This is a genomic window from Paraburkholderia kirstenboschensis, from assembly GCF_904848585.1.
Taxonomy (GTDB): domain Bacteria; phylum Pseudomonadota; class Gammaproteobacteria; order Burkholderiales; family Burkholderiaceae; genus Paraburkholderia; species Paraburkholderia kirstenboschensis.
Window position 1 is genome coordinate 228757 of sequence record NZ_CAJHCR010000009.1, and the last position, 53757, is coordinate 282513.

General features: G+C 62.8%; 51 protein-coding genes (1 of these 51 only partly in view). 23 read left to right on the forward strand and 28 right to left on the reverse strand.

Annotated features, from left to right (window positions below):
* Positions 1-544 carry the 5' end (the start) of a nicotinate phosphoribosyltransferase gene (locus JMY24_RS22940; RefSeq protein ID WP_128596938.1) on the reverse strand. Its footprint begins 905 nt before the window's first position, so 544 of the gene's 1449 nt are visible here — the first part of the coding sequence; its start codon is at positions 542-544; its stop codon lies off the left edge, out of view.
* A 148-nt stretch (positions 545-692) separates the two neighbouring features.
* A complete protein-coding gene (locus JMY24_RS22945; RefSeq protein ID WP_236597480.1) occupies positions 693-1028 on the reverse strand; it encodes a hypothetical protein in 336 nt (111 codons plus the stop codon).
* 1381 nt (positions 1029-2409) lie between these two features.
* On the opposite strand from JMY24_RS22945, the gene JMY24_RS22950 reads away from it, so the two are divergent.
* Together JMY24_RS22950 and JMY24_RS22955 are read left to right on the forward strand one after the other, a co-directional pair.
* Complete coding sequence (locus tag JMY24_RS22950; protein WP_128596939.1) at positions 2410-3864, forward strand: sigma-54-dependent transcriptional regulator; 1455 nt, start codon at positions 2410-2412, stop codon at positions 3862-3864.
* A 390-nt stretch (positions 3865-4254) separates the two neighbouring features.
* Complete coding sequence (locus JMY24_RS22955) at positions 4255-6930, forward strand: mechanosensitive ion channel family protein (RefSeq protein WP_201702964.1); 2676 nt, start codon at positions 4255-4257, stop codon at positions 6928-6930.
* A 26-nt stretch (positions 6931-6956) separates the two neighbouring features.
* On the opposite strand, the gene JMY24_RS22960 is transcribed toward JMY24_RS22955, so the two are convergent.
* The 5 genes from JMY24_RS22960 to JMY24_RS22980 are packed head-to-tail and all read right to left on the reverse strand — an operon-like array spanning position 6957 to position 13795.
* Complete coding sequence (locus JMY24_RS22960) at positions 6957-9221, reverse strand: ATP-dependent DNA helicase (RefSeq protein ID WP_201702966.1); 2265 nt, start codon at positions 9219-9221, stop codon at positions 6957-6959.
* The gene (locus tag JMY24_RS22965) at positions 9218-11032 is read right to left on the reverse strand and encodes a VRR-NUC domain-containing protein (protein ID WP_128596942.1); all 1815 of its coding nucleotides are present in this window, start codon (positions 11030-11032) and stop codon (positions 9218-9220) included. Before JMY24_RS22965 ends, JMY24_RS22960 begins: the two co-directional genes overlap by 4 nt.
* Positions 11033-11089: 57 nt before the next feature.
* Entirely contained in the window at positions 11090-11677 is a 588-nt protein-coding gene (locus tag JMY24_RS22970) for a LutC/YkgG family protein (RefSeq protein WP_128596943.1), read from the reverse strand.
* Positions 11664-13055: a lactate utilization protein B gene (locus JMY24_RS22975; RefSeq protein WP_128590248.1), complete on the reverse strand. Its 1392-nt coding sequence runs from the start codon at positions 13053-13055 to the stop codon at positions 11664-11666. The genes JMY24_RS22970 and JMY24_RS22975 overlap by 14 nt, the downstream gene beginning before the upstream one ends.
* On the reverse strand, positions 13052-13795 hold the full coding sequence (locus tag JMY24_RS22980; protein WP_128590246.1) for a (Fe-S)-binding protein: 744 nt from the start codon (positions 13793-13795) through the stop codon (positions 13052-13054). The genes JMY24_RS22975 and JMY24_RS22980 overlap by 4 nt, the downstream gene beginning before the upstream one ends.
* Before the next feature lie 490 nt (positions 13796-14285).
* On the opposite strand from JMY24_RS22980, the gene JMY24_RS22985 reads away from it, so the two are divergent.
* The 5 genes from JMY24_RS22985 to JMY24_RS23005 all read left to right on the forward strand — a co-directional run bounded on the left by JMY24_RS22985 (position 14286) and on the right by JMY24_RS23005 (position 15967).
* On the forward strand, positions 14286-14519 hold the full coding sequence (locus JMY24_RS22985) for a hypothetical protein (protein WP_087754404.1): 234 nt from the start codon (positions 14286-14288) through the stop codon (positions 14517-14519).
* Positions 14520-14647: 128 nt separating this feature from the next.
* Positions 14648-14881, forward strand: a complete 234-nt coding sequence (locus JMY24_RS22990) for a hypothetical protein (protein ID WP_201702968.1) — start codon at positions 14648-14650, stop codon at positions 14879-14881.
* Positions 14882-15009: 128 nt separating this feature from the next.
* Positions 15010-15243, forward strand: coding sequence for a hypothetical protein (locus tag JMY24_RS22995; RefSeq protein WP_201702970.1), 234 nt, complete (start codon positions 15010-15012; stop codon positions 15241-15243).
* 128 nt (positions 15244-15371) lie between these two features.
* Positions 15372-15605, forward strand: a complete 234-nt coding sequence (locus JMY24_RS23000) for a hypothetical protein (protein WP_201702970.1) — start codon at positions 15372-15374, stop codon at positions 15603-15605.
* A gap of 128 nt (positions 15606-15733) precedes the next feature.
* Positions 15734-15967: a hypothetical protein gene (locus JMY24_RS23005; protein WP_201702972.1), complete on the forward strand. Its 234-nt coding sequence runs from the start codon at positions 15734-15736 to the stop codon at positions 15965-15967.
* 427 nt (positions 15968-16394) lie between these two features.
* Here JMY24_RS23005 and JMY24_RS23010 read toward each other — a convergent pair whose 3' ends face one another.
* The 4 genes from JMY24_RS23010 to JMY24_RS23025 all read right to left on the reverse strand — a co-directional run bounded on the left by JMY24_RS23010 (position 16395) and on the right by JMY24_RS23025 (position 20299).
* Entirely contained in the window at positions 16395-17123 is a 729-nt protein-coding gene (locus tag JMY24_RS23010) for a FadR/GntR family transcriptional regulator (protein ID WP_128596944.1), read from the reverse strand.
* 144 nt (positions 17124-17267) lie between these two features.
* Positions 17268-18455: a pyridoxal phosphate-dependent aminotransferase gene (locus JMY24_RS23015; RefSeq protein ID WP_128596945.1), complete on the reverse strand. Its 1188-nt coding sequence runs from the start codon at positions 18453-18455 to the stop codon at positions 17268-17270.
* A 150-nt stretch (positions 18456-18605) separates the two neighbouring features.
* Positions 18606-20087 (reverse strand): RNA polymerase factor sigma-54, encoded by a 1482-nt coding sequence (locus tag JMY24_RS23020; protein ID WP_201702974.1) that lies wholly within the window; start codon positions 20085-20087, stop codon positions 18606-18608.
* A 41-nt stretch (positions 20088-20128) separates the two neighbouring features.
* The gene (locus JMY24_RS23025; RefSeq protein WP_164853734.1) at positions 20129-20299 is read right to left on the reverse strand and encodes a hypothetical protein; all 171 of its coding nucleotides are present in this window, start codon (positions 20297-20299) and stop codon (positions 20129-20131) included.
* 282 nt (positions 20300-20581) lie between these two features.
* Between JMY24_RS23025 and JMY24_RS23030 the strand changes: the two genes are divergently transcribed.
* Positions 20582-20920 carry a BON domain-containing protein gene (locus tag JMY24_RS23030; RefSeq protein ID WP_020067941.1) on the forward strand — a complete coding sequence of 113 codons (339 nt, stop codon included), beginning with the start codon at positions 20582-20584 and terminating at the stop codon, positions 20918-20920.
* Positions 20921-21035: 115 nt separating this feature from the next.
* Here JMY24_RS23030 and JMY24_RS23035 read toward each other — a convergent pair whose 3' ends face one another.
* Positions 21036-21485 carry a ferritin-like domain-containing protein gene (locus JMY24_RS23035; RefSeq protein ID WP_128589546.1) on the reverse strand — a complete coding sequence of 150 codons (450 nt, stop codon included), beginning with the start codon at positions 21483-21485 and terminating at the stop codon, positions 21036-21038.
* 397 nt (positions 21486-21882) lie between these two features.
* Here JMY24_RS23035 and JMY24_RS23040 point away from each other — a divergent pair, with 397 nt between their 5' ends.
* Positions 21883-22137, forward strand: a complete 255-nt coding sequence (locus tag JMY24_RS23040; RefSeq protein ID WP_128596946.1) for a hypothetical protein — start codon at positions 21883-21885, stop codon at positions 22135-22137.
* A gap of 109 nt (positions 22138-22246) precedes the next feature.
* Here the strand turns inward: JMY24_RS23040 and JMY24_RS23045 are convergent, their stop codons facing one another.
* The 5 genes from JMY24_RS23045 to JMY24_RS23065 form a co-directional block, all read right to left on the reverse strand.
* Positions 22247-22828 (reverse strand): phage tail tape measure protein, encoded by a 582-nt coding sequence (locus JMY24_RS23045; protein WP_201702976.1) that lies wholly within the window; start codon positions 22826-22828, stop codon positions 22247-22249.
* 83 nt (positions 22829-22911) lie between these two features.
* The gene (locus JMY24_RS23050; RefSeq protein WP_128596947.1) at positions 22912-23256 is read right to left on the reverse strand and encodes a DUF1488 family protein; all 345 of its coding nucleotides are present in this window, start codon (positions 23254-23256) and stop codon (positions 22912-22914) included.
* Positions 23253-23819: a DUF4142 domain-containing protein gene (locus JMY24_RS23055; RefSeq protein WP_128596948.1), complete on the reverse strand. Its 567-nt coding sequence runs from the start codon at positions 23817-23819 to the stop codon at positions 23253-23255. The genes JMY24_RS23050 and JMY24_RS23055 overlap by 4 nt, the downstream gene beginning before the upstream one ends.
* A 57-nt stretch (positions 23820-23876) precedes the next feature.
* The gene (locus tag JMY24_RS23060) at positions 23877-24428 is read right to left on the reverse strand and encodes a type 1 glutamine amidotransferase domain-containing protein (protein ID WP_128596949.1); all 552 of its coding nucleotides are present in this window, start codon (positions 24426-24428) and stop codon (positions 23877-23879) included.
* Positions 24429-24613: 185 nt separating this feature from the next.
* Complete coding sequence (locus tag JMY24_RS23065; protein WP_128596950.1) at positions 24614-24961, reverse strand: chemotaxis protein; 348 nt, start codon at positions 24959-24961, stop codon at positions 24614-24616.
* A gap of 155 nt (positions 24962-25116) precedes the next feature.
* Here JMY24_RS23065 and JMY24_RS23070 point away from each other — a divergent pair, with 155 nt between their 5' ends.
* The 5 genes from JMY24_RS23070 (at position 25117) to JMY24_RS23090 (ending at position 29908) form a co-directional block, all read left to right on the forward strand.
* Positions 25117-26454: a DNA topoisomerase IB gene (locus JMY24_RS23070; protein WP_128596951.1), complete on the forward strand. Its 1338-nt coding sequence runs from the start codon at positions 25117-25119 to the stop codon at positions 26452-26454.
* A 244-nt stretch (positions 26455-26698) separates the two neighbouring features.
* A complete protein-coding gene (locus JMY24_RS23075; RefSeq protein ID WP_128596952.1) occupies positions 26699-27214 on the forward strand; it encodes a PRC-barrel domain-containing protein in 516 nt (171 codons plus the stop codon).
* Positions 27215-27410: 196 nt separating this feature from the next.
* On the forward strand, positions 27411-27830 hold the full coding sequence (locus tag JMY24_RS23080) for a DUF3175 domain-containing protein (protein WP_128596953.1): 420 nt from the start codon (positions 27411-27413) through the stop codon (positions 27828-27830).
* 110 nt (positions 27831-27940) lie between these two features.
* A complete protein-coding gene (locus JMY24_RS23085) occupies positions 27941-29260 on the forward strand; it encodes a cation:proton antiporter (RefSeq protein WP_128596954.1) in 1320 nt (439 codons plus the stop codon).
* Between the two features lie 75 nt (positions 29261-29335).
* The gene (locus JMY24_RS23090) at positions 29336-29908 is read left to right on the forward strand and encodes an FUSC family protein (RefSeq protein WP_128589817.1); all 573 of its coding nucleotides are present in this window, start codon (positions 29336-29338) and stop codon (positions 29906-29908) included.
* Positions 29909-29923: 15 nt separating this feature from the next.
* Here JMY24_RS23090 and JMY24_RS23095 read toward each other — a convergent pair whose 3' ends face one another.
* Positions 29924-30994 carry an AraC family transcriptional regulator gene (locus JMY24_RS23095; RefSeq protein ID WP_128596955.1) on the reverse strand — a complete coding sequence of 357 codons (1071 nt, stop codon included), beginning with the start codon at positions 30992-30994 and terminating at the stop codon, positions 29924-29926.
* A 116-nt stretch (positions 30995-31110) separates the two neighbouring features.
* On the opposite strand from JMY24_RS23095, the gene JMY24_RS23100 reads away from it, so the two are divergent.
* Positions 31111-31461 carry a carboxymuconolactone decarboxylase family protein gene (locus JMY24_RS23100; RefSeq protein WP_128596956.1) on the forward strand — a complete coding sequence of 117 codons (351 nt, stop codon included), beginning with the start codon at positions 31111-31113 and terminating at the stop codon, positions 31459-31461.
* A 134-nt stretch (positions 31462-31595) separates the two neighbouring features.
* Here the strand turns inward: JMY24_RS23100 and JMY24_RS23105 are convergent, their stop codons facing one another.
* Positions 31596-32648, reverse strand: a complete 1053-nt coding sequence (locus JMY24_RS23105; RefSeq protein ID WP_128596957.1) for an aldo/keto reductase — start codon at positions 32646-32648, stop codon at positions 31596-31598.
* Between the two features lie 269 nt (positions 32649-32917).
* On the opposite strand from JMY24_RS23105, the gene JMY24_RS23110 reads away from it, so the two are divergent.
* Both JMY24_RS23110 and pdeR read left to right on the forward strand, forming a co-directional pair.
* Complete coding sequence (locus tag JMY24_RS23110) at positions 32918-37561, forward strand: DEAD/DEAH box helicase (RefSeq protein WP_201702977.1); 4644 nt, start codon at positions 32918-32920, stop codon at positions 37559-37561.
* Between the two features lie 205 nt (positions 37562-37766).
* Positions 37767-39770, forward strand: a complete 2004-nt coding sequence (gene pdeR / locus JMY24_RS23115; protein ID WP_128596958.1) for a cyclic di-GMP phosphodiesterase — start codon at positions 37767-37769, stop codon at positions 39768-39770.
* 52 nt (positions 39771-39822) lie between these two features.
* On the opposite strand, the gene JMY24_RS23120 is transcribed toward pdeR, so the two are convergent.
* The 3 genes from JMY24_RS23120 to JMY24_RS23130 form a co-directional block, all read right to left on the reverse strand.
* Entirely contained in the window at positions 39823-40710 is an 888-nt protein-coding gene (locus tag JMY24_RS23120) for a crotonase/enoyl-CoA hydratase family protein (RefSeq protein ID WP_128596959.1), read from the reverse strand.
* 401 nt (positions 40711-41111) lie between these two features.
* Positions 41112-42215: a malate/lactate/ureidoglycolate dehydrogenase gene (locus tag JMY24_RS23125; RefSeq protein ID WP_201702978.1), complete on the reverse strand. Its 1104-nt coding sequence runs from the start codon at positions 42213-42215 to the stop codon at positions 41112-41114.
* Between the two features lie 69 nt (positions 42216-42284).
* Positions 42285-43748 (reverse strand): M20 family metallopeptidase, encoded by a 1464-nt coding sequence (locus JMY24_RS23130; RefSeq protein WP_128596961.1) that lies wholly within the window; start codon positions 43746-43748, stop codon positions 42285-42287.
* A 46-nt stretch (positions 43749-43794) separates the two neighbouring features.
* Here JMY24_RS23130 and JMY24_RS23135 point away from each other — a divergent pair, with 46 nt between their 5' ends.
* Positions 43795-43953: a hypothetical protein gene (locus JMY24_RS23135; protein ID WP_164853735.1), complete on the forward strand. Its 159-nt coding sequence runs from the start codon at positions 43795-43797 to the stop codon at positions 43951-43953.
* 75 nt (positions 43954-44028) lie between these two features.
* Positions 44029-44340 (forward strand): superinfection immunity protein, encoded by a 312-nt coding sequence (locus JMY24_RS23140; RefSeq protein WP_128586454.1) that lies wholly within the window; start codon positions 44029-44031, stop codon positions 44338-44340.
* Positions 44341-44372: 32 nt separating this feature from the next.
* Here JMY24_RS23140 and JMY24_RS23145 read toward each other — a convergent pair whose 3' ends face one another.
* From JMY24_RS23145 to JMY24_RS23160, 4 genes are all read right to left on the reverse strand, one after another.
* On the reverse strand, positions 44373-44642 hold the full coding sequence (locus tag JMY24_RS23145) for a YodC family protein (protein WP_128586453.1): 270 nt from the start codon (positions 44640-44642) through the stop codon (positions 44373-44375).
* A gap of 564 nt (positions 44643-45206) precedes the next feature.
* The gene (locus tag JMY24_RS23150) at positions 45207-46226 is read right to left on the reverse strand and encodes an aldo/keto reductase (RefSeq protein WP_128596962.1); all 1020 of its coding nucleotides are present in this window, start codon (positions 46224-46226) and stop codon (positions 45207-45209) included.
* A gap of 81 nt (positions 46227-46307) precedes the next feature.
* Positions 46308-47174, reverse strand: a complete 867-nt coding sequence (locus tag JMY24_RS23155; protein ID WP_128596963.1) for an NmrA family NAD(P)-binding protein — start codon at positions 47172-47174, stop codon at positions 46308-46310.
* Positions 47175-47237: 63 nt separating this feature from the next.
* Positions 47238-48551 carry a serine hydrolase domain-containing protein gene (locus JMY24_RS23160; protein WP_128596964.1) on the reverse strand — a complete coding sequence of 438 codons (1314 nt, stop codon included), beginning with the start codon at positions 48549-48551 and terminating at the stop codon, positions 47238-47240.
* Between the two features lie 290 nt (positions 48552-48841).
* Between JMY24_RS23160 and JMY24_RS23165 the strand changes: the two genes are divergently transcribed.
* Positions 48842-49774 (forward strand): LysR family transcriptional regulator, encoded by a 933-nt coding sequence (locus JMY24_RS23165; RefSeq protein WP_128596965.1) that lies wholly within the window; start codon positions 48842-48844, stop codon positions 49772-49774.
* Between the two features lie 233 nt (positions 49775-50007).
* On the opposite strand, the gene JMY24_RS23170 is transcribed toward JMY24_RS23165, so the two are convergent.
* Positions 50008-50583 (reverse strand): TetR/AcrR family transcriptional regulator, encoded by a 576-nt coding sequence (locus JMY24_RS23170; RefSeq protein ID WP_128596969.1) that lies wholly within the window; start codon positions 50581-50583, stop codon positions 50008-50010.
* 192 nt (positions 50584-50775) lie between these two features.
* Between JMY24_RS23170 and JMY24_RS23175 the strand changes: the two genes are divergently transcribed.
* A complete protein-coding gene (locus JMY24_RS23175; protein WP_413231264.1) occupies positions 50776-51435 on the forward strand; it encodes a glutathione S-transferase in 660 nt (219 codons plus the stop codon).
* A gap of 294 nt (positions 51436-51729) precedes the next feature.
* Here JMY24_RS23175 and JMY24_RS23180 read toward each other — a convergent pair whose 3' ends face one another.
* Complete coding sequence (locus JMY24_RS23180) at positions 51730-52650, reverse strand: LysR family transcriptional regulator (RefSeq protein WP_128596967.1); 921 nt, start codon at positions 52648-52650, stop codon at positions 51730-51732.
* A 168-nt stretch (positions 52651-52818) separates the two neighbouring features.
* On the opposite strand from JMY24_RS23180, the gene JMY24_RS23185 reads away from it, so the two are divergent.
* Both JMY24_RS23185 and JMY24_RS23190 read left to right on the forward strand, forming a co-directional pair.
* A complete protein-coding gene (locus JMY24_RS23185) occupies positions 52819-53421 on the forward strand; it encodes an NADPH-dependent F420 reductase (RefSeq protein ID WP_128596968.1) in 603 nt (200 codons plus the stop codon).
* Between the two features lie 3 nt (positions 53422-53424).
* Entirely contained in the window at positions 53425-53652 is a 228-nt protein-coding gene (locus tag JMY24_RS23190) for an SRPBCC family protein (protein WP_236597481.1), read from the forward strand.
* Positions 53653-53757 lie beyond the last annotated feature (105 nt).

Genomic DNA, 53757 nt, shown 5'->3' on the forward strand with positions numbered 1-53757 from the left:
ACGGCAGTTGCGTGAGGTCGTCGCTCGTCTTGGTCAGATAGGCGCGAATCGTCTTGCGCAGATGCCAGCTTTGCGTCGCTACCGTGATCGGATACCACACGCGCAACAGCATGGTTTCCAGATATGAGGCCAGCCAGAATACTTGCGGATCGTCGCACTCGACGGTGACGAGCACGTTGTGCGTGGGCACCACCGAGCCCTCGGGCACTGCGCGAATTCGCACCGGCAGATACCCGTTGTGACGCTCGACGATATGACGCCAGCCGGCTTCGTTGAACGGCTCGCCATGCGCGCTGAAAAACGCCTTCGCCTGTTCGATCATCGCCGCGGTGACGGGCCGGCACAGATACTCCTTGATCAGCATCTGCAAGCCGAAAAAGAGCGTGCAATCGTAGCGCCCGCCGCGCGATTCGATGTACGAGAACATCGCCGACGCTTCGGGCGGGTACTGCAGATAGTGCGATGCCTTGTACGAATCCGTGTTGAGAATCGGATTCGAGAGGATCGAAGAAACGCCGCTAAAACCGCTGGATTCGTTGGCCATGAAGGACGCCGCGCCCGGCTCGCTGACTGTGGCTGGCTTTACATGATGCCACGAAGCGTAACGCGGCCATCGCGCGGGCGCGACGATTTCAGCGTCCACGACTCCTTCGTGATACACGCGCAAGCCGCCCGCAACTCACGAACAGCGCTCAATCCGATTCGCCGTATTCCCGCTGACGGATGTTCGCATCGCGATCGCAGTTCCTCTCGTGCGAAACCGGCATCTCGTATGCATCGTGCAACGCTGGGCGCTGGATCTCCGCCTGTGCCTTGCGCTTCATTGCGTCGGCAATCACGAGCGTGAATAGATCAACCGGCGGCGCGGCAAATAATGCGCGCGGCGCACCGGCGTGCGCCCGATAACGAAGACGGATAACTTCTGCAGTACGTGCCGTGGCTGGCTGGTCGTGGCGTGGCCCGCAGACCGAGCCGATAACGTGTGCTTTCATGACATCCCCCGTTCGGTGACACGCCGACGGCTGCATGGCAGCCTTCCAGGTCCGCCGTGCTCACGCAATACACGCGAACACGGCGCCCGGTCCACCTCGCTTGTACGCTTCTCTGTGGAAGCTCTGGCCTTCTCCCCGTTTCGTCGCGCCGGTTGGTCCGGACCGTGCGCTGCCCCTTCCCTGTTTGCATGTCGCTCGCGCAAACGTTGCCGCGCGAGGTACCTGTCGTTATGTCTCCACCACGTGCACCTCCACAGACGAAAAAATCGACGAGGTCAGAGCTTTGCGTCGTCGGGTGGCGAAACAACCGTTTCGCATCGGTCATTCGCCCCGTGTTATGTGACGTCCGCTTGTCCATGGCCCCGTCGCAGCCTCGTAGGACGCATTGGCTTTCCCCGGCCGCGTCCACGAAGTCGTCTTGCCGCCGGTCGTTTTTTGACTTCCCCTCTCCCTCACCGACCGGCAGCAACAGATTCGCTGTGACTCGCTTATTGCAATGGCTATGCCATGCATGCCGAAGTCCTGTCGCGCGGGGCGTTTGCCGGCACGCGCGGCTATCGCCGGTTTTTTCGCCGACGTGCCGAAGCTCCAATGATTCGTATTCGAGACGCTTTTCGAGGCTGCGGCCGCGTGTAAAACGCAGATTGAACCCGCGGAATACGCGCTTCGCATAAGCATCGAATCCGGCTACGCCACGCCCCTTCGCGGTTTGCGTTCAAGTTCGGAGCGAATCTGCCGACATAGCAGCACATGGAAGCGCTCGAGATGCGCTCGAAAACGCACTGTCGATTCTGTTGCATTGTTGAAACATCGAAAATGGCGGAATGGACCTGCGCGTGCAGGGTTCGCTCACGCGCTTTGTACTCCACCGCGCATAACGGGGCTTGACGTGTCGTGTCCGAACGGCTTCTGGTTATCCGCGCAGTGGGCCGTATATCGGGCGACTATACGGCCACTATGAGGCCACTATGGGGCCACTATCAGCCGGCAATCGAATAAACGCCCGTCAGGAGGGCAACCTGTCAGGTTCCTGATTTGTTTGTATAGCATTCCAAAGCGCTTTCGCTTATGTTTAAGTCACGCGCCGTTTAGAGCGCGATCAGAAAAGCCAACGAGATAAGAAACGGTACAAGTGATTCGGGGATGAAATACTCCGGCGGTTGCAACATGGAACGTTCACCCGTCTGCCGCAAATGTGCGGCACCTCGCAGTTCACGCTGCGCTGCTTGCCCCGCTATAACGTTACAGTGCATTGGCCATTGCCCGAGCTGCGCGCAATAGCGCCCGCGATGGTCCAGAGCTTCATGCCCGGTTTCGCAACCAGGCTGCTGGCTCGTTTATTCCGCAGGCCGGGTCTGGCTTGCGATCCTTAACAACGTCGAACAGCAGTCTTGAAAGCAGCATCGAATCGGGGGTAATGAAAATGACATTCGCATCTGCGGACACCGAACGCACCGTTCTTTACGTGTCGAACTCGCCCGATAAGAAACTCGCCGACTTCCTCGCCGCATCCGCCTGGCACGCCGTACACGCGAAAAGCACCGCAAGCGCGGAACGCATGATCGAGCGCGACAATATCAAGGTCGGCCTCGTCGAGCTGCCGCAAGACTGCACCTCGCAACAACTGTCCGCGCTTGCCTCGTGCATGCGCCGGCCAGAAACCAACTGGGTCGCTCAAATCGCGCCGGGCCAGGCGGACGACGAACTGGTCAGCCGTTTTATCCTCGATTACTGCTTCGACTTCGTCACGCGGCCGTGGCTGAACGAGCGGCTCGTATTCGCGCTGGGCCATGCGCATGGACTGTCGGCGCTGCGGCAAGCGCCCGCAACGCCGGAACCGTCGCTCGGACGGCACGGCATGGTCGGCCAGTGCGAGGCTATGCAGCAGTTGTACCGGCGCATCGACAAATGCGGCGCGACCGAAGCGCCGGTGTTCGTCGCCGGTGAGTCGGGTACGGGCAAAGAGTTGACCGCGCGCGCGATCCACGAGCGCTCGCCGCGGGCCGGCCGGCCGTTCGTCGCTATCAATTGCGCGGCGATTCCGCCGAGCCTGTTGCAGGCGGAACTGTTCGGCCATGAGCGCGGCGCCTTTACCGGCGCGCTTCAACGCAAGATCGGGCGAATCGAAAGCGCTCATGAAGGCACGCTTTTTCTCGATGAAATCGGCGACATGCCGCACGAATGCCAGGCCGTGCTGCTGCGTTTTCTGCAGGAAGGCACGATCGAGCGGCTCGGCGGCAATGGGCCGATACACGTGAATGTGCGGGTTATTTCGGCAACGCACGTCGACCTCGACAAGGCAGTCGAAGAAGGCCGTTTCCGGGCCGACCTGTATCACCGGCTGTGCGTGCTGCGCCTCGTCGAGCCGCCGTTGCGCGAGCGCGGCGGCGACATCAAGCTGCTCGCGAACTATGCGCTGAGCATGTACAAGCAGGACGGCGCGCGCAAGCTGCGCGGACTGTCTAGCGACGCAATCGTCGCGATGTCGAACTATGCGTGGCCGGGCAACGTGCGCGAACTGATCAACTGCGTGCGCCGCGCCGTAGTGATGAGCGAGGGCCGCTTCATCAACGCGAGCGACCTGGGCTTGCCCGAGACGGACAACGGGCCGGCCGTCACGCTCGCGGAAATTCGCAGCAAAGCCGAAAAGGACGCGATCGAGCATGCGCTGCAGCGGCATGGTTACAAGTTGTCGGAGGCGGCGGCCGAGCTTGGTATTTCCCGCGCCACGCTGTACCGGCTGATGCATGCGGACCGGCTGCATGCGGAGCCTTCAGGCGGCCGCGCGTCGAGCGCGGGTGCCGAGGGGGATTCGGATGCGGACGGCGACCGCGAGCGGCGCGCGCCTACGCTGATGTCGGCTTCTGCTTAGTTTTTGGGCTGGTTTTCGTCCGGTTTCGCCTCGTTTTTGGCTTGGGTTTTGGTCCGGCCCCAGCGCTCTAGCACTCGGCGGCGATAAATCCGCCCCTGACAGGAGCTAGCCCGTACCGACCTCGACAGTCGGTCCGGGCAGTAACCCCCTTCTCCACGTCGCCGCCGCGCGGCGCCCCGGCCCGGCACCTCCACGATGCCCGCAGGCAAGCAATTTGCTTCCGCCTGTTGCCTCGCCATCTCACGCTCACCCGACCGGTCGGCATCCACAACGCGGCCGCAGTCCAAAGGAACTTGTGCGACGAAAGCCGTGTCGGTTAAGGTCGATCAAACCGCCAGACCGGCCGATGCACCGCACGCCATCGGCGCCCGCAGCCCCGTCTTACACCCTATGCGCAAATTACTACACGCCTGCTTCCTCGTTTTCCTCCTTCTCGGCGCCCCGGCCGTTTTCGCGGCGGTGACCCCGGCCACTGCCGCCTCGGGCCCTTCCGTCAGCCTGACCCCCGAACAGGCGCGCCAAGCGCTCTCAGTCCTCAACGATCCCAAACGCCGCGCCCAGGTGGCGGACACTTTGCAGGCCATTGCCGCAGCCGGCGCGCTGAGCACCCCGGCCTCCGCCGCGACGGCCGCCTCGGCGCCGGCTACTGCAAGCGGCGCCGCAGCTCTCGTGCCGAACGCGTTTAAATCCAACGGACTCGCGTCGCAACTGGCTCGTCAGGGCGCGCACTGGGCCGTCCACCTCGGCACGTCGCTGCGCAACTCGATTACGGCGCTCCTCGACGTCGCTTCGGTGCGCGCGTGGTGGAACTGGCAGTCGACAAATCCGCACGCGCGCTCCGTTCTCGCGCACGTCGCGTGGTCGCTGCTGGCCGCACTGCTGCCCGCGCTCGTGCTCGAATGGCTCGCGCGTCGCCTGTTGCGCCGCGCGTATTTCGCGCTCGCCGCGCGCCGCGAACGTGGCGATGCCGCAGACGCACCGCGCACCGACTTGCCGGTCGACGTCGAACCGCAGCCCTCCGACGCTCCGAACGCCGCGCCGCCGCTGCCCGCCCCGCCGGTGGCCGAGGTACGGGCCGAGGCGCAGGCGAGAGCGCAGGCAAGCGCGACACCGGCAACCGGCCAGCCCGCCGTCACGCCCGCGCCATCAGCCACGGCCGCGAGCGGCAAAGCCACTGAAGCCAAGGGCAAGCAGAACGCCACGCATCACTGGACGCTCCTGCAGCGCCTGCCGCGCGCGCTGTTGATTACGGTTCTGCGCCTGCTGCCGCTCGCGGTATTCATCGGCGCGGCGAGCGCGCTCATGTCGATCTTCACCAACGACGGCACGCCGCAAGACCGCGCGCTCGATTCGCTCGTCGATATCTACGTGCTGTGCCGCGTTATCGTGATCCTCAGCGGCTTTTTCCTGCAGCCCACGGCGCCGCGTCTGCGCCTGTTGCGGATGAGCGATGCATGGGCCGCTTTCGTACACCGCTGGGTGATACGGATTGTCAGCGTCGTAGGCGTGGGCTCCGCGATTGCGGAAATCGCGCACTCGCTCGGCCTGAGCGACGCGGCGCATCTCGCGTTGATGAAGGTCGTGGCGCTTGCTGGCCACCTGATGATCTCGATCCTGATTCTGCAATGCGCGAAACCGGTCGGCGAACTCATCCGCCAGCGCATGGCCGCGCGCAAGTCGCTCGAAATGGTCGGCAATGCACTCGCGGATGCATGGGCGTGGCTCTCGGCCTTCGTCGTGATGGCGCTATGGTTCATCTGGGCGCTCGACGTGCAGAACGGCTATCACGCGCTGCTGCATCTCGGCGGCATGTCGCTCGCCGTGCTGGTGGGCGCGCGGGTGGCCGCGATCGTCGTCTTCGGCGGGCTCGCGCGGCTCTTCAGCGGACAGGAGGACACCGCCGGCAAGTCGCTCGTGCATCAGCATGCGTACCGCTATTACCCGCTGCTGCGGCGTGTGATCTCGTGGATCATCGGCATCGTCACCGCGCTCGCGTTGCTCCAGGTGTGGGGCGTCGATGTGGGCGAGCTGTTCCGCGCTGGCAGCGTCGGCCACCGCCTTGCGTCGGCCATCGTGACGATCGGCGTCGCGGCGGTGATCGCGCTCATCGTGTGGGAAAGCGTAAATGTGTCGGTCGAGCACCGGCTGGATCGCTGGACCACGAGCGGCGACCTCGTGCGAGCCGCGCGTTTGCGCACGCTGCTGCCCATGCTGCGCACCGCGCTTTTCTGCGTGATCGCACTGGTGGTCGTACTCACGGGCCTGAGCGAACTCGGCGTGAACATCGGGCCGCTTCTTGCAGGCGCCAGTATCTTCGGCGTGGCGCTCGGCTTCGGCTCGCAGAAGCTCGTGCAGGATTTCATCACAGGCATCTTCCTGCTGATGGAAAACGCGATGCAGGTCGGCGACTGGGTGACGCTCGCGGGCGTGTCCGGCACCGTCGAGTATCTGTCGATCCGCACAGTGCGGCTACGCGGCAGCGACGGTTCGCTTTTCACCGTGCCGTTCAGTTCGGTATCGACGGTGAACAATACGAATCGCGGCATCGGCAATGCGGCCGTTCGCGTGAACATCGTATTCGGCCAGGACGTGGATCTCGCGATCGGCACGCTCAAGGAAATCGGCGCCGCACTGCGCGAAGACGAGAAGTTCAAGGACGGCATTCTGTCCGACTTCAGCTTCTGGGGCGTGGATGCGGTGGACGGCTCAGCCGTTACGCTGGCCGGACAGATGCAGTGCCGCGATTCCGCGCGCTGGGGCGTGCAGCGCGAATTCAACCGGCGCATTCTCGACCAGTTCCGCGAGCGCGGCATCGAGATCGCGAACCCGCAGCGCAATCTGCTGACGTGGGACCCGGACAGCGTTGCGCCCCGCGTCGAAGCGGGCGAGCCTCCGAAACAGGCGCCTGAGCAAACGCCTTCGAGCGGCCCGTCCGCCGACGGTGCATCGCCCGACGGCGCTTCGAAGGGCGATGCACCGGTGGAAGATCAGATTCCTGTCGACTCGAAGCCCGCGGGCGGCCCCGGCACACCGGCGAATCCGGGATCGACGTCGCCTCACGAATAAGGCATGGGCTGAGCGCGTCGATTGAATTACCGGACCTGCCACCACCGAGGCAACAGGCGGCGCACCTCTGGCCGCCTGTACCGGTCGTCGATCAGATGCACGACGCCCTCGTCGAGTTCGGTGCGAATCACGCGCCCCGCCGCCTGCACCACCTTTTGCAAACCGGGGTACAGGTACATGTATTCGTAGCCGTTGCCGAAACGCGCGTCCATCGTGCGCCGCATCTGTTCGTTGACTTCGTTCATTTGCGGCAGGCCCAACGTCGCGATGAAAGCGCCGATCAGCTGCTGCCCGACCAGATCGACACCTTCCGAAAACGCGCCGCCAAGCACCGCAAAGCCGATGCCCCGGTTCGCGCTACGAAACCGCGCGAGGAACGCGTCGCGGGCCGCTTCGTCCATGCCCGGTTCCTGCGCCCAGACCGGCAGTCCGGGATGACGCTCGCGCATCAGCGCGACCACCTGCTGCAGGTAATCGAAACTGCTCAGGAACCCCAGGTAATTGCCGGGCTGCGCGGTGTACTGCTTTGCGATCAGATCGACGATGGGCTCGAGCGAACGTTCGCGATCGCGCCAGCGCGTCGACACGTTCCCGGCTACACGCACCTGCAACTGCTCCGCGCGAAACGGCCCTTCGACGTCGAGCCATTGCGTCTCCTGCGCAAGACCCAACGTATCGCGGTAAAAATGATGCGGACTAAGCGTGCCCGAAAACATGACGGTCGTGCGCGCCGCCGCATAACGCGGCGCGAGAAACGGAGCGGGAATCACATTGCGCACGCATAGCGTGCAACTGGTCTTGTCGCGTGGCGCGTGGCGGTCGGTTGTCAGCGTGATGTCGAAAATCGAATGCTCGCCGAACTGCTCCGCGAGCGCGACGAAATGCATCGCGTCGAAGAAAAAGCGCAGCGACGCTTCGTCGATCGAGAGCGGCGCTTCCGCCAGCTGATCCGTCACCGCGCCAATCAGATTTTGCGCCGCCGAGAGCAGCTTGCCGGGCACGTCCGCATAGACCTGATACGACGCGGTTTGCGCGCGCTTGACCGCATTCCATTCGCGCTGCAACCGTTCGAGCGGCTTTCGCAAGCTGGGCGGCGCCGTCTTGCGCGCGAGCCGCAACGCCGCCTGATCGAGCGACGCCGTGTACATGCGGCGCGCACGGTCGAGCAGGTTATGCGCTTCGTCCACCAGTACGCCGATGCGCCACTGGTTGATCTGCGTGAGCGCGTAGAGCATTGCGCTGCTGTCGTAGTAGTAGTTGTAGTCGCCCACCACGACGTCGGCCCAGCGCGCAAGTTCCTGGCCCAGATAATACGGGCACACGTCATGCGCGAGCGCCGCTTCGCGCACCGCGGCGCGATCGAGCCTCTGGCCCGCGAGCGCCGTGCTTCGTGCCGCGTCGAGCCGGTCATAGAAGCCGCGCGCGAGCGGACACGACTCGCCGTTGCACGCTTTGTCGGGATGCTCACAGGCTTTGTCGCGTGCCACCAGTTCAAGCGTTCTCAACGGTAAAGACCCTGCGCTCCGGCGAAGCGTTTCGATCGCGTCGAGCGCGAGCGCACGGCCAGGCGTTTTCGCGGTCAGAAAAAACACGCGATCGATCTGCTCCGCCGCGCACGCCTTCAATAACGGAAAGATCGTGGCGACTGTCTTACCGATGCCGGTTGGCGCCTGCGCCATCAGCGCCTTACCGTCGCGCGCCGCACGGTAGACCGACACCGCCAGCTCGCGCTGCCCGCAGCGAAACTGCGCATGCGGAAACTGCAACGCGTTCAGCGCGGCGTTGCGCGCGAAACGGTGCGCCTCCTCCTGCACGGACCAATCCAGAAACCGCTCGCATTGGTCGACAAAAAAGATCTCCAGCTCGCGCGCGGTATGCGTTTGCGTGAGCAACGTCTCCTTCTGACTGCCGATGTCGAAGTAAACCAGCGCGACGGTCAACTCGTCGAATCCACGTGCGCGGCACAACAAGTGTCCATACACCAGCGCCTGCGCCCAATGTAGCGCGCGGTGATTGTCAGGCATGCGCTCGAGATCGCCACGATGCGTCTTGACCTCTTCCAGCCGGTGCGCCACCGGATCGTAGCCGTCCGCACGGCCCCGCACGTTGAGATTGCGATGCGTACCGGTCAGCGTGATTTCGGTTTCGTAGCCGCTTGTACGGCGGCCCGCGACCGTGACGTGGCCCGCCATGCCTTCCAGCGAGGTTGGCGCGGGTGTGAACCGCAGATCGAGGTCGCCGCGTCGCGCGGTGAACTCGCACATGGCTCGCACGGCGACGACGTAGGTCATGCCGTGCGCTCGGCGGTGAACGTGGCGTGCGTCAGGGCGCCCGCGGTTGGATCGGCGACTGCATGCTCGAGCGCTTCGTCGGCCCAACGCACGTCGAGCACGCGTACCGGCATGCCGTGCTGCACGCAGTAAGCTAGCCAGCGAATCTGGTTGTCCTGCAAGCGGTCGCCGGGCCCTTTCACTTCGATCAGTTCATAACGCCGCTCGGCGGGCCAGAAGCGGATCAGATCGGGCAGACCCGAGCGATTGCCGCGAATATCGAGCAGCAAACGCTCGAACCACAATTTCAGATGCGCGGCCGGCAGGCAGTCGAGCGCTGTCGCGACAAGCTCGGGCGTAAGCAGTCCCCAGAACACAAACGGCGACTGCACGCCGGCCTTGCCATGCAGATGCCGCGCAATCGTCTCGCGATACGCGCCGCTATCGAGTTGCGCAAGGCACGCAGCGAACTGTTCGGCTCGACGCGCATGAAAGTCCGGCGCGTGAAGATCGGCGGGACCACGTTGGAACGGATGAAAAAACGCACCGGGTAGTGCCGCAAATACCGGTTCCCAGCAGAGCAGTCCGAACAGCGAGTTGATCAATGCGTTCTCGACGTAATGCACCGGCGCTGACTCGCAGGTCAGATGATCGCGCACCACGTATTCAACGGGCTGCGGCGCTTGCGGCCTGGGCAATGTCACGGTGCTGCGTTCAGCCGCTCGTGCAGCGGCCGCCCGCACCGCCGGCTCACCGAGCTTGCGCCGCAGGCGCGGCAGCATGCGCGCAATGCGCTGCGCCTCCTCCTCGCTTTCGGGCGATGCTGCAACTCGTAACGCTAACGAAAGCGCTGCGTCGAAACGCTCGGCCCGTTCAAGCACGCGTACGCGCCGATGACGCGCGCCAGGCCATGCGCAAATCTCGTACACGGCGAGCGCCGTGGGCCACATCTGCCGCCGCTCACCATGCTGGCCGATGCGAAAGAGTAGCTTGGCGCGCCGCATTTCGAGCCACGAGTTGGACGTTTCGACTCTTCGGACCCGAGCCACGAGCTCATTGAGCGCGGCGCTTTCCACTTCGAGATCAATCAGCGATCCGAACGTTTCTATCGAATCCAATTCTTCACGACATGCGTGCAACGCGAGATAAACATCGACATCCGCCCGCTGCTGAAACGCGCGCGACGACGGCCCGAAAGCCACCTTCTCGTACTGGAACACGCCGAGATCGGCGAGCACGAATTCTGACCAGTCCTGTTGCAGATTGCCAAAGAACATCAGACGCAGACGCTCGCACAGCGGCGCAATGTCGACGCGGAACACGCAATCGATTGTTTGACGGTGCCATGCGGACAACGGGCGCGCGATGCAGCTATCGCTGTCGTTCTCGTCCCGTTCGCGATAGAACGGGCGTAATGCTTCCAGCAGATCGGGCTTGCGCAGACTCCGTGCGCCCGGAATCAGCGCGAGCGCCTCCGCGAAGATGTCCAGCAATTCGGGGCGCGTAGTGAGGGCGAACAGATCGTCGAGTGTCAGGTGCGGCGCGGAATCTAACCAGCCGAGCGCCGTGATGGGCGCGGCGGCTTGCACTGGGCAGCCGATTTCGTCGTAAGCGAGGCGACTTGCGCGAAACAACGCGCCTTTGCGCATGAGCATCCGCACCAGCAACGCGCGCGACGCCTGCGGCAAGCGCGCGAATGTGCCGAGAAAAGCCTGCTCGCTCGCATCGAGCAGATCGTCGTAGCGTTGCGCAAGCCAGGCAAGCGCACGCTCGAAATTCAGCAGATAGTAAGGGACACCGGCGAGGGAATCCGGCGGAGCATCGGTTGCCACAGAGTTTGCATGACCTGTACGTTTATACAGTAATGATAGCAAACTCCGCTGCCGCGGCTACTCACCGGCCAACCACACCACCGTCAGCGACCGCACGCCCTGCGCGCCGCGAATCAGCACGCCTTCTATATCCGCGGTCGCGGAAGGTCCCGTGACGAGTGCCGCATAGCGGGCATCGCGAAAATCGTCGCGGCGGTAAACGTCCTGCAAGCCATCGACGAGTTGCGCCGGATCGAGCAGTACCACGAGATGCTGCACGATATAGCCCAACGCATTGACCACGTACTCGCGTTCGCTGAACCACACCGAGCCGGTCTCGGCCACACCGAAACGCGCACGCACCACGCCGACGTCGACATCCTGCAACGACGAAGGTTCGGTGTCCGCCGTGAGCAGGCGCGTGCCGGGCACCTCGGCAGTGGCAGAAGCGATCGACACCGTTGCGCCGAATCGCTCGCGGATCAGACTCGCAACCTCCGACGCCGCGCCTGCTTCGACGCAGGTGCCGCCCATAGTTTGCAATGCCGACGTGAAGCGTGCGCGCAAATCGCCGCCGACCGCGCGAAACAACGGCACGTCAGGGCGCGGGCGCGCCGCCGGTTGCGCCTGCCGCACCTTCGCGATAAAGGCCTCACGCGTTGCCATCGCCACCTCCACGGTTTTGCTTGTACCACGCATGGAAGGTCTGCTTCGGCGCCTCGGGCAACTCGCGTTGTCTGCCCCAGATATTCAGCGGGTTATAGAGTACGAAGTTCGGCAGCCGCCGCAACGCGCCGCTCATCGACGCTACCGTTGCGCGATACAGCGTCGGGCTCGCGAGCAGCCGCCCTGCCATTTTCAATACTTCCTGCTTCACGAACGGCACTTCGTGGCGCTCGGCAATCACCGAGCGCCATTTGTAGATCTGCTCGTGAATATTGATCTTCACCGGACACACGTTCGTGCAACTGCCGTTGAGCGTGGACGCGAACGGCAGCGCGCTATAACGCTTCAAGTCGAAGGTTGGGTTAATGATCGCGCCGATCGGCCCCGAGTAAGTGCCGCCATACGACAGCCCGCCGCTGCGCCGATACACGGGACACGTGTTCATGCAGGCGCCGCAGCGGATGCATTTGAGCGAGTACCAGAAGTCTTCCATCGCAAGCCGTTCCGAGCGGCCATGATCGACGAGGATGAAATGCATCTCCGTGCCCGGACGCGGCGCGCGAAAATGCGATGTGTATTGCGTGATCGGCGAACCGAGCGCACTTCGCGAGAGCATGCGAATAAATACGCCGAGATCCGAGACCTTTGGAATCAGCTTCTCGATACCGATCGATGCGATATGCAGCGGCGGCACATTTGCCGAAAGATCGGCGTTGCCTTCGTTCGTGCAAACCACGACCGTGCCCGTTTCCGCGACAGCGAAATTGCAGCCGGTCATGCCGGCCGTTTTCTCGCGTACGAAATACGGCCGCGTATTCATGCGCTGACTTTCCGCGAGGTAATGAATGTCGCTATTGTGCGGATCGGTGCCGATGGTTCGGCCGAACAGTTCGGCGACATCGGCGCGCAGCTTGTGGACCGCCGGCACCACCATGTGACTCGGGTCCTGATGATCGAGCTGCTGAATGCGCTCGCCCAGATCCGTTTCCATCACCGTGATGCCGCGCGGTTCGAGGTACTCGCGCATCTTGCATTCGTCGGTGAGCATCGACTTGCTTTTGACGAGCGTGGTCATGCCGCGCTCGGACATGATCTTGTGCACGAGCGCGTTGTGCTCTTCCGCCGTCGCTGCCCAGTGGACTACGACACCGTTCGCCTCTGCCGCGGCCGCGAACTGTTCGAGATACTCGGACAATTGCGACAGCGTATGTTCCTTGATACCAGATGCCAGTTCGCGCAGCGTCTCCCACTCGGCAATGCCGTGCGCCTGTGCGTCGCGTTTCTCGCGCAAATCCCACAGACGCTTGTCGTGAAACGCCACATGCTCCGTCTTTTTGATGAACTCGCCTGCTGCTTTCGCGTGGTCGATCCGGCTCATGCGCGCGCCCCGTTCAACACTTGTGCAATATGAATGAAGCGTGCGTCGGCCTTCATGCGTTCCGCGCAGCCTTGCTGATGCATCAGGCACGACATGTCGCCCGACACAATGTATTGCGCGCCCGCATTCAGATGATCGCGGACCTTGTCCTGCCCCATGCGCACCGACACCGGCTCTTCGGTCACCGAGAACGTGCCGCCGAAACCGCAGCATTCGTCGGGTCGCGACGGCTTGACGAACTCGATGCCCTTCACGCCTTCAAGCAACGCGCGCGGTTTCGAAAACGGCTGGCCGGCCACTTCCGATACCGACGCCTCCTTCAAATGCCGCAACGCGCTGCAACTATTGTGCAGGCCGACGCGATACGGAAACTCGGCCCAAGGAAATTCGCGCGCACCGACCACGTCGTGCAGAAACTCGACGAGCTCATAGGCGCTCGCCCGCACCTTTTTGACTTCGTCGGTCTGATCGATGGCGGTGAGATGCTCGCGCACGTGGTGAATGCAGCTCGCCGAAGGTCCGACGATGTAGTCGTAGCCCGCAAAGTTGCGCGCGAACACCCGCTCCGCGCCGGCCGCTTCTGCATGCGCGCCGCTGTTGCCCATGGGCTGGCCACAGCACGTCTGCTCCTGCGGGTAATCGACCTGGATGCCGAAGCGTTCCAGCAATTCGAGCGTGGCGATGCCGACCTCGGGATAAAACGCGTCGATGAAGCAAGGGATAAAGAGGGCGACTTTCATAAGCTCATTGCAGGGAATGGGGCAAGCGGGAACGGGGCGCGCAAAAAACGCCGCCAGTCAGACTGGTAATGTTGGTCTGACCAAAATATAGGGAAGTCGCCGGAGCGTGTCAATCGGGAGATCGTCACGCGAAATGCGCGTGCGGCGGCGAAGCGGCGAAAGCCGCTGGCGGGAAACTGAACTGCTTGGACTCGCCAACTAACTGACGAGTCCAGTCATTCGAATAAATCTCTGAGCGCATCGCCGTTTTCTCGAAGCAGACAGTCAGCCAAAACGTGTTTGCGATAGCACGACACCTTTTGCTGTCTCGCGCCCCGGAACCGCATGAAAAGCGCTGCGGGAGATTTTAATTTTCCCTTTATTTTCATAGGCTTATATCAGCATCGCCAGCCTGCACAGTGCACGTTGGCACACCCTATGCAAATACCCCTGTGAGCGCGACGAATAGTGCTCTTCCATCCAGACTGAAGACCCTTACAGGAGATTTACCATGAGCTCACTGACCATCAAAGACATCGCCCACACCGAAGAACTGTCTGCCAAGGCACTGTCCGCTGTACGCGGCGGCAGCAACTACAACGCAGGAAACCTCAACCTTGCCTACGGCGGCGGCTTCGCCAGCCCGGGCGTCGTGGTGGCACCGGTCACCCAGACTGATACGTACACGAAGGTCGAGATTCCCACGATCCAGAATTTCGGCGGCCTGCAGTTTGCCAAAGCGTGAGTTAAGCGCCGCGGAGAGTCGCGCTGATAGCGGATGCCGTTCAATCCCATAGAGGTGCGCTCTCCCCGCTTGCATATCGAACCGTACTCTTTAAACCGAAACACAGAAACAGCTCCAGGAGACCTACCATGACCTCGCTGACCATCAAAGACATCGCCCACACCGAAGAACTGTCCGCCAAGGCCCTGTCCGCTGTACGCGGCGGCAGCAACTACAACTTCGGAAACCTCAACCTTGCCTATGGCGGCGGCTTCGCCAGCCCGGGCGTCGTAGTGGCGCCGGTCACCCAGACTGATACGTACACGAAGGTCGAGATTCCCACGATCCAGAATTTCGGCGGCCTGCAGCTTGCCAAAGCGTGAGTTAAGCGCCACGGAGAGTCGCGCTGATAGCGGATGCCGTTCAATCCCATAGAGGTGCGCTCTCCCCGCTTGCACATCGAACCGTACTCTTTAAACCGAAACACAGAAACAGCTCCAGGAGACCTACCATGACCTCGCTGATCATCAAAGACATCGCCCACACCGAAGAACTGTCCGCCAAGGCACTGTCCGCTGTACGCGGCGGCAGCAACTACAACGCAGGAAACCTCAACCTTGCCTATGGCGGCGGCTTCGCCAGCCCGGGCGTCGTGGTGGCGCCGGTCACCCAGACTGATACGTACACGAAGGTCGAGATTCCCACGATCCAGAATTTCGGCGGCCTGCAGTTTGCCAAAGCGTGAGTTAAGCGCCGCGGAGAGTCGCGCTGATAGCGGATGCCGTTCAATCCCATAGAGGTGCGCTCTCCCCGCTTGCACATCGAACCGTACTCTTTAAACCGAAACACAGAAACAGCTCCAGGAGACCTACCATGACCTCGCTGATCATCAAAGACATCGCCCACACCGAAGAACTGTCTGCCAAGGCGCTCTCCGCTGTACGCGGCGGCAGCAACTACAACGCAGGAAACCTCAACCTTGCCTATGGTGGCGGCTTCGCCAGCCCGGGCGTCGTGGTGGCGCCGGTCACCCAGACTGATACGTACACGAAGGTCGAGATTCCCACGATCCAGAATTTTGGCGGCCTGCAGTTTGCCAAAGCGTGAGTTAAGCGCCGCGGAGAGTCGCGCTCACAGCGGATGCCGTTCAATCCCATAGAGGTGCGCTCTCCCCGCTTGCACATCGAACCGTACTCTTTAAACCGAAACAGAGAAACAGCCCCAGGAGACCTACCATGACCTCGCTGACCATCAAAGACATCGCCCACACCGAAGAACTGTCCGCCAAGGCACTGTCCGCTGTCCGCGGCGGCAGCAACTTCAACTTCGGAAACGTCAATGCCGCTTACGGCGGCGGCTTTGCCAGCCCCAGTATCGTGGTCGCACCGGTCACCCAGATTGGCACGTACACGAAAGTCGACATTCCCACGATCCAGAATTTCGGCGGCCTGCAATTTGTCAAGGCATGAGTCCAGGGCTCGAGCGTCGCAAGCCCGGATCGCATCACGCGTGCTGCCGCAGGATCACGGCGAGAGCTTCGTCGAGAGGACAGCGGGCACTATATCTGATGACAGTTTTCATAACAGGGGAGCGCAGTGGGCAGGCCAAGCGGTTGGTCGAGTCAACGTAGTTCGTTCTCCTTCCGAACCCTCCGGACTTGTCACCGAGGTTTGGATCTAAAGGCCCGCCGGTCACTCCACCCGGCGGGCTTTTTTTCACGCGCTCTCATGTTTTATATATCGACGGCCGCTGCACAGACCGTCACGGTGCTGAACGTCGTGCATGCGCGGCGGAATCGCAATACGTTGCTCATTGCGCTTTTGAATACCATTGGGACGACGGTAACCCGCTGTGATCCGATAGCGATAAAGGTGAAGTGAAAACCGCGAGCAACGCCTAAAGCTTCGTAGCGTCTTCCTGATAGATCTCGCGCACGAAGGCGAGATGACGTTCGGCCGCCTTGCGTGCCTTTTGCGCGTCGCGTGCGACGACGGCGTCGTAGATGGCCTGATGCTGGCTCATCAACTGCTTTTCCATCGCTTCGTCGTAATCGATCAGCCGATGGTATTGACGCATGCCTTCGCGAATCAGCGTGTGGATGCCATGCATGACATGGGCGAGCGCGATGTTATGCGTGGAGTCCGCAATCGCCAGGTGAAAAGCGGCATCCAGCTCGGCTAAGTTGACGCGATCTTGCGACTGCGAGGCCGCCTTCAATGCATCGAACGCGGTCTTGATCTTGCGAAGATCGGCGGCGGTTGCGCGCTCCGCGGCATATACGGTCGAAATCGATTCGAGCCCTTGTCGTAACTCGAGAATGTCGGCACTGGTACGCGGATTCTGTAAAAGCAGTTCGGCGAGCGGCTTCGAAATGATCGGCGCCGTGAGATCGACCACCGTGAAGCCGCCCCGCCCCGACGTGGCGATATATCCATCCGACTCCAGCCTGATCAGCGCTTCGCGCAACGAAGGCCGCGACACCGCCAGCTGCGTCGCCAGGTCGCGCTCAGCGGGCAGCCGGTCGCCCGGCATCAGCGCGCCGTCGGAGATCAATTGCTTGATCTGGTCGGCGACGACGTCGGAGAGCCGTTTGCGCGTGAAAGACTGGATCGGGCGAAAGTGCATAGGCTGCGGCTGGCAAAGCCGGTTATTCAGGATGGTTCGTTAGCCGCAGTGAGCGACGCGAGACAGGCAACTGAGAGGCAAATGAGAGACGAATGAATTATACCGTTGGGCGCCCTGCACGAATTTCGCCGCGAGCGCGCGCATTCACGAGTTCGATTGCAACCGCAACGCCGCGACGAACGCCGCAATCCGCTCGCACGCATCGGCAAGCCGCGCTTCATCGACGACAAAACCCAGCCGCACGAAACCGTTCGCGGTCTCGCCAAAAGCGCTCGCGTCGAGCACCGACACACCTTGCGCGCGAAACAGCTGCCATGTGAAATCGACGGTATCGAGGCCCGTACCGCTCACGTCGACCATCATGAACATGCCGGCTTCGGGCAGCAGGCAGCGCAACCGCGGGACACGGCTCAAACGCTCGAACACGACGTCGCGACGGCGCCTATAAATATCACGCATCTGCGCGACGATTCGCGACTTCTCGTGCAACGCCGTCAATGCAGCCTGCTGGATGAAGCCCGGCAGGCCATACAGCATGGCAAGCGCGAGCCGCCCCATGTGTTCGATCAGCTGCGTGGGTCCGATCGCCCAGCCTACGCGCCAACCCGCCATTGCATGCGATTTTGACAGGCTGCCGAGCGTGACCGTGCGCTCCGCCATGCCGGGCAGCGACATGATGCTCACATGTTCGCGCTCGAACGTGAGATCTGCGTAGACCTCGTCGGACAGCACCCACAGGTTGTGCACGCATGCGAGCCGCGCAATCCGTTCGAGGTCCGCGCGCGGCATCACGACACCGGTGGGATTGCAGGGCGTGGCAAAGAAAATCGCCTTGGTGCGCGGCGTAACCGCTCGTTCGAGCGCATCGCAATTCAGGTGAAATGCACGCGCGGGGTCGACCGGCACCGGCACGAGCGTCGCACCCGCGGCGCGCACGCAAGCTTCGTAGGTGAGGTACATCGGCTCGGGAACGATAACCTCGTCGCCTGCTTCGAGCAGACAAAGCGACGTAGCAAACACGCCGTTTTGCGCGCCCGCCGTAAGGATCACATTCGCCGCGCCGACCGTGCAACCGGTCATGCGAGCCTGTTCCCCGGCAATCGCCGCACGTAGAGGATCGCGCCCGGACACCGCGCTGTAATGCGTATCGCCGCCGCGCAACGCCTCGATGGCGCGCTCGACAATCGGCGCGGGCGTAGCAAAGTCAGGGTCCCCCACGCTCAGCACGATGACGTCATCGCCATTCGCCGCCGCCTGCTGCGCAACGCGATGAATCTCCCACGCCGACGTGCGTCTGCCTTGCAAACCCTCGACCCGACTCGAATACTTCATCACGCTCACCCGTTTCTGATTTGACCCGCCAATGTAATGGGGTGTGCGCAAAACGTCCAGATACGAAAAAGCGCCACCCGGGCAGACAGCCTCGCGTGACGCTTCGCATTCAAGCCCCGTTTGCAGGGGCTCGGCAAACTTAAACCTGGCTTAAACCTGGCGACGCAATTCCGCCGGCGGCACCTTCATCAGATGCCGATACTTGGCGACCGTGCGGCGCGCGACGAGCACGCCCTGATCCGCCAGCATCTTTGCAAGCGTCACATCGGAGAGCGGGTCGCGGGTGTTTTCCGCAGCAATCATTTCTTTCAACAGCGCCCGCACGGCCGCGGCGGAACAGGTGCCGCCGCTTTCGGTGCCGAGCTCGCGCGGGAAGAAATGCTTGAATTCGAAAATGCCGCGTGGCGTAGCCATATACTTGTTGCCGGTCGCGCGCGAGATGGTCGATTCGTGCAGGCCGAGTTCGTCGGCGACATCGCGCAACACCATCGGCTTGAGCGCGATTTCACCGTACTGGAAAAACGCCTTCTGATGCGCGACGATGCATTCGGCGACGCGTTGAATCGTGTCGAAGCGCTGCTGCGCATTCCTGATCAACCAGCGCGCTTCCTGAAGCTGCTGGGCGAGCGGCGAACGGCTTGCCCCCGCCGATTGTGCGAACAGCTCGGCATACATGCGGTGAATCCGCGCGCGTGGCTGCACTGCAGGATTGATCGTCACCACCCACTTGTTGCGCACCTGACGCACGATCACATCGGGCACGACATAGTTGTCCTCGGTACGGCCGTAGCAGTTGCCGGGCTTCGGATCGAGCTTACGCACGAGTGCGCAGGCCACACGCAGTTCTTCCGCACTACAGCCAATCTGCTTTTGCAGTTCTGCCTGCTCGCGACGCGCGAGCCGCTCAAGGTGATGCTCGACGATCTGCCGCGCGACATCGCGTCCGGGCGTGTCCGCGGGCAACGCATTGACCTGCAGCAGCAGACACTCGGACAGCGAACGCGCGCCGAGGCCGGGCCGGTCGAGCGACTGCACGAGGCGCAGCGCGACCAGCAGTTCTTCTTCCGTCAATTCGGGTTCGAGCTCGACGCTGTCCGCGAGATCCGCCAGGTCCTGGCGCAGATAACCGTCGTCGTCGAGTGCCTCGATAATGAAACGCGCGACCGCGCGATCGCGGTCGTCCAGACGATAGAGACGCAGTGCGTCGTGCAGTTGCTCGCGCAAGGTGGGTTGCGAACGCGCCCATTCGGCGGGATCGCTGCCGTCGGAGTCGCCGTTCTGGCGGGCCGAACTGCGGCTGCTGTAGTCGCCCGAAAAGTCGCCGGGCATATCGTCGGGGCCGCCACTGTCGAGGGTCTCGCTGGTAACCGCTTCAGCCGGCATCGAGTCGGGCTCGGCTGCCGCGACTGCGTCGGTTGCCGGCAACGCGCCCTGCTCTTCGCCGGACGTGGCTGTTGCGAGCGCAACGTCCTCCGTATCCGACGAGTCGTATTCGAGGAACGGATTGGTATCGAGCGCAGTTCTCAATTCCTGCTGGAACTCCAGAGACGATAGCTGCAACAGACGCACCGACTGCTGCAGACGCGGCGTAAGTGCAAGAGACTGCCTTGTGCGAAGTTCAATTGAAGGCATCGTGTTGAGGTCCGGTTGAAAGCTGAGGTAAAGGAGTGACCTCAGTAGAGCAACACGCGTACCAGCTTTTGCAACGCACTGTTTTCTTTAGCCTTTATTTTTTCAGGCCCGCGAATTGCGGCGTCGCGCGGCGCCTTTTTTACAAGCGACCCGGCAAATTCCGGGTCCGCTTCACAGCAGTCGACGTGTACGCAAATGTCGCGCGTCTTCACTATTCATCTGCGGAAAAGCGCCCGCCGGCGCGGGCTTTGCCCCTTTCATGCTCTGCGAAAGGAATGGGCAGGCACACACTTTGCGGTGAGCAGGATGTGGACGGACGGCTCTCTTCGCATCCAGCGCGAACGCGCAATGACTGTGAAGACCCGCCCGGTGTCGATAACGGGCCCTGACGGAACCGTAGCGGCAACGACCCCACGCGAGTCATCGGCGGCTTCGGCCGCGATCGACCGCAGGCAACAAGACCGCAATTTCATCAACACCCGAAGGAGAAAACCATGAAGACCATCCAATTCCTGAAGACTGCCGGCAGCATCGCGTGCGTTGCGTTCGCACTGAACGCCACCGCGCAAACGAGCGCCTCGGCTCCGTCGGCTTCGTCTGAAACCATCGGCCAGCACGTCGACGACGGCACGATCACCACGAAGGTCAAGGCCGAATTGCTCGGCGCGAAAAACGTGAAGTCCACGCATATCCATGTGAAGACCCGCAAGGGCGTCGTGTGGCTCACGGGCACGGTACCTTCGGCCGAGGACAAGACGGCCGCCCAGGACGTCGTGGAAGGCGTGAAGGGCGTGAGCAGCGTGAAGAACCGCCTGAAGATCGCCGCCGAATAAGTTCGTCGGGCCCGGCGTTCTGCGCCGGGCGCAGCACCGCGTGAAAAAAGGCCGTCCGCATGTGTGCGGACGGCCTTTCTGCAATTGGAGGCCGGCCTGACGGCCGGCTATCCGATTAGCTCTTTGCCGCGTACTGGTCGCGCAGATCGCGAACGCGGTCGTGATTCTGCAGCACGCCCTGGTACTGACGCTCGACAATCGCGCGCACGTCGGCGGGCAGTTCTTTTTCCAGCGCGTCGTGATAGTTCTTCTTGGCGACGTCCTCGCCCTTTTCCACCTCGACGAGAATCTGATGGTCGCTGCGGTCCGTCACCGCCGACTTCACATCGACCCACCCCCGATGCAGCGCACCGCTCACACTGCCGCCCGTTTCCGGCTTACCGCCCAGGCGCTGAACCACATCCTGCAGCTCGCGTGCGCCGCGTGCGCAATCTTCGGCGCGCGCCAGAAACATCGTCTTCAACTGCGTGTCGCGCGCATCTTCGGCTGCCTTGCGAAAGCCCTTTTCACCATCCTTCGATGTTTCGACGAGATCGTTCAGCACGGAAACAACATTCGTAGCCATTCAATACCTCCAGGGTTTCGTTAATCGCGGAATCCGTTGCCGGCACGCCCGCACGCGTCGCGGTGCGCGTGCCGCCGGCGGCTTGCCCACCGCCTGCGCATGGCAACGGGGTTCATCGGTAACCACGCATGGCGCGTGCCCGAAGCATCGCGCGATGCCTCGGACAGGCACGCCGCTTTGCACCGCCCTCTTTCTTGCAGTCGCGGGTAAATGTTGCGCGGCGCGAACGTGCATGAGCGGCGTGAAAGCCTTTCCCGGTGCGGCTTTCGCACGTGGCACAGGCGTTGCTCTCGTTGCTTCGCCCGCGTAATGCCATGCAGCGCACCAGCAATGAAACTGCATGACATATCGACGAATTGAAAAGAATGGGCCGGCAACAACGACAGGGAGAAACATCATGAAGATTCGCAGCGCAGAATTTCTAGCCGTCGTCGCGATAGTCACCTCGGCCAGCGTATTGCAGATTCGCGAGCATATGCAGCCACCCGATAGCGCTGCGGCCAGCGCGCGCGCAAGCGCGCAAGCCGCGCCTTCGACGTGCGAGAGTTCTCGCAAAGGCGTAATGCCAGCCGCATGCGAGCCCACGCGCGACGAACGTCCTGCAGACCATGCGCCCGTGCCGCAACGCGGCGCGGCGCGCACCTGGGTATGACTTCGTAGTGCTCAGCGGCATTGCGTTTCCGGTCCGCCAATGAATCCGCCAATGAAAAGGGCCCGACGTCTGTCGGGCCCTTTCCGCTTTGCTGCCATTCGCTGTTGAGCTAAGCGCGCTTTTCGTTGTACTCGTTGAGCGGGACGGGCGTCTTGAGCGGGTCGAAGTCGGCCCAGCGGCCTTGCTGCCAACGGCCCGTTGCACGTTCGATCGACACGCCACCTGCTTCGCGCAGCAAGCGCGCGGCGTCGAACTGGTTGTCCGGCGACACGTGCACCGCGACGAGCACGCCCGAATCGCGCGCCTCTTCGTGGAACGGCGTGCGATGCCCGGCTTCGTTGCTATCGCGAGTGCGCCACATGGCACCGGCCAGCGAGCCGATATAGGCGCCGACGCCCGCGGCTATCGCCGAGACTAGCAGCGGCGCGGAAAACGCCGCGAAGATGCCGACGCCGACAATCGCGCCCGCCACCGCGCCGATCGTCACGCCGAGGCCCGCGCCCTTCGGCGCACCTTTCGCACCGGCATCGGTGTGAGTGTCGCCGCCAATCGGGAACCGCGCGTGCTGACCACGTGGATTGACAAAGAAGAGCGTCACGTCTTCCTCGACGAAGCCTGCTTTGAAAAGTTTTTGCGCCGCTTCTTCCGCGGCTGGGAAAGTCGTAAAGCGTGCTGCGACGATGAGTGACATGAGGCCTCCTTGCATCGTGATTGCGTTTTGACGGACGACGCTACGCGAGTAGTCGAGGTGCGTAATCAGAAGAAGCGGTGGCGCTAGACCGCCGTGCCGCGGTCGGGCTCCATGCCTTCCACTCTGAACAATCCGCTATGCAAGACTACGCCCTCGCCGTCGTTCTGGTCGAGCGCCTCGGCGCACACCGAACGGATCCGGTTGCGGCCCTTGTCGAAGGCCTCCATCAACTCGCTTTCGAGCGGCGACCCGGCGCCGAAGTGATCTTCCAGCGCCTCGACCGTGATGGCGCAGACAACCGGTTCGCCGTCCACGCGCGCAATGAAGCGAACCATCAGATTGGCGCCGTCGAAGGTCGGTTTGTCGTCGGAAAAAGTGATCTGCATAAGGGAATCCTCATAGGCAGGCCGCGGCAGGATCGCGTTCATGATGACGCGCCCTTCATTGCACCGGCGAGCTGCTGCGCCATCTCCAGATGATGCTTGATGATCGGCAGCGCGCGCGCGGCCGCGGCCTTCAATTGCGAGTCGGTGCCGCTCTGGCTCTCCTGCTGAAACAGATCGACCGCCCGCTGATGCGCCTCGAGGCCGACCTGCTCGACATACGCCTCGTCGAACTTCTGGCCTTTGAGCGTTTGCAGCTTGCCAACGAGCGCGGAGTCGGCCGACGGCGTCGTGGCAAACCCCTTCTTCGCCGCGAGCGCCCCCATGCTGCGCGAGAGCTTCGTATGATCGGCGATCATCTGCTGCGCAAATTTCTTCACGCGTGGATCGCTGGAATTCTTCAACGCGATCTTGCTCGCCGCGATTTCGGTAGCGTCGGATTGTGAAGCGTCCTGGATGAACTGCTGGTCCGCGGGCGAGAGCTTCGTGCCGCCGGCGGGCGCATCGCTCGCGGGAGCGTCGCTTGCCTGCGCATACACCATCCCGGCCGGCGCCGTGCCAAGAGCAAGCGCCACAGTCATCGCTTGTAGGGGATACCGTAATTTCATGCGTTTTCTCCCTTGTTCACGGAGTCACCGGCGCGTCTCACTGCCCGCCCGCGCCGCTCATGCAGCCTTGCGTTTCGACAGTTGCCCGATCAACGCCTTGTTGAATGCGGGAATGTCGTCCGGCTTGCGGCTCGAAATCAGATTGTTGTCTTCGACCACTTCCTGATCGACCCATGTGCCGCCCGCGTTGCGGATATCGTCCTGCAGACTCGGCCAGCTCGTCACGGTGCGTCCCTTGATGATTCCGGCCGATACGGGCAGCCATGTGCCGTGGCAAATCACCGCGATCGGCTTCTTCGCGCTGTCGGCCGCTTTGACGAATGCCTGCGCCTGCGGCAGCAGGCGAATCGCGTCGCCGTTCACCACGCCGCCCGGCAAGACGACGGCGTCATAGTCGTCGGCGATGGCCTTGTCGAAAGTCGAATCGACCTCGACCGTGTCGCCTTTATCGACGTGCTTGAAGCCCTGGATCTTGCCGGGCTTCGCTGAAATCACGTGCACGGTCGCGCCGGCCTCGGCGAGCGCGCGTTTCGGGTCCACCAGTTCAGCCTGTTCAAAACCGTCTACCGCGAGGATCGCTACCTTCAGACCGTCGAGGCTGCTTGCCATAATTCTCTCCTTCGTTCTAATGCCGGGGGCCGCGCGGGTCATACGCGCCGGCCCCCTCATCATTGATTAACGATGCGGCAGCAAGGCGTGTGCCTGGTGCTTGACTCGCTACCGCGTGATGCAGCCCGGCCCCGCGGCCCGCTGCGACGGGTTTGGAGGCTCGGGTGCGTGAAGCGCGACGCGATTTAGAGGCCGGTCGGGTCCTCGTCGAGACCGTCGTCGTCGTCGCCGGCTGTCGGCGGCGTCAGAATGCGATCAGGCTCGATGTCGCTGTCCGGGTCCAGCGTCGAATCGCCGTCCGCCGCCGCGCGCTCACCGGTGCCCGCCCGGTCGGTGTCGCTAGCCATTTCCGCGTCGCCCAATTCGAGCGCGTGATTGTCGAGTTCCGTGTCGACGTCGAACTCGTGGCGCTTTGCGCCCGCGACGTCGCTGCCGCTATCGGATGAATCGCTCGGTCCCAACGCGCCCGTTGTGCCTGACGTTTGCTTGACGACCTGTTGCGGCTCTTCATCGGGGTTCAGCGTGCTGCTCATGGCGCTCTCCTTTATCGGGTTGATACGTATGACGTTCTTCGCAAGGACTGTTCCGCCCGCTGGATCAAGCGGACAGTACCGGGCACCGGCTTTGCTCTGGGCCATCACTGGCGCAACGCGCTTCACGCTTGAAAGTTCTACCTGCAAAGATAGCCATGGCAAACAGCACAACGACAAGCACAACGAGCACGACGCAAAACGGTCATGCATCGACCGGCGACAGCGAGAATCAGCCCGCGACAGCCGCGATGCCGCCCGGCTTGCGCCATGCCGACGACAGCAAGCCAGGCTACACGCGCAAGCGCGAGAAAGACGGCTTCGCGTATTTCGACGTGCAAGGAAAGCGCATTGAAGACGAAGCGGAGATTCAACGCATCAACTCGCTCGCGATTCCGCCCGCGTATGAAGACGTATGGATCTGCCCAGACCCGCGCGGACATATTCAGGCGACCGGCCGCGACGTGCGCGGGCGCAAGCAATACCGTTATCACCCGCGTTGGCGCGAGACGCGCGACGCCGACAAATACGAACGCATGGCCGAGTTCGGGCGGGCACTGCCACGAATCCGCGCGCGCGTCGCCCGCGATCTCGAACTGCCCGGCATGCCATGCGACAAAGTGATCGCGGCAGTCGTGCGGCTCCTCGATACCACGCTCGTTCGCATCGGCAGCGTCGAATACGCGCGCGAAAACCAGTCATACGGCTTGACGACGCTGCGTAAGAAACACGTGAAGGTGGAAGCGGGACAGTTGCGCTTCAAGTTTCGCGGCAAGAGCGGCATAGAACATGACGTGACGGTGGACGACCAGCGCGTGAAGCGCATCGTGCGGCGCTGCGCTGATCTGCCAGGTCACGACCTGTTCCAGTATCTCGACGACGACGGCGCGCGCCGTACCGTCGGTTCAGCCGACATCAACGATTATCTGCGCCGCGCAAGCGGCGCGGACTTCACCGCGAAGGACTATCGGACATGGGCGGGCAGCGTCTACGCGCTCGCGGCGCTGCGGCGCCTCGTGTGCGGCAACGCTGCCGAAGCGCGGCGTCATATCGTGGCGACCGTCAAGGAAGTCGCCGGCTTGCTGCGCAACACGCCGGCGGTGTGCCGGCGTTGCTACATCCATCCTGCGGTGATTAGCGCATTCGAAACCGACCAGTTGCAAACCTTGCCGCCGGGTCAGTCGCGCCGCGGCCTGAAAGTAGACGAGGTAGCGTTCGCCGCATTGCTCGCGCATGCCGAAAAGCGCGCCGCCAGGCTCGCGCGTCAGGCGGGAGCAAAAGGTCGCAAGCTGCGCGAAGCGGACAACACCGAGAGCATCAACGGCTCCATTACGACCTTGCTGAAGAAGTCGCGCACCATCCGCAACGAAGCGAACAGGGCGGCAGCGAAAGCCGGCGCCAAAGCCAGCGCAAAAGCGGGCGCGCGAGCCGCCCGGCGAACCGCGAGCACGGCCGTCAGATCCGCGCAGCGCGCGGAGAAGACGGCCGCAAGCTAACGCCGCTCACAGGACGCAGGAATTTCAACGGCGCGCGCATCATTTACGCGGGCAGAGACCGTATGCCCGCAGACGCCGGGCGGCATAACGCGAGCTTGTCGGGGCGTCGTCGAAGCGGCTTGTCCAAGCACTAGCCAGGCTCCCGATTACGCCTTCCGCGACGCGTCTATGGCAACCGTCACAACGGGCGAGGAACGCGCGTTGCTGCACTGATCGTCACCCTAACCTGCAAAGGAGGCACATCATGGTCATGCAAAGTCAGACGCAAAGCATGCAAGGCGCACGTATCGTCGGCAAAGGCAGCGCGACCGCGGAAGGCCCGGGCCCGGACGTGATGGCGGCAGACACGCTCGACGGCAACAGAGTGCTCAGCAGCGACGGCGAGGATATCGGCAAGATCAAGGACATCATGCTCGACGTGCGCTCGGGCCGCGTTGCGTACGCGGTGCTTTCGAGCGGCGGCTTCCTCGGCATCGGCGACAAGCTGCTCGCGATTCCATGGCGCGCGCTCACGCTCGACACCGAGCAGAAGTGCTTCATGCTGGACATGACGGCGGAACGCGTGAAAAGCGCCCCGGGTTTCGACAAGGATCACTGGCCGTCGATGGCGGACGAGACGTGGGCCACCTCCGTTCACCAGTACTACGGCAAGGAGCCGTACTGGGGCCGCGACCGGTTCGATTTGCGCGATGACGCGGACATAGGCGATATTCCGGCCGGTTCGTCGGATGCGCCCGAGGCCGGTGGAGTCAAACTGTAATTGGCGAGCCGCGGCGAGTGCGTGAAGCGGTTCACGCTTCGCGCACCGTCCTGACCTGCGCCGGCACGCCGCCATCGCGGCGGCCGGCGCGTTTGACTTTCAGCGCGTTGGATTCGATGACGCGAACGGCCCGGCGATCGCGCGCAATCCTGCGAGCAGGGCCGCGCCACAAAGACTAAAAGAGGAGGCGGCTCGAATGGCAGCAAGAAAAGCGACCAGCAAATCGACCAGTAAATCGCGGCGCTCGCCGGCACGCGGCAAGTCGGGACGGCCGCCGCGTCAGCGCCATGCGCAAGCGCATGCCGCTGAGCAGAAGAAAGCATCGCAGGCAGGCGGCAAGAGTTCGCACAGGTGGTCGCATCATGTGATGGAAACGAGCGACGCGATGGACCTCCAGCGCGACATCTTCAAGACCGGCAACGCCGAAGAGATTGCGCAATCGCTGAAACAGTCGTCGACGAAAAGCAGCCGCCGTAAAGGTACACCGTTTCAATCGGCGATGTCGATGCTCAATTTCTATATCAACCGCGCGGGCAGGAACCTGCCGAAAACCCGCCGCGCAACGCTGGAGCAAGCCAAGCGCAAGCTGCGCGAAGCATTTGGACGCGCGCCCTGAAATTCATCCGCTGTCACGCGTCGACTGTCGCGACGTGACCCACCCGGGCGCTCGTCCATCCACCCCGGCCTGTCATGCGCCGCTCGCATGTCGGCCCTAACCGGATGCTCATGCACGAAACTTTGTGGTTCCTCATCGTCGGCGCCGTGCTCGTTTTCATGGGCGTGGCCGCGACGACCCTCCGCCGGCTGCCCGTCAGCGCGGCCATGTTCTATGTTGCGCTCGGCTACGCGCTCGGGCCGCCCGGCTTCGATCTGCTGCATCTCGACATGGTCGCCGACGCGCATCTGCTGCGCACCGTCACCGAAATCGCGCTGCTGGTGTCGCTCTTCGCCATCGGATTGCGCTTGCGCGTGGGCGTGCTCGACAAACTGTGGATGGTGCCGCTGCGCCTCGGCTTTCTCGCGATGCTGGCGACTGTGCCGCTCCTCGCACTCTTCGGCGTCTACGTGCTGCATCTCGCCTGGGGGCCCGCCATCCTGCTCGCCGCGATTCTCGCGCCAACCGACCCGGTGCTGGCCCACGACGTCCAGGTGCACAACCCGGGCGACCACGATCTGCTGCGCTTCGCGCTTTCCGGCGAAGGCGGTCTGAACGACGGCATCGCGTTGCCGTTTGCGATGGTGGGTCTCACCTTCTGCGCAATGCATGGAGCCGACGCTGGCGACGTGCTGAACCTGAAGTTTGCCGGCACTGTCGTGTGGGGTGTATTGGGTGCAATCGCAATCGGCGGTGTGCTCGGCTGGGTCACCACGCACGCGGTCGCCTGGCTGCGCACGCGCCATGCACACGCGCTCGGCCTGGAAGGCTTCTTTGCGCTCGGGCTGATCGGCTTGTCGTTCGGCGCGGCGCAGTTTGCCCAGACTTACGGCTTTCTCGCCGTGTTCGCGGCCGGCGTGTCGATGCGTCGCGTCGAATATCAGGCGAGCGGCGGGGCCTCGCCCCGCGAGACGATCGGCACCGTCGATTCGGAAAATGTCGAAGCCACTGCGTCCGATCCCGAGAAGGCCCACGCGTTCATGACCGAGTCCGTATTGGGCTTCACGATCGAGCTCGAACGCATCGCGGAAGTCATTATCATGGCCATGGTCGGCAACGTGCTCGCTACACTGAACGCGCCGCTTTTCACATGGCAGGCGCTTGCGCTTACCGTCGCGCTATTCGTTTTCGTGCGGCCCGCGTCGGTCGAGTTGTCGTTGCTCGGCTCGGACGCCATGCCGACGCAAAGGCGCCTGATGAGCTGGTTCGGCATTCGCGGCGTGGGCTCGTTCTACTATCTGGCTTATTCGCTGGAGTACGGCCCGGCCGGGATTATCAAGCCGCTCGTGCCGCTTGCGCTCGCCGTGGTCACGGCTTCGGTGGTAATCCACGGGGTGTCGGCGACGCCGCTCATGAAACGCTATCGCCGCCTGCGTCATAGCGAAAGCTAGAATACGGGCCGTCCGCTGCGTTTGCAGCGTCTGACGCCCTTGCAGCTTTCGCAGATTCTGGAACCCCGCGATTCAATGACTCCTCCCGACGATCCAGCACAAACGACGCGCGCGAGCGCCGCCGAATCGCTTTTCGCGTTCCTCAAATCGCTGCCGTTCGCCGAGCGGCTAACCGAAGGCAGCCTGATGGCGTTCCAGGCCGTGGCGGGCGCGAGCCTCGCGTTCGGAATCGGCCAGGCGCTGCATACCGAGCAGGCGTTCTGGGCGGCGATCACCGCCATTGCAGTGAGCCAGCACAGCTATGTCGACACACGCAAGCTGTCGCGCGACCAGTTCATCGGCGCGATGGTCGGCGGCTTGTGCGGCCTTGCCGGCGCGACGCTTGGCCACGACTATTTTGCGGCCTACGCGGCGACGGTGGCGGTGGCCATCGTGCTGTGCTGGATCGTGAACGTCGGCAGCGCGGCTCGGCTCGGCGGGATCACGGCCACCATCATGCTGCTGGTACCGGGCCTCGGCCCGGCGTGGGACAAAGCCTTGTTGCGCCTCGGCGAAGTCACGCTCGGCACGGTGTGCGCGCTGCTGGTCGCGTGGCTGATGTCGCGTGCGGAACAGCGTTGGTTCAGCACGAGCGGCAAGGCGCGCTGAGCGGCATCGCCCGGTTCATGAAGAGGCGGCCGACGCGCTTTGCTGTGGATGGCGCCGGTAGCGTCCCGGCGTGACACCGACGCTTTGCTGAAACGCCTTGCCGAACGCGGCTTCAGACTGATAGCCCACCGCTTCGCCAATTTCCGCCGCGCTGCGCTGCGTGCGGCGCAGCAGGTCGCAAGCGATCGTCATGCGAATCTGCGTGAGGAAATCCATGACGGTCATGCCGGCGCGTTCGTTGAAGCGCCGCGCGTAAGTCGCGCGCGACATCGCGGCAAGCTCGCCCAGATCAGCGATGGTCCACGCGCGCTGCGGCGCGCTCAGCATGCCTTGCACCGACGCCGCCAGACGCGCGTCGGCCAGCAGCGCCAGCATGCCGGGAGTCGAATCGGCCTGCTCGCCGTGTACGCGTAACGCCATACCAAAGAGCGCCTGACTCAGCGCGGTGACGATGGCAAGCGCGCCGGGCCGCCGTTGGCCCGCCTCGTCGCGCATCAGCCCGATGAGCGTCTGCAGTGGGGCGAGCGTTCGGACGCCGCCGAGCGACACATGGAACGGATCGGGCAGCGCATTTAGCAGCAATGCGGACGAACCCGGCGTGTAGGCGAAGCGGCCGCAGAGCAGGTCGAGATCGGCGGTGTTTGCGGTGGTGTGCTCTGAGACGCCGTGAGTACCGTCGGTGGGGGCGTCGGTAATGACGTCAGCGTTGACTCCCTCGCCGCTAACGGACTTGCCGTCCATACCTTCGCCCCCCGCGGCTTTGCCAATGCCGCGACCGTCGTTTCGCTTGACCGGCAGCAGGCCGTCGTGACTCATCGCTAGCGGCGCGCTCACGGCGCTCAGCTCGACATCCCTCACGCGATGTGCGGCGCCGCGTGGAAACAGCATGAAATCGCCGGTCTGCAGGCGCACTTGTGCGCCGTCCGCCATCTCGATCACGCACGCCCCTGCCAGCACCAGATGGAACGGCGCAATGCCCGGCTCCATCGGCGCATGGTCGACATCGAACGCGCCGGTGAGCAGGCATCGCAGATCGAGGCTGGCCTGCGGCCGGGCAAGGTCGAGCAATCGGCTGAGCGTATCCATGAGACGTGCGCGCTAAATGTTGAGCCAGTCGAGTATTCAGGATATCGCCGCCCCGCGCAATACTTTGTCCACGACGCCGGCAACCGCCGACGCGCCTCAGACGAAGGAGCATTGCCATGTTGAACTGGACCGAATACCGCAAGAAGCTGTTTGGCCGCATCGGCGAAATCGGCAAGCTGTCGCCGGACACGCTCAAGGGCTATCAGACGTTGTCCAGCGCCGCTCAGAAGAACGACCTGCTGGGCGCGAAGACGCGCGAACTCATCTCGCTCGCGGTGGCCGTGAGTTTGCGCTGTGACGGCTGTATCACCGTGCATACAGCCGAAGCGCTGAAGCAAGGCGCCACCCGCGAGGAAATCGCGGAAGCGCTCGGCGTAGCGGTCGCGATGAACGCCGGCGCGACCATGGTGTACTCGGCTCGCACGATGGACGCCGTCGCGGCCTATTCCGCCGAAGCATCGGCTTAACGCGCCGGGCGTGTTTTCAGCGCTAGGCGTCCGTTGGTGGGTCGGACGTCCGGCGCTGGCGACGAGGAAGTCTGCCCAGACCGGACGTCCGTTGAAACCGGCCGACGACCGCCTGACACGCGCGGCCGGTCGCATCAAACCACCAGACGGCGCGCCTCCTCGAGCTGCTTGCGGCGCGCCTCGCCCTGGCGCGCCAGCATCCAGCCGGGATACTCGGCGGGCAGCGCACTCACCTGATCGAGCCTTGCCAGCTCGTCCGCGGTGAGCGCGACGCCGGTCGCCGCGATGTTGTCGTCCAGTTGCTCGACCTTCTTCGCGCCGACGATCACCGAGCTCACCACCCGTTGATGCAGCAGCCACGCAAGAGCAATCTGCGCGACCGACACGCGCTTTGACTCGGCAATCTCGCGCATCGCGTCGATGCAGTCGTACGCACGGTCACGGTTGACCGGCGGAAAGTCGAATGTCGTGCGGCGGCTGCCCGCTTCGCCCTGCTGCTCACGCCCGTATTTGCCGCTCAGCAGTCCACCCGCGAGCGGACTCCACACCATCAGCCCGAGCCCTTCGCTTTGCAGCATCGGCACGAGTTCGCGTTCGAGGTCGCGGCCCGCAACCGTGTAGTACGCCTGCAGCGTTTCGAAGCGCGCGAGCCCCAGCCGCTCCGCTATGCCGAGCGCCTTCACGATCTGCCACGCCGCCCAGTTCGACACGCCGACATAGCGCACGTGACCGTGCTGCACGAGCGTATCGAGCGCGCGCACGGTTTCTTCGATCGGCGTGGCCGGGTCAAAACCGTGGATCTGATACAAATCGACGTGATCGAGCTGCAGGCGCTTCAAACTGGCCTTCATCCCGTCGATGATGTGATAGCGCGACGCGCCGCGCGCGTTCGGAAACTCGCCGGTCGGGCCGAAAACCTTGGTCGCAACCACGACCTTGTCGCGCGGCACCTTGAGGTTTTTCAGCGCCTGACCGGTGATCTGCTCGGACAGGCCTTCGGCGTAGACGTCGGCCGTGTCGATGAAATTGATGCCCGCGTCGAGCGCCCGGCCGACGAGCCGCTCCGCATCGGCCTGCTGCAAATCGCCGATCTGCTTCCACATGCCTTCGCCGCCGCCGAAGGTCATCGTGCCCAGACAAAGTTCTGAAACAAATACCCCGGTACGGCCAAGCTGGTTATATCGCATTGTCGAAACTCCATCGTGGATGAGTGGACAGGTGAGCCGTAAAGGGTACTGCAATTGGCGCCGCTGAGCAGGCGGGGGCCGCCGTCGCTTTCGGAACGCCGACGCCCACCGGCAACCGCTGCCCAACCATTGCGCAAACGCCGCAGAAACCTGCCAGACTGGCCCTCTGATTCCGCGACCTCGGCTTGCGCCGCCAACGGGCACGAGGAATGCCGTAGTCTGGATGCCGTCGTCTGGATATCGGGCGTCGCGTCCCCATCTAAGCGGGCATGACCTTAGTGAGCACTTCATCGAGCGCTTCTGTGAGCACCACGACCGCCAATCCAGCCGCCGCAAGCACCGCAGCCGACGCGCCTCGCGAGCTCCCGGCCTCGCTGCTGGCGGACCGCGCCGCCGCGCAGGACGCGCTGGCGGCCTTTCATCCGGCGGTTGCCGGCTGGTTCCTGAAGACCTTCCCCGCGCCGACCGACGCGCAGGCCGCCGCCTGGCCGCAGATTCGCCGGGGCCGCTCGACCCTGGTCGCCGCACCCACGGGCTCGGGCAAAACGCTCACGGCCTTCCTGTCCGCACTCGACGACCTGGTCCAGCAAGGTCTCGCGAACAACGGCGCGTTGCCCGACGAAACGCTGGTGGTCTACGTATCGCCGCTCAAGGCGCTGTCGAACGACATCCGCCTGAATCTGCAAGTGCCGTTACAGGGCATTGCCGCCGAACTCGACGCGCGCGGCCTGCCGCCGCTCGACATCCGCACCGCCGTGCGCACCGGCGACACCACGCAGCAGGAACGCAACGCGCTCAGAAAGCGCGCGCCGCATATCCTCGTCACCACGCCGGAATCGCTTTACGTGCTGCTCGGCTCCGACTCCGGCCGGCGCATGCTTTGTACGGTGCGAACGGTGATCGTCGACGAAATTCATGCGCTCGCGGGCAGCAAGCGCGGCAGCCACCTCGCGCTCAGTCTCGAACGGCTCGACGCGCTGTGCCGTCGACGCCTGCCGCGCATCGGCCTGTCCGCGACGCAAAAGCCGGTGAGCGCGGTAGCACGATTTCTCGTAGGCGGCGCGCCGGTCGACAGCGACATACCCGCCGACTGCGCGATCATCGACGTGGGCCACATCCGCGAGCGCGACCTGGCGCTGGAAATTCCGCCGGTGCCGCTCGAAGCCGTGATGCCGAACGAAGTCTGGGAGCGTGTCTATGACCGTCTCGCGGAACTCGTCGCGCTACACAGCACGACGCTGATCTTCGTGAACACGCGGCGCATGGCCGAGCGCGCCGCGCGTCATCTGACCGAGCGGCTTGGAAAGGAGGCGGTCGCCGCGCATCACGGCAGCCTCGCCAAAGAGCATCGTTTCGACGCGGAACAGCGGCTCAAGCGCGGTGAACTGCGGGTGCTGATCGCGACCGCTTCGCTCGAACTGGGCATCGATATCGGCGACGTCGATCTGGTCTGCCAGATGGGTTCGCCTCGCGCGATCGCGCCGTTCCTGCAACGCGTGGGGCGCTCCGGCCACCATGTCGGCGGCATGCCGAAAGGCAGACTCTTCCCCACTTCGCGCGACGACCTGATCGAATGCGCGGCGCTGCTCGATTGCGTTCGGCGCGGCGAACTCGACGCGCTGCGCATTCCGCGTGCGCCGCTCGATGTGCTCGCGCAACAGATCGTCGCTGAAGTATCGAGCGCCGAATGGAGCGAGGACGCGCTATTCGACCTGGTGCGCCGCTCCGCGCCATACGCGGAGCTCACGCGCGAGCAGTACGACGCAGTGCTGCGCATGCTTGCAGAGGGCTACACGAGCCGCAACGGACCACGCGCCGCGTACATTCATCGCGACGTGGTAAGCGGCACGTTGCGCGGCCGGCGTGGGGGCAAACTCGTTGCGGTCACATCGGGCGGCACGATTCCGGAGAACGCCGACTATGCGGTGGTGCTGGAACCGCAGGCGATCAACATCGGCACGGTCAACGAAGACTTCGCGGTCGAAAGTCTCGCCGGCGACGTCTTCCAGCTCGGCAACGCGTCGTACCGGATTCTGCGCATCGAAAGCGGCCGTGTGCGTGTCGAGGACGCACACGGGCAGCCGCCCAACATCCCGTTCTGGCTCGGTGAAGCACCGGGCCGCAGCGACGAATTGTCGCTCGGCGTCGCGCGCCTGCGCGAGCAGATCGCGCGTCTGCTCGCATCCGATGACGACGCGGCGACGCCGCTCGTGAACGCACAGGCAGCCGACACCGCTTCGAAGGCGACCGCCTCGGAACACCTGTCGGACGCAAGCGCCGCATCACTGAATCCCATGCCCGCGCGGCTCGAACGCGCGATCGACTGGCTCGTCGCCGAACTCGCTCTCGACGAAGCGGCCGCGCGCCAGATCGTCGACTATCTCGCGCGGGCGCGCGCCGCGCTCGGCGTTCTGCCGACGCAAGACACGCTGGTGATGGAGCGTTTCTTCGACGAATCGGGCGGCACGCAGCTCGTCGTTCATGCGCCGTTCGGCAGCCGCGTGAATCGCGCGTGGGGGCTCGCGCTGCGCAAGCGCTTTTGCCGTCAGTTCAATTTCGAACTGCAAGCCGCCGCCACCGAGGACGCGATCGTGCTGTCCTTGACCGGCAGCCATTCATTCGTGCTCGATGAAGTGTGGCGCTATCTTCATTCCAATAGTGCCGAGCGTCTGCTGATTCAGGCACTGCTCGACGCGCCTCTCTTCGGTGTGCGCTGGCGCTGGAACGCGACGACCGCGCTCGGTTTGCCGCGCTATACCGGTGGACGCAAGACGGCCCCGCAATTGCAGCGCATGCGCAGCGAAGATCTGCTGACGAGCGTCTTTCCCGAACAGGCCGCTTGTCTTGAGAACGTGGTCGGCGAGCGCGAAGTGCCGCAACATCCGTTAGTGGACCAGACCATCGACGACTGCCTGCACGACGCGATGGACAGCGAGCGCTGGCTCGCGCTGCTGCGCCGTATTGAAAGCGGCGACGTGCGGCTTGTCGCACGCGATCTGCCGGCGCCCTCGCCGCTTGCCGCGGAAATACTCAACGCAAAACCCTACGCATATCTCGACGACGCGCCCATCGAGGAGCGCCGCACGCAGGCCGTGCTCAATCGCCGCTGGACCGATCCGGCGAGCGCGGATGACCTCGGTGCGCTCGATGCCGACGCGATCGCAAGCGTGCGCGACGAAGCATGGCCGCAAGCACGCAGCATCGACGAAATGCACGAAGCGCTGACAGGCCTTGCGTGCATTACGGAGGCCGAGGCGCAGCAGAACGAGGGCTGGCCGGAATGGCTCACGTCGCTCGCTCAATCGGGCCGGGCGACGCGCCTCGACATTGCCGCCGACGCGGCACTGTGGCTCCCCGCCGAACGGCTGACCTGTTTCGACGCGCTCTATCGCAGCACGAACAGCGGCAACACCAACGGCGGCGCCCGCTTCACACCGCCGCTCACCGCGCCGAAGGGCTACACCGACGAATGGAGCGCCGACGACGCGCTGCTCGACGTACTGCGCGCCCGGCTGACCGGTTTCGGCCCGCTGCCCGCCGACGCGATTGCAGATGCGCTGAAGCTGCCACGGCCATCGGTCGAACAGGCGCTCGGCCGTCTCGAGGCGGAAGGCTACGTGATGCGCGGACGTTTCACGCCGCACACGACGCAAGAGGAATGGTGTGAGCGCCACCTTCTCGCGCGCATTCACCGTTACACCGTCAAGCGGTTACGCCGCGAGATCGAGCCGGTGGAACGGCACGACTTCATGCGCTTTCTTTTCGAATGGCAGCACCTGACGCCGGACACGCGCAGCGAGGGACGCGACGCGCTCGCCGCCGTTCTGGAACAGATGGAAGGCTTCGAGGCCGCGGCAAGCGCCTGGGAAGAAGACATTCTGCCCGCGCGCGTGAAGGCGTATTCGAATACTTCGCTCGACGAACTGTGCCGCGCAGGCAAGATCGTCTGGACGCGGCTGACGGAGCGCTCGCGCAGCGCGGCGGGCCCCGTGCGCAGCACGCCTATCGTGCTGCTCCCGCGCCCGCAGGTACGCGCCTGGAGCGCGCTGATCGACCCCGAGCGGCAGCCCGAGCTATCGGCGCGCGCTCAATCTGTGTACGACGCACTGTCGCAGCACGGCGCCATGTTCTTCGATGAATTGCTGCACGAACTTCGCGTATTGCGTATCGAACTTGAGAACGCGCTGGGCGAACTGGTGGCAGCCGGTCTCGTCAACTCGGACAGTTTCGCGGGTCTGCGCGCGCTGCTCAAACCGGCAGCGAAACGCAACGCATATTCGGGCAGCCGGCGCGCAAGATCGAGTGCTGGATTGGGCGCGCTGATCGGCGGAATGGACGACGCGGGACGCTGGGCGCTCGTCAACCGGCGGCCTTCCGTTGCCGCGAGCGCGGAACTCCCCGCGCAAGCGGATCGGCCGCAGCAACAGCAGCAGCGGCGCCGCCAGTTTCCGCCCGACACCTTGGAACATGTCGCGATGACGTTGTTGCGGCGCTACGGTGTCGTGTTCTGGCGCGTGCTCGAACGCGAAGCCGACTGGCTGCCGCCATGGCGCGATCTGCTGCGCGTCTATCAGCGGCTCGAAGCGCGCGGCGTGATCCGCGGCGGACGCTTCGTCAACGGACTCGCTGGCGAACAGTTCGCGTTGCCGGAAGCGATCCCGCTGTTGCGCGAGGTTCGACGGCATGCGAACGATGGTGCTTTTGTGTGCGTCGGCGGCACTGATCCGCTCAACCTGGCGGGCACCCTGCTGGTCGGAGAACGCGTTCCCGCCGTCGCGGGCAATCGCGTGCTGTACCGCGACGGCGTCGTCATCGCAACGCTCGCAGCGGGCGCCTTCTGGTTCGAAGCGTCGGTAGAGGCGAGCCCGATCGAGCGCGAGCGCGCGCGCAGCTGGCTCACCCGCAGGTTCTGACGTAGCGCGTCCGTAAAGAGTGCCTGGCGTAGCACCTTTAACGGCGCTTTTTTACCGGCCCGTTCGGCTCAGCCAAACCACACGTCATTCATGTTTATGGCCCGAATTTCAGCCGCTTCGCTACAATGGGCCGTCTTTAAGTATGATGAGACTGTCTGCCGTAATCCGCCATCAGGGCCGAAACGGCAAACCGCCCGGGGATCCCATGAATGACGACCATCACGAGCAGGTGCTTTATGCGCAGTTCGGCACAAGCAGCCCTTGCTGGCGTCTGTCGAGCGACAGCAACGCGCTCGAACTGACGCCAGTCACTGGCGATATGCCAGCCAATGTTGCCATTCCGCTCAATCCTCAGCAGGCATCGCAAATCCGTTGCCTCACTGGCATTACGTCTCACCTGGTTCTCGACGTGCGGCTCTTCGGCGAGCCTCTGCGTTTGCACCTCGTCGGCAGAAAGATCAACAGCTGCAGTTGGGCCGGCACCGCGTCCGCTTATGACGACACCGAATCTGTCGCGCGCGATCTGATGCATGGCCTGTCGTTCGCCGAGCAGGTCGTGTCCGAAGTGAATTCCGTTGTCGTGATCGTCGACCGGCACGGGCGAATCCAGCGCTTTAACCGGCTCGCGGAGGAACTCACGGGCGTCAAGGAAGAGAACATCGTCGGGCGCAATGTGTGGGCGCTGTTCATGTCCTCGGAAGACGGCGCGGCGTCGAGTCAGAACATAGCGGGCTTCTTCAATCGCGGCGTGTCGTACGAAGTCGAGCGGCGCATCAAGACACTGCACGGCGAACGGCTCTTTCTGTTTCGCAACAAGTTCGTGCAGAGCGGCAGCGGCGTAGACGAGCAGTACCTCATCTGCTCGGGCACCGACATCACCGAGGAACGTCTTGCGCAGGAGCGTCTCACGCAACTTGCCAACACGGATTCGCTCACGGGCCTGCCCAATCGCAATGCGATCCAGGACAAGATCCGCACCGCGATCGACGAGACGTCGCCGGGCGAATCGGTGGGTGTGCTTTTTCTCGATCTGGATAACTTCAAGAAGGTCAACGATCACTACGGCCACGTATTCGGCGACCGTCTGATCCGCGACGTGTCGGCCGCGATCGGCATGTGCCTGAATGAAGGCGACACGCTCGCGCGGCTCGGCGGCGACGAGTTCATCGTGCTCGCGGCAAAAGACACGGCGCACGAACTGGAGGCAACCGCGCAGCGCATTCTCGAACGCATGCGCACGCCGTTCAGCCTCGGGCTAGTCGAAGTCTATACGGGCTGCTCGATCGGCATTGCGCGCTATCCGGAACACGGCGACAACCTTGAGTCGCTGATCCGCTCGGCCGATACCGCCATGTACGTCGCGAAAGACGAAGGCAAACGCACGCACCGCGTGTTTTCGCCGGATATGAACCGCAAGGTCGCCGAGTACATGTGGCTCGACACGAACCTGCGGCGCGGCCTCGAAGAAGGCCAACTGACGCTGCACTATCAGCCCAAGCTGCTGCTCTCAACCGGCGCGGTGCAAGGCGTGGAAGCGCTGGTGCGCTGGAATTCGCCGGAACGCGGGCAGATCATGCCGGCGGAGTTCATTCGTTATGCCGAAGAGTCCGGTTTGATCGGCGTGCTCGGCCGCTGGGTGATGCAAACGGCTGCGAAACAGGCGGCCAAATGGCAAGCGGACGGCTACAACCTGCGCATCGCGATCAATGTGTCGGCGCGGCAACTGGTGGATACGGCGGTGGTCCGGCATTTCACCGAAGCGCTTGAGCAGGCGAAGCTCGAACCATGCCTCGTCGACGTGGAACTCACCGAGAGCTGCCTGATCGAGGACGAAGCCGCGGCCATCGACCTGATCAAGCAGTTCCGTCAACTTGGCGCGCAAGTGCATCTGGACGACTTCGGCACCGGCTATTCGTCGCTATCGCAGTTGGGCCGCATTCCGCTCGATGTGATCAAGCTGGACCGCAGCTTCGTGCGTTCGATCAACGCCGACACCAAAGCGCAAGCACTCGTCCGCTCCATGGTGGTGGTTGCGCAGGAACTCGATTTCAAGGTCGTCGCCGAAGGAATCGAAACCGAGTCCGAAGAGGCTTTCATGAAAGGGCTGGGCGTCGAATACGTGCAGGGCTACCTGTACGCTCATCCAATGCCGGCCGCGGACTTCGAGCGCTGGTTGCAGGACAGGCAGAAGCTCAGGCTGATCGCCTGAGCTTGCGGCTTGCGCGTCGCAACGGGCGCACTTCGGCCGCGGGTGGATTGAGTCAGCCGAAATTGGCCGCGCTAGCAGCCGTCTGCCGCAAGTTGGACGTGCGGCGGTTTTGCAGCATCACGAGCCGCTCCATGAAGGCAAGATCCTTCTCTTCGATCATGAAGGCGGCGTCCACCCAATCCTCGGTAATTTCCATCAGTTCGGCCCGCGGCAATTGCAGCACGCGTTGGCGCGCTCGCAGCATCGCGCGGATGCCGTTCATCTTCGGCTTGAGCGTGTCGATGAACGTGCGGGTCGCCACGTAAGCGTCGCCCGGTTCGAACAACTGGTCGACGAGACCCTTCTCCCGATGCCATTCCGCCGTGTGCGGTTCGCCCACGCCGATCAGTTCCTCCGCGAGACGCATGCCCGCCTTGCGCGCAACCAGCGAATAGCCGCCCATGCCGGGAAACAGATTGAACGCGATCTCGGGAAAGCCCATGCGCGCGTCCGATTGCGCGAGCAGGAAGTGATGTGCAAGCGCGGCCTCGAAGCCGCCGCCGAGCGCCGTGCCCTCGACCATCGCAATCGAGATCGCGCCCGTATCGAAGCCGCGCGCCGCCGCATGCACGCAGTCGACACACGCACGTGCATACGCCAACAGCGCCTGGCGCTTGCCCGAGCGAATTGCATCGGCGAAGAAATCCAGGTCGCCGCCCACGTTGTAAATGTTGGGGATCAGCGAGCCGGTCACCCAGAAGTCGATCGGCAAGCCGGACTCCCGTGCGGCCTGCGCGAGCCCGAGAATGTCGTGGACCAGATCCAGATTGAAACAGGGACGCGGCTGCGCGCGCAGCATCATCCACATGACATTGCGGCCTTCTTCGTAATAAGCGGAGACTTGCGACAGATTGCCGGCTTCGAGGAACGGGCGGCAGGCGTGGTGGTTATGCAGATTCATTTTGAACGGTCCTTTAGGGTTAAACACTGATATTGCAATGCGAGCCTAAAGCAGACCGGAATCGGATGGGAGCGGGATAACCAACAGATCAATGCAACGAAATCCCGAAGCCTTGCGCGACGGGCGTCACAGCGGCGCATGACAGCGGTGCGGCGTGCGCCGCACCGCAAACGCTTGCGCGGCGAAGATGCACGACAATGCACGACATTGCATGCCGGCGGGCAATGCAATTAGCGGACGAGCAGAGGCGGAATTCGCTTGCGAATTCGAAAGGAAAAGCAAGGCGCGCCGATTAGGCGACGCAGTCGAAAATGCCGCTTGCGAATATTTTTTTATTCGTGGGCTAACAGACGGAATATCTATATTGCATAAACGGCAATCTGCCCATTATCCAGGAGTCGCTATTTGAGCGACGCCGACCAGCGCGCGACCTCTTCTGCGCCCATGCCGACAGCGAGCGCGGCCGTGCAGATCTGCGTCCATGTGGCCGCATCGACCGGAATGCCGTAGGCTTCGCGCTCCGCGCGCGTCACGCGCTCCGGCTCGCCTGGCTCATAGATATGTTCGACGCCCGCTGCGAGCGGCGAGGCCTTGACCCACGCGATAAACGCGTCAGCTTCCGCTTGCGCGTCAGGGGCGTCGAACGCCGCCGGGTCGATGATGACCGAAAGCATGCAATTGATGATTGCGTTGGTGGTGCCGAGCGTGTCCGCGTGCGTGGTGAAGCCGCCCGCCAGCGCGCCGCTGAATATCTCGCACATGGCGGCAAGCCCGAAACCCTTATGTCCGCCGAACGGCGTCAGCGAACCGAACGGCGCCTCGTGCATGACTTTGGGATCGGCCGTCGGCATTCCTTCATGGTCGATCAATGCGCCCGGCGGCACCTGCTTGCCCTGGTTGTAAGCGACGCGCGTCTTGCCGTACGCGACCGTGCTCGTCGCGAAGTCGAGCACGAGCGGCGGCTTGCCGGGCCGCGGATAAGCCGCGCAAAACGGGTTGGTGCCGATGCGGCGGTCCGCGCCGCCAAACGGCGCGACGAGCGGATCGCCCGCCACATTGACGAAGTGAAACGACACGAGCCCCGCTCGCGCGCATTGCTCGGCCCAGTGACCGATGCGGCCGATATGATGCGCATCGCGCAGCCCGACTGCGCAAATGCCGATGCGCTGGGCTCGCGCGATGCCCTCTTCCATTGCCTCGAAAGCGACCACCTGGCCGAAGCCTTTATGGCCTTCCACCGTGAGCACGGCGCCCGCGTCTTTGACGACGTCGGCATGCAGATTCAGCCGCAGTTGCCCGTCGGCAAGCGACGCCACGTAGCGTGGAATCATGCCGACGCCGTGCGAATCGTGCCCTGTCAGGTTCGCGGCCACCAGATGATCCGCGATCAGTTCGGCTTCACGCGGCGCGCTGCCCGCCTGCTCCCAGATCGCCCGGACGAAGGCGTGTAGTTGATCGGCCGCGATGCGGGGCGTGGTGGATTGAGCGAGTTTTTTATCGTTCATTCGAATCGGGGCGCTAGTGAGTGGCAACGCAAGCGGAACAGGAACCGCGACAGGTCGGCAAAAAAACGGTCAGGGTGCGGCGGCAATTACCTGCGCAACGGCGGCCGTGAGCTTCTTGCCGTACGGCACATGCAAGAATTCGTTCGGCCCGTGCGCATTCGACTTCGGTCCCAGCACGCCGCATACCATGAACTGCGACTTGGGAAAGCCCGCCTTCAGCACGTTCATTAGCGGGATCGTGCCGCCCTGCCCCATATACGCGACGTCGGCACCGTAATGCTCGCGCGATGCAGTGTTGAGCGCGGTCGCGAGCCACGGTGCGAGGTCGGGCGCGCTCCAGCCGCTCGCTGCTCCGGCGTCCGGCTTGAATGTCACCTTCGCGTTGTACGGCGGGTCGAGTTCGAGCAGCGCCTTGAGTTCCGCAACGGCCTTTTCCGCTTCGATCAGCGGCGGCAGGCGCAGCGACAGCTTGAACGCGGTGCGCGGACGCAGCACGTTGCCGGCGTCGGCGAGTGCGGGCAAGCCGGCTGCACCGGTCACCGACAATGACGGACGCCACGTGGAGTTGAGCAACGCCTCCTTCGGATCGGTCGTGGTGGGCAGCACCTGACGGCCGTCCTGACCGCATGCCCACGGCAGCTTCTTCCACACGTCGTCGCCGAGAATTTGCGCGGTCGCTTCGGCTTCGCGCAGACGGTCGGCGGGAATCGGGCTATGAAAGCCCTTGGGCAGCAGCGTTCCGTTGGCGGAGTCCTCCAGACGGTCGAACAGCTGCCGCATGATGCGGAAGCTCGACGGCGCAATACCGCCGTAGCCGCCCGAGTGAATGCCTTCGTCTAGCACCTGCACTTCCAGGTCGCCGGCGACGAGCCCGCGCAGCGACGTGGTGAGCCACAGCTGATCATAATTGCCCGCCCCCGAGTCGAGGCAGACCACGAGACCGACGTTGCCGAGCCGTTCGCGCAATGCGTCCACGTAAGGCAGCAGGTCGTAGCTGCCCGACTCTTCGCAGGTTTCGATCAGGCCGACGCAGCGCGGCCGCTCGATACCTTGCGCGTCGAGCGCGGCGAGCGCGGTGATGCTCGCGTAGATCGCATAGCCGTCGTCGGCGCCGCCGCGGCCGTAGAGCTTGTCGTTTTCGAGCTTCGGCGTCCACGGGCCGAGATCCTTGCGCCAGCCGTCGAATTCCGGCTGCTTGTCGAGGTGGCCGTACAGCACGATGGTTTCGTCGCTGCCTGAACGCGTCGCCGGCGTCTCGAAGAAAATTACCGGCGTGCGGCCCGGCAAGCGGACGATCTCGAGTTTCAGACCGCGCACCGGCTGCTGCTCGACCCATTGCGCGGCGTCGGTAATCACGCGTTCCAGGTAGCCGTGCTTGACCCACTCGGGATCGAATGCCGGGCTCTTGGCCGGCACCGCGATGTAGTCGGTCAACGCAGGCACGATCTCGTCGTTCCATTTGCGGTCCACGAATTCGCGAAGCGTGTCGGGATTCAGGCGTTGAGCCTGCTGGGTCGTATCGTCGGAGATCATGATGGCGGTCCGTAACAGGGTTCGGTTTCGTTCGAGCGAAACGAACATGATAGACCTGATGCCCGCGGTGCTGAAGTCTTCGTCGCTTGCCGGCGTGCCGTCGGGCTGTCGGATGGCGGCGGATGGCGGCGTGCACGACTCCCGTCTGCGTCCGCAGGCTTTCGTTCAGGCTGCACGCGTCACACAATCGCGCGACAATCGGTAGGTGAGCTGCGCGTGCAGGCTCGCTTCATAAGCGGAGCGTTGACCTTGGCCGAGCCGTATTTCCGGGAGGCGACATATGAATGACAAGATCGTCGTTCAGATCATCGCCGTGATTATCGCGCTGGCGCTGTATTTCCTGCCGGCGATTCTGGCCGATCGGCGCAAACGCGTCGACGTGCTGACGCTCGCGCTATTCAACGCGTGCGTTGGGTGGACCGTTCTTGGCTGGCTGCTCGCGCTCTACTGGTCGTTGCAGCCGAACCCGCCGAAGAACCTTGCGGGCGACGTGGTGGAAAAACGCAAGATGGTACGCATGCGCGCGTTTTCGTCCGCGCTGCTGCTGCGCGTGCAACAGCGCAGCACAACGCGGGATGGTTCGCAGGAATAAGCCCGGGAGAGCCGCAGCAGAAACAGCAGCCGTTATGCCGCGCGGCCTATCCGGTTCCACTGCACGGAGCCCGCCGGAATGGAACGCGGCTCGGCGCGCACGCTGGAAGGCGCGAATACTTCGCGGCGCAGTTCGCCATGGTCGTCGAACCACTCGCAGATCAGCCAGTCGCCGGGATTGAGCGCCACCGGGCCCGCATACGTAACGGTCATGCGCGGGCCGCCGTCTTTCAACGTGACGACGTCGCCGATTGAGAACCGGGCGGGAGGCGGTGTGAGTGCGTCAATGGTAGCGGTCAGCATATCAATCCTCTACGGAACCGTTAGCAGTATTCAAGTCATTGCGCCGTCTATCGACTAAGACCTATTGAGGGATACCTCTAAACGCGCTCAGATTAACAATTGAAATTAAAGACGGCAAGCGCTTTTTTATTGATACCGATTTCATAAAACCGGGAAAGACAATTTGACGCACTGCAATTCCGGGTTAAACCGGAGCAACCCCATGGCGGCGCCCGGACCGCCACAGTGCGGCAACGCACAGACCGCAAGACTTACTGCCCCAGCTTTGGCATGGGGTAGAAAATGCGTGTGCGAAAATGCTTCAATACTGAAACAAATTTTAATCCCGTCGGGGTAGTCGCAACTTCGCCAACCCCGCCGGATTACCTGTGAACTGATCAATCATCGGTAAATGCAGCTGTAATTAAAATGAATTCCGTGTGAAAAGCATAATCATTTTTCCGCAGCGGCACAGCTATGAAAACGATTACCTTCGCAGCGTTTTTCAAACGGCCGCGGCGGCCCGCCGCAACCCGAGTTGCTGATGCCGCACGAGCGCAGGCAAGATTCCGAACTCCCCGCCACTCATCCGCAGGTGCGATCCCCGTCATGGAAGCGTTGCATCCAGTAGGGGAAGGGAACTGACGGTTCAGATACTTTATCGAGCCGCCCGCACTGTTCGGATGTTAGTGCGAGATCTTGTGCGTCGAGGTTAGCTGCGAGCTGCTCGCACGTGCGGGCTCCGACGATGACGGAAGTGATCTGCTCGCGCGCGAGCAACCAGCCCAATGAGACTTGAGCCGGCGTGGCCCCAAGTTCGTCGGCGACTTCACGCAATACTGCGAGGATCGGCTCCGCCCTGACTGTATCGACTGGCGGAAAGTCGAGTTTGGCACGCCGCCCGGCAGCTTCGCCATTCTGCGAGTACTTGCCGCTCAAGTAACCACCTGCGAGCGGACTCCAGACCAGAAGGCCCATTGTGTTTGTCGCTGCAACCGGCATGATTTCGTGTTCGATATCGCGACTCGTCAGCGAATAGTGCACCTGATTGCTCACGACACGAGCCCGATCGGTACGGGACGTTATGCCGACGGCTCGCTCGAGATCGGCTGCACTGAAATTACACACGCCAATGTGGCGGACCTTGCCTTGAGTAACGAGATCGTCCAGCACACGAAGCGTCTCGTCGAGCGGAACGAGCGCGTCACGGTCATGCAACTGGAACAGGTCGATGTGATCGCGACCGAGTCTCTTCAGGCTTGTCTCGACCGAGCGCATGATGTGCGAGCGGCCCAATCCCACTTCGTTCTGGCCGGTACCGGTGCGTAGCCGAACCTTGGTCGCGACGAGCATTCGATCTTCGTCCAGCCCCAGCGCTTTCAGCACATGGCCCACGACCTCTTCTGAGCGACCTTGCGAATAGGCGTCCGCTGTGTCGATCAGATTGACGCCGCGTTCCACGGCCATCGCGACGAGCCGGGCGGCCTGATCGCTGTTCAAGCCGGCAATATTGCCCCAGATGCCCGAGCCAGCACCGAAAGTCATTGCGCCCAGGCTCAGCCGTGAAACGCGTAGACCAGTTCTGCCAAGCGTGCTGTATTCCATCGTGTATTCCTTGTTTGAACGAAAACCTGATGCATCGGTATAGAAAGACCCAGAGTCCACGCGTCGCGCTATCGGCTCTGGTCAGGTTCGACGCGACACAAGCTCGCCCAGAACGGTCTCCAGTTCGACGTGGCCGCGCAACATTTCGCCAGAACTGCTTTCGAAATCGATCCAGCCTTCGTTGAAGCCGTCCAGCATGCGCATGCGAGGTAGAGGATGCTTCATGCCCTGCGTGCGGAACAGCGCTTCCCACGTCTGCCTTTCGACGACTTCCGCACGTACCCGACGACGCAACACGCCGGCGAAAGCCGCTGCGAGATCGTTAGGACTCACCCGGCGTGGCCCTTCAAGTTCGAAGACGCGCACACCGCGCCACGTCTGCTGAAGCAGTTCAGCAGCAACGCGGCCTACATCCGCGGTGGCGACCATCGGCACCGGCTTGTCGAGCGGCTGCAGGTAACTCGCAATGACGCCATCGTCGCTTGCAGACGCAACATCCCATGCGGCGTTCTCCATGAACCAGCCAGGCCGCAGGAACGTCACGGGCATCGGCATCTCGCGCAGCGCCTGCTCCATCAGCGTGCGTTGAGTGAGCAGGTTGACCTCGTCGGCCTGCGCGCCGATCGTCGAGAGGCAAACGACCTTGTCGGGCCGTGCCTTCAGGAGTGCTGCGGACACAGCCTCTATCACTGTGCGCGCTTCAGGGAACCCGGGCTCCGGGTCGAACTCCGAAGGCGGCAGGATGAAAACGCCCGTCGCGCCTTCGAACGCGGCGGCGAGCGACGAAGAGTCTTCCATGAAAGCCGTCGCGATCTCGCAACCTCGCTCTGCCCAAGCCTCGGCCCGCGTCGCATCGCGCACGACTGCGCGCACCGGCTGACCAGTAGCCAGCAGTTCGCGGGCCAGTGCGCCGCCCACCTTGCCGGTGATTCCTGTGATTGCATACATTGCTCGTTCTCCATGTGTGGATATATCGGTTGATTCAGCGTCGATGTGCCGACGGTCAATCGCTCAGGCGCGACGCAAACCGTCGTAAAACGCCTGCTCGAACTGTCCGTACAGGTTCACGACGCGCGCATCGTAGAAGGGCAGCATCTGCGTAAAGATTGATCCCGCGACCCGCTTGACCGGATCCACCCAGAAGTAGGTGTTCAACAACCCGGCCCAGCTCACGCTGCCTGCGCTTCGTCCGTGGGGTCCTTGCTCTGTATTGATGTCGAACGACAGCCCCCACTTGTGCGCCGTACCCGGAAACTGATCGAAGCTGTTCGACCACGACGGCTGCGCCGTTCTCATTTCCGCGACCTGCAGATCGCCAATCTGATTGCGGAACATCGTCGCGACGGTGTCGGCGCGTAGCACGCGTTCGCCGCGATACGTGCCGCCGTTCAACAGCATCTGCAGGAACGCCATGTAGTCGCGCGGCGTGCTGAAGAGTCCGCCTCCGCCCATGAAAAATTCGGGGCGCTGGTTGATCTCGAACGGCTCGGGCGCGAGTGAGCCGTCGGCCTGACGCCTGTGCATGGTCGCGACGCGCTGCTTCTGCTTGCTACCGATGAGAAAGCCCGTGTTGCGCATGCCCAGCGGATCGAAGATGTGCTCGCGGAAGTAGACTTCCAGCGACTGATCGGTCACGGCCTCGACCAGTTTGCCGACCCAGTCCATGCTGATGCCGTACTCCCAGCGCTCGCCCGGCTCGAACTCGAGCGGCGCCGCGAATGCACCGTTCATCGAATAGCCGATGTCCGGCATGCCTGTCACCGTCTCGTACCGGCTGAGCTTGTCGCTCCAGATGCTGTAGGTAAAGCCGGAGGTATGCGTGAGGAGATGGCGCACCGTGATCGCATTGCGCGCAGGACGCAGCTTGGGCTGCCCGGAAACGTCGAATCCGTCGAGAATTTGAGGCGACTTCAATTGCGGCAGGATCTCGCCCGCAGGTTGATCCAGCCGCAGTCTGCCCTGTTCGATGAGCTGCATGCACGCGGTTGCGGTAATCGCCTTTGTCATCGACAGGAGCCAGAAGACTGTGTCAGGACTAATGGCCTCGCCAGTGCGGGCGTTCGCCCGGCCACATGCTCCTTCGTAAACCAGTCCGCGGTCGGTTGCGCCCATTGCGACAACAGCGGCAACCGTGCCGTCGTCCACCGCCCGTTGCAGGCACTGATCGATCGAACTGTAGGCCGGGTGATGGGCTAGCGCGGCGTCGCCACGCGGACGCTGCGGTACTGCCCGCGCGTCGCGGCTTGCGACGCCACCAAGTGTCGCAAGAGCCAGCAGGCTCGACGCTCCTTTCAGAAGACGACGACGATCTGTTTGAACTGCCATTTTTCGTTTCTTCCCGAATGAATGAATGAATCGCGGCATTACAGTGCTTCAGTGATTGGCGAAAAACGCGCGCCGCGACCGGTTCCCGTTGATGCGTCCAGCGGATGTCTCGGTGAGACGTATTCTGGACAAGCACCAAACGAAACAAAATGACATGGATGTCATCAGATAAGTGACAACGAGTCACCGATTTGGCATGATCGACGGACACGTCCAGCACTGCTGAGCGGCGCAGCGTTCTCCTTCACCGGATTGATCGCGCTCCGCCACACGTATTAACTTGAGCAACCATGAGATCCAGTAGCGAGAAGCTTTCCGGCAGCATTAGCGTGTTCGCCGCCGTAGTGGATGCGGGAACGTTTGTGGCCGCTTCGGAGGTGATAGGAATGACGCCGCCGGGCGTCAGTCGGGCGATTGCGCGGCTGGAAAAAAGGTTGAACATCCGGCTCTTCAGCCGGACAACGCGCTCCGTCTCCCTGACTGAAGAGGGCCGCCGCTTTTACGAGCAGGTCATGCCCCATCTCGCCGGGCTTGAGGAAGCAGCGGCCGCTGCGGCAGGTGGCGCGTCCGCTGTGCGTGGAAAGCTGAGAATCAATCTGGATCCTGTCGTCTACCGGACCATTCTCGGGCAACAACTCGATGCGTTCATGGACGCACACCCCGAACTCGAAATCGAGTTCATCGCGCGAGACAGTCTCGGCGACCTCGTCATGGACGGCTTCGACCTCGCCGTGCGATTCGGCGAACCCAAAGCGTCTACCCTGATCGCGAGAAAGCTGCTCGACACCCGCATCGTGACGGTCGCAGCGCCCTCGTACGTTGCTCGCTGGGGACGGCCGTCAAAACCCGCGGACCTGGAAGGTCGGAGCCACAGATGCCTTGAATTTCGCAACCCCGAGACAGGCAAGCCGTTCCAGTGGGAATTTCATCGCAAACGAAAACGCATTGTGGTCGACACCCAGGGACGACTCACGGTCAACGATCCGGGCGCCCTCCTCAACGCATGTCTCGCCGGTTCCGGAATTGCTCAGATGTTGCTGCTCGGTGCCGAGCCCCTGATTGCCGACGGCCGATTGATCAATCTCTTTCCCGAATGGGTAGACGAACGGTATCCGTTATACGTCTACTACGCATCCCGGCACCACGTGCCGGCAAAGACCCGCGCTTTTCTTGACTTCGTAGTGGAGCTGACGGGCAATCACCAGCGCGCCGCCACGCGTTGATGCTGTCGCGGCGGACCGGTGAGGCAACATCGAACGGCCGGTTACGTATGCGTTGCGGTCTGCCATGATCAGCGTGTCGGGAGATTCGGTCGACCAATGTGATTGACATGCGGCAATGACCGGCCAGGAAGCGACAGTGAGCAGGTCGCCTGCCCCGAATTCGTCGGTCTGCCTCTTCCGAAAAGCAGCCCCGTAGACTCCGGCTTACGAAGTCCGAAAAGGCCGATGCACCGCTATGCCGGCAGGAGGCCAGTCACGCGATAGCTCTCTATCAACGCGTCATACAGCGAGATATCCGAGCGGCTCCTGGCAATGAGCTGAGCACCGGCGACGGCGGCGAAGATCGCGCGAGCCCGCCCTTCGCTCTCTGCGGTACTGACCACGGCCGCAGCGGACAGAACCTTACCCAGCCACGCAACATTGACATCGGCAAACGTGTAGACCTCTTTCATCACCGCTTCCGGCAGGTCATCGCTTTCGGCGGCCATGAAGCTGCACAGGCATATGCGATTACCACTTTCGAGTGCCTTGCGAAAGGTATCGGGATATTGGCGCAGGCAGCTGGCCGGGTCCGGGGATTCGGCCAGCAGGGTATCCAGAGCAGCCGCTGAATCCTCCCAATAGCGCCTCGCTACTGCCGCACCGAGCTCGGCCTTGTTCGTGAAGTGATGGTAGATGCTTGCGGCCTTGATGCCGACATCTTCAGCCAGATCACGAAAATTCAACCCGCTGTAGCCATGCGCCTGCGCAATCCTTGTGGCGGCCGTCAGGATTCGCTCCCTGGAATTTGAACTCGCTTCATTCCTCACCGCTGCCGCCCTCGTAATCAGGAAATGGATGTTGACAGGCAACATTATAGCCCTTATGTTTACTCTAACGAACGTTAGGTAGGCAGATAAACGATGAGTTCCGCCTACCGCTTTTTCCGATGGAATCAACCTATAGAGAGGCAAGCAGTGAGTTCCGACATCATCCATTTCGACGAAACCCAACTTCCTATGATGAAGATTTACGACTTTCCAAGCGGCCCCTATCCGACACGCGTGCGCATCGCTCTGGCCGAGAAGAAGCTGCAATCGCGCGTCCAGTTCGTCATGGTCGATCTTTATAAAGGGGAACACAAAAAGCCTGAGTTCATCGCCCAGAAGAACTACTCGGGCACGCTGCCGGTGCTGGAGCTCGACGACGGCACCCTCGTTGCCGAGTGCACGGCGATTACCGAATACCTCGATGCGCTTGATGGCGAGCCCACCCTCACTGGCAGGACACCGCTCGAGAAGGGCTTGATCCACATGATGAACAAGCGCGCCGAGTTGGAGCTGCTCGATGCCATCAGCGTCTATTTCCACCACAGCACGCCGGGGCTGGGGCCGGACGTTGAAATCTATCAGAACCCCGAGTGGGGATTCCGTCAACGCGACAAAGCCCTGAGGGGCATGCAGTACTTCGACGACGTTCTGAAAAGACAACCATTTGTCGCCGGGGAAGCCTTTTCGATGGCCGACATCGCGGTCATCGGCGGTTTGATCTTTGCGTCGATTGTGAAGCTACCGGTGCCTCCGAAGTACGAGGCGCTTCAGGCGTGGTACGCAAGGATGCAGGAGCGCCCCAGCGTAAAGAATCAGCCGGCGTTCTCAGTCCTGACCGCGACGTCCGATTGAATTCGATGTCTGTGAACGACTGCTTTCGTGATTAAGCGCGGGTACCCCGCGCTGTGGTTTTATCTACCTGCCATGTAGCGGCCCCTCTCCTGTTCGCCCGTCTGTTGCGGACTGACCTGCAATGGCGACTACTAAACCGGACGTTAGCGCTACTTCTTGTGATGTCGATCATCCCGATGTGGCTTACGTAAAGATATCCGGCCAGAAGTGGTCGTCGCCAGGCAGCGGGAACCTGATCAAATAACTGCCGGGATGTCCAAAAGGCAAACATTGCAAGAAGAGAGCCCAAACCTCCTAAGGCGCGTGGACGCCGTCAGATTGCTCCCATAGAGCCTTCAAGTGGTCGACGAACCATTTGCCCGCGGGTCCTGGAGGCCGCGAGGGTTGGTGATATACCGACATGGTCAGCATCCAGCCGCTAGGCGGCATCTCGTCCACGTCCAGAATGACCAATCTACCTGCCTCGATGTCCTGCTCGACCATGTGCAAGGGCATTCCTCCCCACCCCACGCAGTCTTTGAGAAACGCGTATTTCGTCGACAAATCCGCCAGACGCCAGGTGGAGGCTGACGCAACCCCGAAGTCACGACCTGCGGTCAGATCCGACCTGTCAGTCAGGACCAGTTGGACGTGTTTGGCAAGTTCACGCCGTGGTATGCGATGACCCACGCCTGCGAGAGGATGGTGCGCCGAAGCAACTGCGACGAGCGGCAGATCGCCAAGCCGCTCGCTAACCAATGACGGGAAAGCCTGCGGCAGCGGTGGCAGGATGCCCAAACTGCATCGCCCGTCGAGAACGGGTTGATAGGCCGCTCCCAGGCCCTCGACGAAAAGCCGCAGCGGCGTCAGCGGAAAATGCTCTGCGAATGCTTTGGCGACGGCGCTGACCACCGACGTGGGGAAGAAAACGTCGACCACCACTGAGAGTTCCGCCTCCACTCCCGAAGTCATGAGTTTGGCTCGTGCCTTTAGCGTGTCGACCCCGGAGACGACGTTGCGGGCGTCAGCGAGCAACAGCACGCCCTCCGGTGTGAGCTTCGGGAACCGGCCGGAGCGGTCGAACAGCGCGACGCCTAATTGATCTTCCAGTCCGCCGACCCAGCCGCTCACCGCGGACTGAACCCGGTTGAGCCTTCGGGCGGCAGCCGAGAAGCTCCCCTCATCCACAGCAGCGATGAAGGTTCTGAGCTGATCCAGCGAGATTCCATCCAGCATTTGTCAAGTAATCCATCTCTGAGGTAGATGGATTGTATCTCGATATCCCGGCTTCTCAGATGCATATCGCACTGCCATTATTTCTCCCAACGCAGCGGCGTTCTTGTGAGGCTCATTCGCTGTACTGCACATGGCGCAGACCGGAACCCATCCAACTCAGGAGTTGTTATGACCTCTTCCATCATTGGCAGCGGCAGCGTCGGCGCCGCCATTGCCCGTCAGTTCGCCCGGAGCGGCATCACGGTCGGCATCGCTAACACACGCGGGCCGGAGTCAATCGCATCTATGGCCCGCGAACTGGGCGACAAGGTGGTGCCCCTCACGCTCCAAGCGGCGCTCGAGGCCGATGTGATCATTCTGGCGGTCCCGTTCCGGGCCCACCGCGACGTCGCCAGAGCTGCGGCGAACTGGAAAGGCAAAGTCGTCATCGACGCCACCAATGCCTATGGCGTGCCGCTCTCCGAACTGGGCAGCCAGCCATCCTCGGCGATCGTAGCGAAAGCGTTTCCGGGCGCATCCCTTGTCAAGGCGTTCAATCATTTGCCCGCCAAAGTACTCGCCGAGAATCCCGTCAGTGTCGGCGGCCGTCGAGTCATCTTTCTGTCCAGCGACGACGAGGCTGCAAGCGCGACGGTCGCCGCCCTAGTCGAGCGGCTCGGCTACGCGGCGGTCAGTCTCGGCAGGATCGCCGAGGGCGGTCAGCTCGTGCAGGCCCGGGACAAGAGCTGGGCGCCCCTGATTTTCCAGGATCTGTTCAAGAAGGAGCTGTAAACCATGTATGACCATGTCATCTGGCCAGAGCGCTACGACCCGAAAACGTCAGCCATCTACGCCCTCAACGACATCGACGTGAAAGCGCCGCCCGAAGTGGTGTGGAAGCTGCTCGTCGACGCGAAGAACTGGTCAAGCTATTTCCCGCCCGAGGACCAGGTCGAGATCCTGTCGGGCGAGTCGGAACTGGCCTTGGGAACCCGCTACAGCCGCGTGACGGTCGGCTGTTGATTTGCACCGCGAACTGACCCACTTTTTGCATCTAGAATTGACCCACCCCTGATGCTCAGAAACATCATTCTGGTGCGTCGATTTCCTCCTCTTTTTGTCGTTTGG

Bases quoted from the DNA above. Each gene is read 5' to 3' on its own strand.
- JMY24_RS22945 (WP_236597480.1), bottom strand. From the start codon at position 1,028: ATGCAGCCGTCGGCGTGTCACCGAACGGGGGATGTCATGAAAGCACAC.
- JMY24_RS22950 (WP_128596939.1), top strand. From the start codon at position 2,410: ATGAAAATGACATTCGCATCTGCGGACACCGAACGCACCGTTCTTTAC.
- JMY24_RS22955 (WP_201702964.1), top strand. From the start codon at position 4,255: ATGCGCAAATTACTACACGCCTGCTTCCTCGTTTTCCTCCTTCTCGGC.
- JMY24_RS22960 (WP_201702966.1), bottom strand. From the start codon at position 9,221: ATGACCTACGTCGTCGCCGTGCGAGCCATGTGCGAGTTCACCGCGCGA.
- JMY24_RS22970 (WP_128596943.1), bottom strand. From the start codon at position 11,677: ATGGCAACGCGTGAGGCCTTTATCGCGAAGGTGCGGCAGGCGCAACCG.
- JMY24_RS22975 (WP_128590248.1), bottom strand. From the start codon at position 13,055: ATGAGCCGGATCGACCACGCGAAAGCAGCAGGCGAGTTCATCAAAAAG.
- JMY24_RS22980 (WP_128590246.1), bottom strand. From the start codon at position 13,795: ATGAAAGTCGCCCTCTTTATCCCTTGCTTCATCGACGCGTTTTATCCC.
- JMY24_RS22985 (WP_087754404.1), top strand. From the start codon at position 14,286: ATGAGCTCACTGACCATCAAAGACATCGCCCACACCGAAGAACTGTCT.
- JMY24_RS22990 (WP_201702968.1), top strand. From the start codon at position 14,648: ATGACCTCGCTGACCATCAAAGACATCGCCCACACCGAAGAACTGTCC.
- JMY24_RS22995 (WP_201702970.1), top strand. From the start codon at position 15,010: ATGACCTCGCTGATCATCAAAGACATCGCCCACACCGAAGAACTGTCC.
- JMY24_RS23000 (WP_201702970.1), top strand. From the start codon at position 15,372: ATGACCTCGCTGATCATCAAAGACATCGCCCACACCGAAGAACTGTCT.
- JMY24_RS23005 (WP_201702972.1), top strand. From the start codon at position 15,734: ATGACCTCGCTGACCATCAAAGACATCGCCCACACCGAAGAACTGTCC.
- JMY24_RS23010 (WP_128596944.1), bottom strand. From the start codon at position 17,123: ATGCACTTTCGCCCGATCCAGTCTTTCACGCGCAAACGGCTCTCCGAC.
- JMY24_RS23015 (WP_128596945.1), bottom strand. From the start codon at position 18,455: ATGAAGTATTCGAGTCGGGTCGAGGGTTTGCAAGGCAGACGCACGTCG.
- JMY24_RS23020 (WP_201702974.1), bottom strand. From the start codon at position 20,087: ATGCCTTCAATTGAACTTCGCACAAGGCAGTCTCTTGCACTTACGCCG.
- JMY24_RS23030 (WP_020067941.1), top strand. From the start codon at position 20,582: ATGAAGACCATCCAATTCCTGAAGACTGCCGGCAGCATCGCGTGCGTT.
- JMY24_RS23035 (WP_128589546.1), bottom strand. From the start codon at position 21,485: ATGGCTACGAATGTTGTTTCCGTGCTGAACGATCTCGTCGAAACATCG.
- JMY24_RS23040 (WP_128596946.1), top strand. From the start codon at position 21,883: ATGAAGATTCGCAGCGCAGAATTTCTAGCCGTCGTCGCGATAGTCACC.
- JMY24_RS23045 (WP_201702976.1), bottom strand. From the start codon at position 22,828: ATGTCACTCATCGTCGCAGCACGCTTTACGACTTTCCCAGCCGCGGAA.
- JMY24_RS23050 (WP_128596947.1), bottom strand. From the start codon at position 23,256: ATGAACGCGATCCTGCCGCGGCCTGCCTATGAGGATTCCCTTATGCAG.
- JMY24_RS23055 (WP_128596948.1), bottom strand. From the start codon at position 23,819: ATGAAATTACGGTATCCCCTACAAGCGATGACTGTGGCGCTTGCTCTT.
- JMY24_RS23060 (WP_128596949.1), bottom strand. From the start codon at position 24,428: ATGGCAAGCAGCCTCGACGGTCTGAAGGTAGCGATCCTCGCGGTAGAC.
- JMY24_RS23065 (WP_128596950.1), bottom strand. From the start codon at position 24,961: ATGAGCAGCACGCTGAACCCCGATGAAGAGCCGCAACAGGTCGTCAAG.
- JMY24_RS23070 (WP_128596951.1), top strand. From the start codon at position 25,117: ATGGCAAACAGCACAACGACAAGCACAACGAGCACGACGCAAAACGGT.
- JMY24_RS23075 (WP_128596952.1), top strand. From the start codon at position 26,699: ATGGTCATGCAAAGTCAGACGCAAAGCATGCAAGGCGCACGTATCGTC.
- JMY24_RS23080 (WP_128596953.1), top strand. From the start codon at position 27,411: ATGGCAGCAAGAAAAGCGACCAGCAAATCGACCAGTAAATCGCGGCGC.
- JMY24_RS23085 (WP_128596954.1), top strand. From the start codon at position 27,941: ATGCACGAAACTTTGTGGTTCCTCATCGTCGGCGCCGTGCTCGTTTTC.
- JMY24_RS23090 (WP_128589817.1), top strand. From the start codon at position 29,336: ATGACTCCTCCCGACGATCCAGCACAAACGACGCGCGCGAGCGCCGCC.
- JMY24_RS23095 (WP_128596955.1), bottom strand. From the start codon at position 30,994: ATGGATACGCTCAGCCGATTGCTCGACCTTGCCCGGCCGCAGGCCAGC.
- JMY24_RS23100 (WP_128596956.1), top strand. From the start codon at position 31,111: ATGTTGAACTGGACCGAATACCGCAAGAAGCTGTTTGGCCGCATCGGC.
- JMY24_RS23105 (WP_128596957.1), bottom strand. From the start codon at position 32,648: ATGCGATATAACCAGCTTGGCCGTACCGGGGTATTTGTTTCAGAACTT.
- JMY24_RS23110 (WP_201702977.1), top strand. From the start codon at position 32,918: ATGACCTTAGTGAGCACTTCATCGAGCGCTTCTGTGAGCACCACGACC.
- pdeR (WP_128596958.1), top strand. From the start codon at position 37,767: ATGAATGACGACCATCACGAGCAGGTGCTTTATGCGCAGTTCGGCACA.
- JMY24_RS23120 (WP_128596959.1), bottom strand. From the start codon at position 40,710: ATGAATCTGCATAACCACCACGCCTGCCGCCCGTTCCTCGAAGCCGGC.
- JMY24_RS23125 (WP_201702978.1), bottom strand. From the start codon at position 42,215: ATGAACGATAAAAAACTCGCTCAATCCACCACGCCCCGCATCGCGGCC.
- JMY24_RS23130 (WP_128596961.1), bottom strand. From the start codon at position 43,748: ATGATCTCCGACGATACGACCCAGCAGGCTCAACGCCTGAATCCCGAC.
- JMY24_RS23135 (WP_164853735.1), top strand. From the start codon at position 43,795: ATGATAGACCTGATGCCCGCGGTGCTGAAGTCTTCGTCGCTTGCCGGC.
- JMY24_RS23140 (WP_128586454.1), top strand. From the start codon at position 44,029: ATGAATGACAAGATCGTCGTTCAGATCATCGCCGTGATTATCGCGCTG.
- JMY24_RS23145 (WP_128586453.1), bottom strand. From the start codon at position 44,642: ATGCTGACCGCTACCATTGACGCACTCACACCGCCTCCCGCCCGGTTC.
- JMY24_RS23150 (WP_128596962.1), bottom strand. From the start codon at position 46,226: ATGGAATACAGCACGCTTGGCAGAACTGGTCTACGCGTTTCACGGCTG.
- JMY24_RS23155 (WP_128596963.1), bottom strand. From the start codon at position 47,174: ATGTATGCAATCACAGGAATCACCGGCAAGGTGGGCGGCGCACTGGCC.
- JMY24_RS23160 (WP_128596964.1), bottom strand. From the start codon at position 48,551: ATGGCAGTTCAAACAGATCGTCGTCGTCTTCTGAAAGGAGCGTCGAGC.
- JMY24_RS23165 (WP_128596965.1), top strand. From the start codon at position 48,842: ATGAGATCCAGTAGCGAGAAGCTTTCCGGCAGCATTAGCGTGTTCGCC.
- JMY24_RS23175 (WP_413231264.1), top strand. From the start codon at position 50,776: ATGAAGATTTACGACTTTCCAAGCGGCCCCTATCCGACACGCGTGCGC.
- JMY24_RS23180 (WP_128596967.1), bottom strand. From the start codon at position 52,650: ATGCTGGATGGAATCTCGCTGGATCAGCTCAGAACCTTCATCGCTGCT.
- JMY24_RS23185 (WP_128596968.1), top strand. From the start codon at position 52,819: ATGACCTCTTCCATCATTGGCAGCGGCAGCGTCGGCGCCGCCATTGCC.
- JMY24_RS23190 (WP_236597481.1), top strand. From the start codon at position 53,425: ATGTATGACCATGTCATCTGGCCAGAGCGCTACGACCCGAAAACGTCA.